Origin of the sequence: Reyranella humidisoli (assembly GCF_019039055.1) — a bacterium.
Lineage (GTDB): Bacteria > Pseudomonadota > Alphaproteobacteria > Reyranellales > Reyranellaceae > Reyranella > Reyranella humidisoli.
Genome location: NZ_JAHOPB010000003.1, coordinates 389,884 through 446,950 on the forward strand (window position 1 = coordinate 389,884; position 57,067 = coordinate 446,950).

Here is a 57,067-nt window from a genome sequence, read left to right on the forward strand (position 1 = left end):
CGGACCCGACAGGGTCAAGATCCAGGGCCGCCTCGCCGGACTCTATCGCCGCTATCACTGACCGGAACGTCAGCGTCAGGCACCCGGTGCCTTGACCGCGCCCTGGCGCATCGAACTGTTGGGCACCCATGGACGGTCACCGCGGCGGCCGTTGGAGGTCTCGCGCCTCACCGTGAGATCGTCCAGCCACAGCGCATGCGCTCCTTCCTTCCAGGCGTCGCGCCGATCGATCACGAGGCGCGGTCCTCTGCAGCGCGCCTGAGCGTCGACAGTCGCGAGCACGATGTCAGCCGAGCCGCAGGCCTCGGCGAGCCGCCTCTCGTCGCTCACCATCGCGATGCGCCACGGTCCCTTGCGCCATCGACAGAGACCGGTATTGCAGCCGAGGCCGGACGCCTGCTCGTCGGCGCTGACGGTCCAGCGTTTGGCGCCCTCCTGCCCCTGCCGCCGTGCCCACGAATCGCTCACGAACCGGTCGGTTCGTGCCGAGGCCACGTGGACGACGCCTTTCTCGTCGCGCAGGCCAAGCACGCGACCGTCCTCACTCATCAGCAGGTCGGGCGCGGGCGGCGGACCGAGCATCAGGCCAATCACGACCACGGGCAGTCCGGCATAGCGCCAGCGTCTCTGCCACAGGCAGAGCCACAGACCGCCGGCCGTGAGCAGCCACAGGCTCGCACCGGGCAGCGACGGCACAAGAACCGCGGATTCGGGCCACGCCGCGACATGGAAGGCGATGGCGTTCAGCGCATCGACGCCCCAGCCCATCGGCACCAGCGCGAAGGCTTCCAGACCGAACGGCATCAGCAGCATCGCCAGCAGGCCCCACGGCATGATCCAGAAGCCGGTGAGCGGCACGCCCAGCAGGTTGGCGACGACGCCGAGCAATGACAGGCGGTTGAAGTGGTAGGCCGCGAAGGCGCCAGTGGCGACCGAGGCGATCAGGGTCGTGAGGAGGCTGGCAGCGATCGCCGCGCCGATGCGCCATGCCCAGCGATGATGCGAGAGTTCGGCTCGCTCGTGCAGGCGGCGACGCAGGGGCGCCGCAGATTCCCAGCCGGCAATCAAGGCGACGACGGCGGCGAATGACATCTGGAAGGACGCGCCGGTCAGCGATTCCGGCGCGATGAGGAGGACGATCACCGCCGACCAGGCAACAAGCCGCAGCGACAGTGCCGTGCGGTCGAGCAGGATGGCCAGCAGCGCGAAGGCCGCCATCGCGCAGGCGCGTTGCGCCGGCACGGGAGCGCCCGCGAGCGCCGTGTAGAACAGCGCCGCCATCAGCGCGAGCACGGCCGCCACCTTCTTGGCGTCGATGCGCAGAGCCAATGCCGGCGCGAGTGCGATGCCGTAGCGGACGATGCCCATCACGAGGCCGACGACGAAGACGATGTGCAGGCCCGAGATCGACAGGATGTGCGCCAGGCCCGAATCGCGCATCGCCTGCGCCACGTCCTTGTCGACGGCGGTCTGCTCACCCACCAGCAGCGACGCCACCACACCGCCCGCGGGCCCCGGCAGCACCTTCAGGATGCGCGCGGCCAGATCGGTGCGTAGCGCGTCGAGCGTGCGCACGAAGCCGTCGGGCTTGCCGCGCTCGATCACCGTCGCGGGCGCCAGCGCGTAGCCGACGGCGCCGAGCTGCTGGTACCAGGCGACGCGTTGGAAATCGAAAGCGCCGGGCGACGCGGGGCCGGCCGGCGGCGAGAGATTGGCCAGAACCAGCAGCCGGTCGCCGATGGTAAGCGGTGGCGCACCGCGATTCAGCGTTACGCGCACCTTCGCCGGCATCATCTCCGGCGGCGGCACGCCGTTGCCCCTGAGGCGCACGGCTTCGAGCACCACGCGCACGCCATCGGGCAGCCGCTGGATGTCGCTTACTCTTCCCTCGACGTTGAGGCTGAACAGGGGGCGACTGAGCGTGGGAGCCGCGAGGCTCGCGGTGCGCCAGGCAACAAGGCCCAAGCCCGTCGAGGCGGCAACCGCGCCGATAGCCAGCGCCCGCGCCAGACTTCCCGCGGGCGACAGGACAGCGAGAGCCGTCGCAACGGCCGCCAGTGCCGGCCCTAGCCAGAGAGCGGGTTCACTCGGCAGTTCGAAATAGACAGCGATGCCCAGCCCCAGCGCGACGGGCAGCCACAGCATCCACCGGCCGCGCTCGGCGTCCAGCTGCTCCAGAATCCAGACGCGTGGGTTTGACACGTTTGGGACGCTCGCCTACCTACGGCGCGCTTTTTAGCCCTAAATGCGGCGAAATCGCACTCACCCCGCACAAGTTCCCAGGCCGATGACCGTCGTAACCCGCTTCGCCCCCTCGCCGACCGGCTACCTTCACATCGGCGGCGCCCGCACCGCCCTGTTCAATTGGCTGTTCGCCAGACACCACGGCGGCAAGTACCTGCTGCGCATCGAGGACACCGATCGCGCGCGCTCGACGGAGCCCGCGATCGCCGCGATCCTCGACGGCCTGTCGTGGCTCGGCCTGCCCTGGGACGGCGAGGTCACCTACCAGTTCTCGCGGGCCGCGCGTCACGCCGAAGTCGCGCTCGAGATGCTGACCAAGGGCCATGCCTATCACTGCTATGCCTCGCCGCAGGAGCTCGACGAGATGCGCGCGGCGCAGAAGGCTGCCGGCAAGCCGATGCGCTACGACGGCCGCTGGCGCGACCGCGACCCGAAGGAGGCGCCCGCCGGCGTGAAGCCGGTCGTTCGCCTGAAGGCGCCGCAGACCGGCCAGACTGTCATCAAGGACGCCGTGCAGGGCGAGGTTACTGTCGAGAACGCCCAGCTCGACGACATGATCATGCTGCGCGCCGACGGCACGCCGACCTACATGCTGGCCGTCGTCGTCGATGACCACGACATGGGCGTGACGCACGTGATCCGCGGCGACGATCACCTGAACAACGCTTTCCGCCAGCTCCAGATCATCCGCGCCATGGGCTGGCCCGAGCCGGTCTACGCCCATATCCCGCTGATCCACGGACCCGACGGCGCCAAGCTCTCCAAGCGCCACGGCGCGCTCGGCGTCGACGCCTATCGCGACATGGGCTTCCTGCCGGCGGCGCTGCGCAACTATCTGCTGCGGCTGGGCTGGGGCCATGGCGACGACGAGATCATCTCGACGGCGCAGGCGATCGAATGGTTCGACCTCGACGGCGTCGGCCGCTCGGCCTCGCGCTTCGACATGGCCAAGCTCACCAACCTCAATGCGCACTACCTGCGCGAGACGCCGGATGCCGAGTTGCTGCCGCTGGTGCTGCCGCGCATCGAGGAGAAGCTCGGCGGCAAGGTCGACGACGCCGGCCGCGAGCGCATCTTGCGCGGCCTGAACGGCGTGAAGCCGCGCGCACGCACGCTGGTCGAACTCGCGGACAGTCTTGCTTTCTACGCACGCACCGGCGCGCCGCCGATCTCCGACGACAAGGCGCTCGGCGTGCTGACGCCCGACGCCCGTACCGTCATGGCCAAGCTCGCGCCGGCGCTGGAGCCGCAGGCGAGCGACTGGAGTGAAAAGGCGATCGAAGAAGCCGTGCGCAAGTTCGCCGAGGAGAACGGGCTGAAGCTCGGCCAGGTCGCACAGCCGCTCCGTGTCGCGCTGACCGGCTCGACCACTTCGCCCGGCATCTTCGAAGTGCTGGCCGCGCTCGGTCCCGCCGAGAGCAAGGTGCGATTGCTGGCGGCTGCCGCTTGATCGGGAGACAGGTAATGGATGACAAGAAGCCGATGCCGGAGGCCACTGGGAACGAAGAGGCCCGGGATTTCATTCGGGACCTCGTTCAATCCGATCTCGCCCGCGGACAAGTGCAGAGCATCGTTACGCGCTTTCCACCGGAACCGAACGGCTATCTGCATCTTGGCCACGCAAAGTCCATCTGCCTGAATTTCGGAATTGCGACCGAGTATGGCGGCCGCTGCCACCTTCGCTTCGACGACACCAACCCCGTGAAGGAGGAGCAGGAGTACATCGACGGCATCAAGCGGGACGTACGGTGGCTCGGCTTCGACTGGGGCGAGCATCTGCACCATGCGTCGGACTATTTCCAGACATTGTACGACTGGGCCGAGCATCTCATCCGCTCCGGCCTCGCCTATGTCGACGACACCCCGCCCGACGAGATGCGGGCAATGCGCGGCACGCTGACCGAACCGGGCCGCGCCTCGCCAGATCGCGACCGCTCGGTGGAAGCGAATCTCGCCCTGTTTCGCGACATGCGCGCCGGCAAGTTTCCCAACGGCGCCTGCGTGTTGCGCGCAAAGATCGACCTTGCGTCCGGCAACATCAACATGCGCGATCCCGTCCTGTATCGCATCCTGCACACGTCTCACCCGCGTACGGGCACTGAGTGGTGCATCTACCCGACCTATGATTTCGCGCATGGCCAGTCCGACGCCCTGGAACATGTCACGCACTCGCTTTGCACCCTGGAATTCGCGGACCATCGTCCCCTCTACGACTGGTTCCTCGACCACCTGCCGGTGCCGGCGCGGCCGCGCCAGACCGAATTCGCCCGCCTCAATATCGGCTACACCGTCCTTTCCAAGCGCCACCTGACCGATCTGGTACGGCGCGGCATCGTGAACGGTTGGGACGATCCGCGCATGCCGACCCTGGCAGGCCTGCGCCGCCGCGGCGTGCCGCCGAAGGCGATCCGCGACTTCGTTCGGCGCATCGGCATGTCCAAGGCCAACAGCGTCGTCGATCTCGCCATGTTCGATCACGCGATCCGCGACCATCTCAATCAGGTGGCGTATCGGCGCATGGCCGTCCTGCGGCCTCTCAAGCTGGTGATCGAGAACTTTCCCGAAGATCACGTCGAAGAGCTGGAGGCCGTCAACCATCCGGGGGATCCGGCCGCCGGCACGCGCACTCTTCGCTTCGGCCGGGAAATCTTCGTCGAGCGCGACGACTTCATGGAGAATCCGTCGAACAAATTCTTCCGGCTGGCGGTGGGGCGGGAAGTCAGGCTGCGCTACGCCTATCTCGTCACCTGCCGCGAGGTGGTCAAGGACGCCGACGGCAACGTGGTCGAACTGCGCTGCACCTACGATCCGGCGAGCCGCGGCGGCAACGCGCCGGACGGTCGAAAGGTAAAGGCCACCCTGCACTGGGTGTCCGCCCGGGATGCACTTCCCGCCGAAGTCCGATTGTACAGCACGCTCTTCAACCGCCCTGACCCGGGCGCCGGTGGCGATCTCGACGCCGACCTGAATCCAGGCTCGCTCGAAGTCCTGTCGGGCGCACTGCTGGAGCCTTCATTGGCAGAGACGCCTGAAGGGGAAGCGGTGCAGTTCGAGCGGCTGGGCTATTTCTGCCCGGACATGGCGAGCCAGTCGAAGGCTCTGGTGTTCAACCGCACGATCGACCTGCGGGACACTTGGGCAAAGGTTCAGGTCCAGAGTTAAGAGTAGCGGTGCCTGGAGACGAGGCGCGATTGCGGGCGGCTACCGGATAGAACCCGATGCTCGCGGCCGTCAGGCTCTGTCGATGAGCACGCATGTCTGGATCTGGTTGCTGTCGCTGTCCGTCCTGTGGGGCGGATCGTTCTTCTTCGCCAAGGTGGCGCTGGCCGAACTGCAGCCGCTGACGGTGGTATTCTGCCGTGTCGCCTTGGCGGCCCTTGCACTGAACGTCGTGCTCGTCATGGCCGGCCGGCCACTCTTCCGGCGTGGCACGCCGTGGCGCTCCTTCGCCGCGATGGGCACGCTCAACAATCTCCTGCCCTTCGGCCTGATCTTCTGGGGCCAGACGCAGATCGCCTCCGGTCTCGCCTCGATCCTGAACGCGACGACGCCCCTCTTCAGCCTGCTGGTCGGACACTTCATCGCACGCGAAGAACGGATCGGCGGACTCAAGTTCGGAGCCTTGCTGCTCGGTCTCGGCGGCGTCGCGGTATTGATGGGGCCTCGGGCGATCATCGCAGCGCCAGACATCGCCGGTCAGCTCGCCTGCCTTGGCGCTGCTCTCTCCTATGCCTTCGCCGGCGTCTTCGGACGGCGCTTCAGCCGATTGGGGGTGGCGCCGCTCGACGCGGCGGCCGGCCAGGTCACGGCAAGCGCCATGTTGATTCTGCCGATCATGCTGACGGTCGACCGGCCCTGGGAATTGACGGCCCTGCCTTCGTTCTCAACCTGGTCGGCGCTCTTGGGCCTCGCTCTGCTGTCGACCGCGCTCGCATATGTCCTGTATTTCCGCATTCTTGCAGTGGCCGGACCGACCAACTTGCTCCTGGTGACGTTCCTGATACCAGTGACGGCGATCGGACTCGGCGCATTGGTCCTCGGCGAGCGGCTGCAGCCGCAGCAGTTTGCCGGCATGCTGCTGATCGGGCTCGCCCTGGTTCTTCTCGATGGCCGCCTGCCGCGTTTTCTACGCCTCGCGAAATAGCGGCGCGGCTGCACAATTGCGCCTTCTTTGGGGGCTTGTTAGGGTGCCGGCGAACCGGCGAACGGCACCCCGCGGGGTGCACGCGCCTTGCCCGAATCGAGCCTGCGAAAGAGTTCACCCCATGGCCAAATCGACCGCGACGCTTACCGACAACGAAACCGGCAAGACCTATGAGATGCCGATCATCCACGGCACCATGGGGCCGCGCCTGGTCGATGTCCGCAAGTTCTACGGCGATTCGGGGATGTTCACCTACGACCCCGGCTTCACCTCGACCGGTTCGTGCGGCTCGAAGATCACCTATATCGACGGCGACGAAGGCCTCCTCCTCCATCGCGGCTACAACATCTCGGAGCTTGCCGAGCAGAGCGACTTCATGGAAGTCGCCTACCTGCTGATGAAGGGCGACCTGCCGAATAAGGCGCAGAAGGACAAGTTCGTAAAGGACATCACGAACCACACGATGGTTCACGAGCAGCTCAGCCAGTTCTATCGCGGCTTCCGTCGCGACGCCCATCCGATGGCGATCTGCTGCGGCGTCGTCGGCGCCCTCTCAGCCTTCTATCACGACTCGCTCGACATCCATGACCCGCACCAGCGCATGGTCGCGTCGTACCGCCTGGTCGCCAAGATGCCGACCATCGCGGCGATGGCCTACAAGTATTCGGTCGGCCAGCCGTTCGTCTATCCGCGCAACGATCTGTCCTACGCCGCCAACTTCCTGCGCATGATGTTCTCGGTTCCAGCCGAGGAGTACGAGGTGAACCCGATCGTCGAGAAGGCGATGGACCGCATCCTCATGCTCCACGCCGATCACGAGCAGAACGCCTCGACTTCGACCGTCCGCCTCGCTGGCTCGTCCGGCGCCAACCCGTTCGCCTGCATCGCGGCGGGCATCGCCTCGCTGTGGGGCCCGAGCCATGGTGGCGCCAACGAGGCCGTCATCAACATGCTGCACGAGATCGGCGGCAAGCAGAACATTCCGGGCTTCCTGTCGCGCGTGAAGGACAAGGCCGACCACACCCGCCTGATGGGCTTCGGCCATCGCGTCTACAAGAACTACGATCCGCGCGCCAAGGTCATGCGCCAGACCTGCCACGAAGTACTGACCTCGCTCGGCATCACCCACGACCCGCTGCTCGAGCTGGCCATGGAAATGGAGCAGATTGCGCTCAAGGACGACTACTTCGTCTCGAAGAAGCTCTATCCGAACGTCGACTTCTACTCGGGCATCATTTTCCGCGCGATCGGCATCCCGACCTCCATGTTCACCGTTCTCTTCGCGGTGGCGCGCACGGTCGGCTGGATTTCGCAGTGGAACGAGATGATCGAGGACCCGGACCAGAAGATCGGCCGTCCCCGGCAGCTCTATAACGGACAGACCGAACGCCCCTACAAGCCGCTTCACATGCGGGGCTAGTTCGCTCTCCGGGAGGGAAGCGACATGGTGAAATCATCGTTTGGGCCGCACCGGGGGGAAACATCCTGGGCGGCCGTCCAGACACCGAGGACCAGGCAGCGCGTCGTGCGGCTCGGTCCGCCGGCCAATGACAATTTCCGCGCCAACGGCGCCCGGACGTGGCTGTTCGTCGCCATCGCCGGAGTCACCGGCGCGGTGCTGACAATGATCGTCTCCAACTGGCGGTTTTTCTAGGCCCCGATCGCCTCAACGAATTAAGGCCCGCGATGCGGGCCTTTTTTCATTGGATGAAAGCAGCTTGAGCTTCGAGTGGCTTTTTCTTCCTTCGACGCTCCCGGACATTGCCCCGAGGGCAATATCCTGCCGCTTCCCAAGGCTGAGCGAAGCTCAGCCTTTACGCTCGATCAGCTCGATCTTGTAGCCGTCGGGGTCTTCCACGAAGGCGATCACGGTCGTACCGAACTTCACCGGGCCCGCCGGGCGCGTGACCTTGCCGCCGGCCTTGGTGACTTCCTCGCAGAGCTTGTACGCGTCGGGTACGCCGACCGCGAGATGGCCGAAGCCGGTGCCCAGCTCGTAGGGCTTTTCCTGATCCCAGTTGTGGGTGAGCTCGACGACGCAATGCTCGGGTTCCTCGCCGTAGCCCACGAAAGCCAGGCTGTACTTGCCGTCCGGCACGTCGCGCTTGCGCAGCAGCTTCATGCCCATCGGCCCGGTGTAGAAGGCCAGCGACTTGTCGAGATCCCGAACGCGGATCATCGTGTGCAGCATGCGATAGTTGGCGGCCTGGGTATCGGGCATCTTCCCCCTCCCTGTTCGTCTACGGTCTAGCGATCGCGGATCATCGCGGCGAAGGTCGCTTCGGCGGCAACCTTGCCCTCGACCATCGCCTTGCCGGAGAATTTCCAGACATTGGCGCGGCTCTGCATCTTCTGGACGTGCAGCTCGAGGCGGTCGCCCGGCACGACCGGGCGGCGGAAGCGCACCCCGTCGATCGACATGAAGTAGACCAGCTTGCCCTCGGAATCGGAACCGAAAGTCGAGACCACGAGAACGCAGGCCGTCTGGGCCATCGCCTCGACGACCAGAACGCCCGGCATGACCGGTTCGGAGGGGAAATGCCCCTGAAAGAAAGGCTCGTTGATGCTGACGTTCTTGATGCCCACCGCGCTCTGGTCGAGCTTCATGTCGACCACCCTGTCGACCATCAGCATCGGGTAGCGATGCGGGATCATCTGCAGGATCCGCTTTATGTCGACGGATGTCGCCGTGACAGCGCCGGCATTCTCGGTGTGGGCGTTCATGACCGTGGCCTCTTCCCGCTCAGAAGCGCGTGCCGAAGCTGAACCGCACGGCCTGCTGCTTGTCCCACGACTCGTATTGGATCGGGACCGCGTAGTCGATGCGGATGGGGCCGAACGGCGAAACCCACTGGACGCCGACACCGGTAGAAACGCGCATCAATTGGCTGGTCAGAACCGAGGTCGCGCCATAGCTCTGCGCCTGGACGCCCCACAGCGAGCCAATGTCCACGAACGCCTTGCCCAGAAGGCCGACCTCCTTCGGAATCAGCGGCAGCGGATAGGAGAGCTCGGTCGTGGCGGTATAGTAGTACTGACCACCGAGAGAGTCCGTCGTGTTCCCGTCGCGGGGGCCGATACCGCCGACCGTGAAGCCGCGCATCGTGTCGCCGCCGATGAAGAACAGATTGTTCAGGCGGATGTAGGATCCGTTGTAGGGCAACACGAGGCCGGCCGAAGCGCCGATCGACCAGACGAAATCCTCGAACAGCGACTTGTAATAAACCGCGTCGGCCGTAGTGCGCAGGTACTGCTCCGTTCCGATCAAGCCGGCTGCGGCGATCGAGTTGCGCACCATGAAGCCCTTGGTCGTATTGAGACGGACGTCACGGGTATCCCACAGAATCGTCTCGGAAACTTCGGAAACGACCTGCGTGCCCGAACTCTGCTGGATGAGCGGCGAGGCCCAGGGCTGGACGTTGTAGATGTCCGTCTGCCGGAGCGTATACCGGACGATCTGCCGGATATCCTCGGAGTAGGCCCAGCCGCCGCGCAGGGCAAAGCCCAGGCTGCGGTCGCTGTAGCTCGCGACCGACTGGCGATCATTCGACGTCCGGAAGAGGTCGAAACCGGCCGAGACCTGCCGATCCATGAAGTAGGGCTCGGTGAAACCCAGGTCGATCGAGGTGCTGAGCGTACCAAGCGAGAGGCCGAGGCGTGCCTCCTGCCCCTTGCCCAGCAGGTTACGCTCCTTGATCGCGATGTCACCGACGATGCCGGCGGTCGTCGAGTAACCGGCGCCGAACGAGATTTCGCCCGTGCTCTGCTCGACCACCTGGACTTCGAGGTTCGTCTTGTCCGGCGACGAACCCGGCGCGGCCGATACGTCGACTTTCTCGAAGAATCCCAGGTTCCGGAGGCGCTGCTGGCTGCGTCGGACCTTGGCTGTGCTGAACGCATCGCCTTCGGCCAGGCGAAACTCGCGCCGGATGACCTTATCGAGCGTACGGGTGTTGCCCGAGATGTTGATGCGCTCGACGTAGACGCGGGGGCCTTCCTGGACGTCGAAGATCACGTCGACGGTATCGTTGTCCTTGTTGCGCCGGATGTTCGGGCGCACTTCCACGAAGGCGTAGCCCAGCGAGCCCACCGCCTCCTGGATGTTGGAAACCGACTTCTCGATGGCATCGGCATCGAACCAGTCGCCCGGGGCGATGGTGAGGAAGGTCTGCAGAACGTCGGTATCGAGACCCTGGAAGCGGCTGGTGACGTCGACCTTGCCGAACTTGTAGCGCGGCCCCTCACTGATCGTGAAGGTGATGAAGAAGCCCTCGCGGTTGGGCGCCAGCTCAGCGACCGCAGAAACCACGCGGAAGTCGGCATACCCCTCGGACAGATAGAATTTGCGCAGAAGCTCGCGATCGAGGTTCAGCCGGTCCGGGTCGAAGCGGTCGTCCGACGACAGGAAACGCCACCAGGCACTCTCGGAGGTCCGGATCTTGCCGCGCAGCGTGCCGTCGCCGAAGGCCTCGTTGCCGACGAAGCTGATGCGCTTCACGCCGGTGACGTCGCCCTCGTTGATCTCGAAAACCAGGTCGACGCGGCCCTGCTCCAGGTTGATGACCTTGGGCTCGACGGAGGCATTGTAGCGGCCGCTGCGCCGGTAGATCGTCAGGATCCGATCGACGTCGGCCTGCACGCGCGCGCGGGTATAGACCTGACGAGGCTTCGACTGCACTTCGTCGCGCAGCTTGTCGTCCTCGATCTTGCTGTTCCCCTCGAACGCGACGCGATTGATGATCGGGTTCTCGGTCACCTTCACAACGAGGGTGGCCCCCTGCATCTCGATCACAACGTCCGAGAACAGCCCGGTCGCGAACAGCGCCTTCAGCGAGCGGTCGGCCGCGGCCGCGTCGAAAGGCTCCCCGACCTTGAGTTGCAGATAGGAGCGGATGGTTTCCGGCTCCGCGCGGACATTTCCCTGGATCTGAATTCCGGCAATCGTACCGCCGGCCGCAGCACCACGTTGGGCGTGTGCCGGCGCGCTCAAGGACAGGATTGCAACAATGGCCAGTACGGCCCAACGAAAGATCAAACTCACCCCCGGCGCCAGTCAGACCTGCCGATGGTCAAAAACGTGAACGCAGCTTTCTAGACCGGCAAGGGGTTCTAAGCCACCCCTTTTGTCCCCAGTTGCGAAGCAGCGCCAACGCCTCAACTCAGCGCAGCAAAAGCCTGATGTCATTGAAAGTTGCGATCAGCGCCATGCCGATCACCAGTGCGAATCCGAGCTTCAGTCCCACTTCCTGTGCGCGAAGGCTCAGCGGCTTTCCGCGCACGGCTTCATAGGCATACATCGCGAGATGGCCGCCATCGAGCATGGGCACCGGCAGCAAATTGAAGATGCCCAGCACCACGGACAACGCGATGACGAGATTGAGAATACCCGCCCAGCCGGCGTAGGACGCCTCGCCCGCCGCCTTGGCGATGCGGATCGGCCCGCCCAGTTCATCCACAGGCCGTGTCGCGGTCAGGATCTGTCCCATGGACGTATAGAACATGGAAGTCATGCCCCACACGGCGCGCACACCCGCTCCCATGGCCCCGATCACGCCATGCTGCCGCAACTCGGTCACGGCCGCGGGACGCACGCGAAGGCGCCCGACAATCTGCTCCTTGCCGGCACAATCGACGGTCTTGTCGACGATGGGCGTGATGGTCGTCTCGCCGTAGCGCCCTTCGCGCTCGTACTTGACCTGCACGGGCTGGCCGCCACTCTTGCCGATCAGTTCGGGGATGCGGGAGAAATATTCGACCGGCTTGCCGTCGATCGCCACCAGAAGATCACCGACCTTAAGCCCCGCGGCCTCGGCCGGGCTGTTCGCGGTGAAGCCACCGACCACGGGGCGGATGAACTGGTCGATCCCGAGGTCGCCGTAGCGCAGCGTGTTGTTGTAGCGATCGGTGCGCTCGCAATACTGCGGCTGGATCTCGCCGCGGAGCAGTTGGTTGCCGCGGCGGTATTCGACCGGCATGGGCTTGGCCCAGTAGAGGAACTGGGCCTCCTGGATGTCCTCGTAGCGGTCGATGCGCTTGTCCGCGAGGCGGACGATCTCGTCACCCGTGCGCAGCCCGGCCCTGGCCGCGGGTCCTTCGACCTGGACTGCAACCGTCGTGGGCGTATAGGGCTCGCCCGCGAAGAAGAACACGCCCGTCAGCAGCAGGAATGCGAAAAGGAGGTTGGCCATGGGCCCGCCCAGCACGACCGCGGCGCGCGCATAGAGCGGCTGGCTGAAGAAGGCGCGCTTGCGCTCGCTGGGAGAAAGCGGCTCATCGCTCGGCGTGGCGCTCGTGGCGTCGTTGTCGCCCAGGAACTTCACATAGCCGCCCAGCGGGATGATCGAGATCTTCCAGCGCGTACCGTTGCGGTCGGTCCAACCGAATATCTCGGGCCCGAATCCGATCGAGAAAACTTCGGCATGGATGCCGAACCGACGCCCGACCCAGTAGTGGCCGTACTCGTGAACGAACACCAGGAGCGTCAGGACCAGGAAGAAGTACGGCAGGTATGTCGTAAACAGGCTGACGATGCTTTGCATGCCCTACTCGACCAGTTAACTCGTTATACTTCAATTACTTAAGGCTTTGGCCCGGCAGAAGCCCTCAGCCGCCCTGCGCGCTTCCAGATCCGCCGCCTCCACCTGCTGGAGGGCATCCACCGCGTCGGAGAGGCCGTTCCACCCCGCCATCACATCCTCGACAATGCGAGCGATGTCGAGGAAGCCGATCCGGCGCGCCAGGAAAGCCGCCACCGCCGCCTCGTTCGCTGCATTCAACACGATGGGCGCATAGCCGCCCGTCACCAGAGCTTCGCGCGCCAACCGTAAGGACGGAAAGCGGCCGGAATCGGGCCGCTCGAAGGTGAGCGCCGGAATGCTCATGAAATCGATCTTGGCCGATGGGCCGTCGATGCGCGAGGGCCACCCCAGGGCATGGCTGATGGGGATACGCATGTCGGCCGTTCCCAACTGGGCCAGCACGGAGCCATCTCGATAGGACACCATCGAATGGATGACCGATTGCGGATGCACGACGATGTCGACCTGGTTCTCCGGCAGGCCGAACAGGAGCTGGGCCTCGATCAGTTCGAGCCCCTTGTTCATCATCGTCGCCGAATCGATCGAGATCTTGTCGCCCATGTCCCAGTTGGGATGTGCCAGCGCCTGCTCGGGTGTGACGTCGGCCATGTCAGCCAGCGACCAGTTGCGGAACGGTCCGCCCGAAGCGGTCAGGATCAGCCGGTCCACCGCATGACGCTGGTTGGGCTCGAAGACCTGGAAGATCGCGTTGTGCTCGGAATCCACCGGCAGGAGGACGCCGCCCGAGTGCTCGATGGCGTCGAGCAGCAGACGCCCTGCACAGACAAGCGCTTCCTTGTTGGCCAGGGCCACCATCGCGCCGCGGCGGGCGGCGACCAGGGTCGGTGCGAGACCCGCGAAGCCGACCACGGCCGCCATCACCCATTCGGCCGGCCGCGAAGCTGCCTCGACCACGGCATCCGGGCCGGCGGCGACCTCGACCGCGGTGCCGGCGAGGGCCTCCTTGAGCGCGCGGTAGCGCCCGGGATCGGCGACGACGGCCAAGCGGGCCCGCAGGCGCCTCGCCTGCTCGGCCAGCAGTTCGACCGAGCTGTTGGCGACCAGCGCTTCGACCCGGTAGCGTGCGGGATCCCGCTCGATCAGATCGACCGTGCTCTGGCCCACCGAGCCGGTCGAACCGAGAATGGTGATCCCTCGAGGGTGTTCAGGGGAAGGCGCGACCCACTTGCTCATGTCCAGGGCCACGAAGTGCCCGCGACAAGCCGTGCGACGGCGACGGCGACCAGGACCGCCATCAGCCCGTCGATCCGGTCCAGCAATCCACCATGCCCCGGGATCAGACGACCGCTGTCCTTCACCCCGGCGCGCCGCTTGGCGGCCGATTCGAGCAGGTCGCCCGCCTGCCCGACGACCGCGAGCGCCGCGCCTGCGAGGGCGAGATGCACCGTTTCGCCGAGCCCGAAGGCATAACCCGTCACCGCACTCGCCACAGCCGCCCAGGCCATGCCACCGATCAGACCCGACCAGGTCTTGCCAGGGCTGATGCGCGGCGCGAGCTTGGCCCCGCCGGCGGTGCGCCCGACGAAATAGGCGCCGATATCGGTCGCCCAGATGCAGATCAGCACCCAGAGGATGGTTTCGCGGCCGAACGCCGGCTGGTGTCGCAGCCACAGCAGGGCCAGCAGGGCGGCGAGCCCATACGCCCATGCCAGCACACGCAAAACCGGCGCACCGCGGGTGAGTCGCGTCCATTCGAAGATCATGACCGGCGCCGCCAGCGCCGCGATCAGATCGATCCAAGGATAGCCGCACCAAACGGCCGCAAGCAGCAGCGGGCCAAGCACGATGGCCGAGAGCGCCCGTACGAGCAGACCGGCGAAGCGCCCGCCACGGGGCGCAGGGGCTTCAGCTTCCGACGCCGCCATACCGCCGCTCACGCCGCCGGAACTCCACGATGGCCTGTTCCAGGTGTTCCTTGCCGAAGTCCGGCCACAGCGTGTCGACGAAAACCAGCTCCGAGTAGGCGCATTGCCAGAGCAGGAAATTGCTGATCCTCTTCTCGCCGCTGGTCCGGATCAGGAGATCCGGATCGGGCAGGCCGGCCGTCAGAAGTTCGCGTTCGAAGCTGTTCTGGTCGATGCCATCGACTGTGATCTCGCCGCTCGCGACCTTCTGCGCCATCCGCCGGGTCGCGCGCAGAATCTCGTCGCGTGCGCCGTAGTTGATGCAGATATTGACGTCGATGCGCGCGTTACTGGACGTCGTCTTCTCGGCATCGGCGATGTCCCGCACGATGTCGGCCGCCAGCCCGTCGCGGTTACCGATGACCCTCAGCCGCGCCCCGTTCTTGCGCAACTCCTCGAGTTCGTTGCGCAGATAGTGGCGCAGGAGGCCCATCAGGTCGGCGACCTCGTCGGCGGGCCGAGTCCAGTTCTCCGTCGAGAAGGCAAAGAGTGTAAGGACGGGAATGCCCAGTTCGCCGGCACCGCGCACCACGCGGCGTACCGCATCGGCGCCGCGCCGATGGCCCGCAACGCGCGGCAGGCCACGTGCCTTCGCCCAACGTCCATTGCCATCCATGATGATGGCGACGTGCTGGGGTCCCGATGGATGATCGGGACTGGCGGGCAGCGGCGCGGTGGGCATCAGACCGTCTTGATCTCTTTTTCCTTGTGCGCCAGCACGTCGTCGACCTGCTTGACGTAGCGGTCGGTGAGCTTCTGCACCTCGTCGGACTTCTGGCGATGCTCGTCTTCCGAGATCTTGCGGTCCTTCTCGGCCTTCTTGAGCGCTTCCATGCCGTCGCGGCGGATGTTGCGGACGGCCACCTTGCCCTGCTCGGCATATTTGTGCGCGAGCTTGGCGAGCTCATTGCGGCGCTCGGTCGTGAGTTCCGGGATCGGAATGCGGATCATCTGGCCGTCCGGCGACGGATTGAGCCCGAGGCCGGCTTCGCGGATCGCCTTGGCGGTCGGGGTCACGAGACCCTTGTCCCAGACGCTGACCGTCAGGAGCCGAGGCTCGGGTGCGCTCACCGTGCCGACCTGGTTCAGCGGCATGCGCTGGCCGTAGGCCTCGACCATCACCGGGTCGAGCAGGTTGACCGAAGCGCGGCCGGTCCGCAGGCCGCCGAATTCCTTCTTCAGCGCGTCCATCGCGCCATGCATGCGCTTCTCGAGCTCGTTGAGATCGGCAGACATGATCAGGCCTCGTCCTTGATGATCGTGAAGGTGCCCTCGCCGCGCATCGTCTCGGCGAAGGCGCCAGGCTTGTGGATGTCGAAGACAATGATGGGGATGCGGTTCTCGCGCGCAAGCGAGATCGCCGAAGCGTCCATCACCTGCAGGTCGCGCGACAGCACTTCCATGTAGCTGAGCGTATCATAGCGTTTGGCGTTCTTGTCCTTGCGCGGGTCGGCCGAATAGACGCCGTCGACCTGCGTGCCCTTGAGCAGCGCGTTGACGCCCATCTCCGCCGCGCGCAGGGCCGCCGCGGTATCGGTGGTGAAGAACGGATTGCCGGTGCCCGCCGCGAAGATCACGACCCGCCCCTTTTCCATGTGCCGGGCCGCGCGGCGGCGGATGTAGGGCTCGCAGACCGTGGTCATCGGGATGGCCGACTGCACGCGGGTCTGCAGACCCACACGCTCCAGTGCGCTTTGCATCGCGAGTGAATTGATGACCGTGGCCAGCATGCCCATGTAGTCGCCGCTGGCGCGGTCCATGCCGGAGGCCGCCGCGGAGACGCCGCGGAAGATGTTGCCGCCCCCGATCACCAGACAGATCTGCACACCCATGGCATGCACGGTCTTCACTTCCTGTGCGACCATCGCAACCATGTCGGGATCGAGGCCATATTCCCGATTCCCCATCAGCCCCTCGCCAGAGAGCTTGAGAAGGACACGGCGGTATTGGGGACCCGACGGCATCAGATGTGCCTCTGACTACGTTTGTCTTGGGCGCGCGGACAACATGTCCGCGCGCCTGTGAACTTCAATACTACTTCTTGTTGGCTTGGGCAGCCACTTCAGCTGCGAAATCCTCAGTCTTCTTCTCGATGCCCTCACCCAGCGCGAAGCGCAGGAAGCCCACGAGCCGGACTGGCGCGCCGGCCGTCTTGGCGGCATCCTCGACGACCTTCGAGACCTTGGTCTTGCCGTCCATCACGAAGGCCTGTTCGAGCAGGACGACTTCCTGGTGGAACTTGCGCAGACCGCCCTCGACCATCTTGGCGACGATCTCGGGAGTCTTGCCCTGCTGGCCGGCCTTCTCGGCCAGCACCGCGCGCTCGCGCTCGATGGCGGCGGCATCCAGCTCGGCAACCGTCAGCGACTGCGGGTTGGTCGCGGCGACATGCATGGCGAGCTGCTTGGCGAGCCCGGCGAGCGCTGCCTTGTCGCCCGTCGACTCGAGCGCCACCAGCACGCCGATCTTGCCGAGGTCCGGCGCGACCGCGTTGTGCGTGTAGGCGACCACCACGCCGTCCGACACCGACAGCGAGGCGGCGCGGCGCAGCCCCATGTTCTCGCCGATCGTGGCGATCAGGTTGGTGAGCTCGCCCTGGACGTCGCGGTCCGTGCCCGGGAACGGAGCGGCAGCGACCTTGGCAAGGTCCCCACCGTTCTCGAGCGCGAGCTTGGTCGCCGCGGCGACGAACTTCTGGAACTGGTCGTTGCGGCCGACGAAGTCGGTCTCGGCATTGACCTCGACGACGGCACCGCGCGTGCCGCTCGACGCGACGCCGACGAGGCCCTCGGCCGCGATGCGGCCGGCCTTCTTGGAAGCCGCCGACAGTCCCTTGGTGCGCAGCCAGTCGACCGCCTTTTCGACGTCGCCGGCGGTCTCGCCCAGCGCCTTCTTGCAATCCATCATGCCCGCGCCGGTCTTCTCGCGCAGTTCCTTGACGAGCGATGCAGTGATCTCAGCCATGTCTTGCTCCGTTTGGTACAACAAGGGCCGGTCTTCCGACCGGCCCCGTCTATTTCTCTTCGATGAGGGGCCGAATTACTCGGCCGGGGCGGCCTCGGCAGCCTGGCCCTCGACCGCCGGGATTTCATCGGCCGGCTGCTCGGCCAGTTCGCCGACGTCACCGCCGGTGGCGGCGATCTCGGCACGGATGCCGTCGAGCACCGAGCCCGCGAGCAGGTCGCAATAGAGCGACACGGCGCGGATCGCGTCGTCGTTGCCCGGAATCGGGAAATCGATGCCGTCCGGATCGGAGTTGCTGTCGACCACCGCAACGATCGGAATGCCGCGCTTGCGGGCTTCCAGGACGGCGATCGACTCCTTGTTGGTGTCGATGATGAACAGCATGTCGGGCGTCCCGCCCATTTCCTTGATGCCGCCCAGCGAGCGCTCGAGCTTCTCGCGCTCGCGCGTCAGGTCGAGCTGTTCCTTCTTGGTGAGGCCGACGACGTCGCCCTTCAGGCGCTCGTCGAGCTCGCGCAGGCGCTTGATGGACGCCGAGATGGTGTTCCAGTTCGTGATCATGCCGCCCAGCCAGCGGTGGTTCACGTAGTACTGGCCGCAGCGCTTGGCGGCGTCGGCGACGCGTTCGGCAGCCGCCGGCTTGGTGCCGACGAACAGCACGCGGCCGCCGCTCGCGACGACGTCGCGAACCTGCTTCAGCGCCTGCTCCAGCAGCGGCACGGTCTTCGTGAGATCGATGATATGGACCCCGTTGCGCACCCCGAACAGGTACGGCTTCATCTTGGGGTTCCAGCGGCGCGTGTGATGGCCGAAGTGAACGCCGGCTTCCAGCAGCTGGCGCATCGTGAATGTCGGCATGGTCATGCCGTTCTCCTTTTCCGGTTGAACCTCCGCGGGCGTCGTTCCCGGAATGGGAACACCGGAGCGAGCGCCGGGATGTCTCCCCGTCGACCGCAAACCCGCGTGCGAAGTGGCGCGTTTCTAGTGGTTTGGGCTCGAAATTGCAAGCGCCAATGAAATCAAGGCCTTAGGCGATCAGTTTGGCGATTTCCTGCGCCAGTTTGAGGAGCGAGAGCGGTGCGCTCCCCTCGGCCTTGTTGTTGGCCGTGATCCAGACCTTGCGGCCGCCCTTGTAAGCTGCGGCGGCCATCCGGGCCAGGATCAGGCGCGTTTCCCCATCCTCGTCGACCAGCCTGTCGAACGGCTCGTAGCGCTGCTTGGCGGCCTGGTAGAGGAAACCCCGGTGCAGGTTCCAGCGGACCACCAGAGGGCCCGGCTCCCCGCCGTCCAGGGCCTTGAGGGCCGCTTCCTGTCGCTCGACCTCGGGCATCCGGTCATGCAGCCCGACGCAGTAGCGCACTCCCGCCCGGCCCAGCATGCGCATCAGGCGCGGGGTGAGCAGCTCGGGATTGCGCAGCTCCAGCGCATAAAGCGGTGCCCGACCGCCCAATTCGGTTGGCAGCGCGGCAAAGAAGGCCTCCAGCCGCTCGATCAGCAGCGAGGAATCCTCGACCAGACTGCGTGGCAGCGGCGACACCTGAAAGACCAGGGGGCCGGCCTTGGCCTTGAGCCCCTCCAGGCAGGGCACCACGAACTCGCGGGTGGCGACGGCGGCATCGAGGAAGTGCGAATTGGCGACTTTCCCCCGCCCCTCCTCGTCACGCATCACGGCATCGCAGACGATGGCCGGTGCCTTGACCACGAAGCTGAAGTGCTCCGGCACCTGACTGGCGTACCGGACATAGTCGGCGGTCGAGATCGGCGCGTAGAAAGTCCGGTCGAGGCTGACCGTCCGCAGCAGCGGGATTTCAGCATAGGCCGCCAACCCCTTGCGGCTCAGCGTCACCTGCGGGTGGACGCCGTCGTAGACGAGGCCGCGCCATCCCGGAAAGAACCACGACGAGGTGCCGAGCCGGATGTCGACCGGAAGTAGCGGCGCCTCGAGCAGTGGCGAGTCCCGGGCGGGCCGGACATCGCCGGCCCCGGGCACCCGGCGCTTGGGCGGCGCTGCGGCCTCGGTTTCGAAGAGGCCGGGCTGACGGCTCAAATTTCCTCGACCTGCGAGACGCCCGGCAGGCTGCCGATCGTGTCGCGCAGGCCGCCGGCGATCGAATAGGTGCCTGGCAAGGTGACCTCGGCATCGGTCTCCTCGTTCATCGGCACGACGAGCGTCACCCGCCCTCGCCCGCGCTTTCCTTCGAGCGCCTTGCGCAGCGCTTCGAGCGCCATGGGATCGGTGATCACGATACGCAGCCCGGCCGCCGAGTTCGCGACCGCATCTTCCAGTTTCTCGACCGACTGCGCCGTGAGCTTGACCTGCTCGCCGTCGAGCCGGCCGTCGACCGAGATCAGGATCGCCTGACCTGCTTCGAGGAGATTGCGCTTGGAACTCAGAAGCTCGCTGAACATGACGCACTCGAAGGCGCCGGACTGATCGGAGCATTGCAGGAAGGCGAATCGGTTGCCTTTGGCGGAGGTGCGCTCCATGCGGTCGATGACGGTGCCGGCGAGCTTGATGCGGCCGGGCGTACCGCGCGCCAGCAATGCCGGTAGATCGGCCGCGCGGCAGACGCCCAGCCTCTGCAGGCTTTTTTCATATGACGCCAGCGGATGCGACGAGAGATAGAAGCCGATGGCGGAGAACTCGTTCTGCAGCCGCTCCATCGGCGCCCAGTCCGGCACCTTGGGCAATTGCGGGCGGCGCTGGGCGGTGTCGTCGCCGAACAGGTTGTTCTGGTCGCTGCCGCGCGACTCATGCGTCGCCTGAGAATGGCGGGTCAGCGCCTCGACGGCCGCGAAGGTCTGGGCGCGGTTCTTGTTCAACGTATCGAAGCCACCGGCCTTCACCAGGCTTTCGAGCAGCCGCTTGTTGATCACGCGCTGGTCGAGCCGCTCGGCGAAGTCGAACAGATCCTTGAAAGGGCCCTTTTCCCGACGCTCCTCGGCAAGACGGCTCATCGCCTCACGGCCGACGCCCTTGATGGCGGCCAGCGCATATCGGATCGCCTTCTTGCCGTCCTCCGTCTTCTCGACCGTGAAATCCGCCGCCGACTTGTTCACGTCCGGAGGCAGAAGCTCGACGCCGAGCTTGTCGAGGTCGCGCCGGTAGCCGTTCAGCTTCTCGACGTTGCCCATGTCGAGGGTCATCGTCGCGGCGAAGAACTCGACCGGATGGTTCGCTTTGAGATAGGCGGTCTGGTAGCAGACCAGCGCATAGGCGGCGGCATGGCTCTTGTTGAAGCCGTAGCCCGCGAACTTGTCGACCTGGTCGAAGATAGAGGAGGCCCTGTCCTTCTCGACGCCGTTCTTCTGCGCGCCCTCGACGAAGCTCGCCCGCTGCGCGTCCATCTCGGCCTGGATCTTCTTGCCCATGGCGCGGCGCAGCAGGTCCGCGCCACCCAGCGTGTAGCCGCTGAGTACCTGCGCGATCTGCATGACCTGCTCCTGGTAGATCATGATGCCGTAGGTCTCCTTCAGGATTCCTTCCAGCAGCGGATGCAGGTAGTCCGGCTCCTCCTCGCCATGCTTGCGCTTGATGTAGCTCGGGATGTTCTCCATCGGGCCCGGCCGATAGAGCGCCACGACGGCGATGATGTCCTCGAAGCGGTCGGGCTTCAGGCGGCGCAGCACGTCGCGCATGCCGTTGCCTTCCAGCTGGAACACGCCCGACCCGTCGCCGCGGCAGAGCAGCTCGAAGGTCTTGCGGTTGTCGAGAGGCAGCCTGGGAATGTCGATCTGGTCGCGCCCGATCAGGTCCCAGGCCTTCTCGATGACGGTCAGCGTCTTTAGGCCGAGGAAGTCGAACTTCACGAGGCCGGCCGTCTCGACCCATTTCATGTTGAATTGGGTGGCCGGCAGGGAATCCTGGTTGTCTGTATCGCGGAACAGCGGCACCAGCTGGTCGAGCGGCCGGTCGCCGATCACCACGCCGGCGGCATGGGTCGAGGCGTTGCGGAACAGGCCCTCGAGCTGCAGCGCGAGATCGATCAGGCGCTTGATCTCCTCGTCGGCAGTGTACTGTTCCTTCACCAGCTCCTCGGTCTCCAGCGCCTTCGCCAACGTCACCGGGTTGGCTGGATTGTTGGGCACCAGCTTGCAGATCCTGTCGACCTGCCCGTAGGGCATGCCCAGCACGCGGCCCACATCGCGCAGCACCGCGCGGGCCTGCAGCTTGCCGAAGGTGATGATCGCGGCGACGCGGTCGTGGCCGTACTCGTCGCGCACGTAGCGGATCACGCGGTCGCGCTTGTCCTGGCAGAAGTCGATGTCGAAGTCGGGCATCGACACGCGTTCGGGATTCAGGAAGCGTTCGAACAGCAGGCCCCAGCGCAGCGGATCGAGGTCGGTGATCTTGAGCGACCAGGCGACCAGCGAGCCCGCGCCCGAGCCGCGGCCGGGACCGACCGGGACGCCGTTGTCCTTGGCCCACTGGATGAAGTCGGCAACGATCAGGAAGTAGCCGGCGAAGCCCATCCGCTCGATCATGTCGAGCTCGTAGGTCAGCCGGTCCGAATACTTCTCGAAGCTGATCCCGTCGGCGAGGCGGCCGAGCTTCTGAAGTTCATCGAGGCCGGTCTTGGCGAGATCGCGCAGCGCCTCGCCCTCGGTGCGGCCCTCGAGCTTCGTGTAGCGTGGCAGGATCGGCTTGCGCGGCGCCGGCATGTAGGCGCAGCGCTGGGCGATCACCAGCGTGTTGTCGCAGGCCTCGGGAATGTCGGCGAACAGGGCGCGCATCTCGGCGGCCGACTTGAAATAATGCTCGGGCGTCAGCCTGCGCCGATTGGGATCGTCGATATGCGCGCCCTGCTCGATGCAGAGCAGCACGTCGTGCGCCTCGTACATCGACTTCTTGGGGAAGTGCACGTCGTTGGTCGCGACCAGCGGCAGGTTGCGCTCGTAGGCGAGCTCGATGAGCGGCCCCTCGATCCGGCGCTCCGTGTCCTCGCCGTGCCGCTGCAGTTCGAGGTACAGCCTGCCGTCGAACAGGCGCTGCAGCCGGTCGAGCATGTGCGCCGCCGCCGGCGTCTGGCCGGACGCCAGAAGCCGACCGACGGTGCTGCCCGCGCTCCCGGTCAGTACGATCAGCCCTGCGGTCGAGCCTTCCAGCTCGGACATCGGCAGAGCAGCCACCGATCCCATCTTGAACTCGAGATGGGCACGGCTCACCAGCCGCATCAGGTTGACGTAGCCTTCCTCGCTCTGGACCAGCAGGGTCAGCCAGTCGACGGTCGGCAGCTTATTCGCCGTCGCGACGCCGCCCTCCTCCTCGCGCCGCAGGCCGAGATCGCAGCCGACGATGGGCTGGACGCCGCCCTTGGAGGCGTATTGCGAGAACTCCAGTGCGCCGAAGAGGTTGTTGCGGTCGGTGACGGCGACCGCCGGCATCGCCTCGCCCTTGGCGAGCGAGACGATCTTGTCGACCTTGTTCGCCCCCTCGGTGAGCGAGTAGGCGGAACGAACCTTGAGATGGATGAAATCAGCGATGGCCACGGGCCATCATCGCGCCGCGGCCTGTGGACTGTCAGGCATCGAGCACGCCATCCTTGAGATGCACGGTGCGGTCCATGCGGGCCGCCAGCTCCGGATTGTGGGTCGCCACGAGGGCCGCCATGCCGGTTTCCCGGACCAGCGCCAGCAATTGCTGGAAGACCGCCTCGGCGGTCGCGGAATCGAGGTTGCCGGTCGGCTCGTCGGCCAGCAGCACGCGCGGGGCGTTCGCCACCGCGCGGGCGATCGCCACGCGCTGCTGCTCGCCGCCCGACAGACGCCCGGGCCGATGGTCGAGCCGGTCGCCCAGCCGCACCAGCCCGAGAAGCTCCGTGGCGCGTTTGCGGGCCGCCGCGCGAGAGACGCCGTTCAGCATCTGCGGCAGCATCACGTTCTCGACCGCCGAGAACTCAGGCAGCAAGTGATGGTACTGGTAGACGAAGCCCAGGTACTGGCGGCGCAGCCTGGTTCGGTCCCTGTCGGCCATCCGGACCGTCGCCTTCCCGTCGACCACGACCTCGCCTTCGTCGGGCCGTTCGAGCAGGCCCGCGATGTGCAGCAGGGTCGACTTGCCGCTGCCCGACTGGCCGACCATGGCCACGATCTCGCCGGGATGCAGGTCGACCGAGACGCCGCGCAGCACGTCGAGCCGGCGGTCGCCCTGGACGAAGGTGCGACGAATGCCCTGCAGCGAGAGCGGCTTGGTCGGTTCACTCATGTCGCAATCCTTCGACCGGTTCGACTCGGGTGGCCCGCCATGCCGGATAGGCTGCCGCGACGAGCGAGAGCATGATCGCGACCGCAATGATGAAAGCCACCTCGGTCGGATCCACGCGCACAGGCATGGAGGCAATGAAGTCGACTTCCGCCCCGGCGGTGCCGGAGCCGCCCGTGACGCTGGCCAGCGCCCGGCCGATCGCCGGCATGTTGGCGCACAGCAGCAGCCCCAGCGCCGCGCCGATGGCCGTGCCGACCACGCCGACGGCGGCGGCGGCCATGAAGAAGGCGCGCACGATGGTGCCCGGCCCCGCGCCCATCGTCCTCAGGATAGCGATGCTGCCGCGCTTCACCCGCACCAGCATTGTGAAGCTCGCGACCACGTTCATGGCAGCGACCACGACGATCAGCGTCAGGATGATGAACATCATCACGCGCTCGACCTGCAGGGCGCCGACGAATCGGGCGTTCAGGCCGAGCCAGTGCGATACGCGCAGATCCTCGCGACCGAGCGCCTGGCGTAGTTCCTGCGCGGTGCGCGGCGCTGCCGCCGGGTCCTTGAGGAACAGGTCGATCGAACTCACGGTCTCCTTGCCGTATTCGAGATCCTCCTGCAGCGCCGCCAGCGGGATGAACACGAGGCTGCTGTCGAACTCGTAGCGGCGAGTCATGAAGCTCGCGAGGATGTCGTAGTCGGTATAACGCGGCGCGATCGTGCCGCTCTGGTTGAGCTGATGCGTCACGACGGTCAGCGGCTCGCCGACCCGGACCTGCATCTGCTGCCGCAGCCGCTCGCCGATCACGAGGCCCGGTTTGGGCCCGAACTCGGCCAGATCGCCGAAGATGATGTTCTTCGAAACGATGTCGCGATTCAGCAGGTCCTCGCGCCGAACGCCGCGAAGCTGGGCGCCGCGGGTCTGGCCGTGCCCCGTCACGAGCGCCTGGCGCTCCAGGGTGAGCCGCACCGCCTCGACGCCCGGAACCTCCTTCATCCTTGCCAGCAGATCGGGCGTCGCCTGCAGGAGGCCGCCGCGGGCCGCGATCACGACATGGCCGTTCATGCCGATGATCCGGCCCAGAAGCTGCTCGCGAAAGCCACCCATCACCGAGAGAACGGCGATGAGGGTCCCGACGCCCAGCGCCACGCCGATCAGCGAGAACATCGCGATGAACGACACGAAACCCTCGCGCTGGCGCGTGGCGAGATAGCGCCAGGCCAGCCAGCGTTCGACGGCGGGCGCGCGATCACTCACGGCGGAGCCCTTCCACCGGATCGAGGCGCGCCGCCCGCAACGCGGGATAGAGCGAGGCCAGCAGCGCGAAAACCAGCGCCATGAACGCGATCCACGCGACCTCGCTCCATTCGATCCGCGAGGGCAGCTCGGCCAGCAAATAGAGAGTCTGGTCGAACAGAACGATGTCGAAGGTCCGCTGCAGCCACTGGCGGATCGCCTCGATGTTGCGGGCAAAGCTCAGCCCCAGCACGACGCCCAGGATGGTGCCGGCGCCTCCGATCGCCAGGCCGTCCAGCAGGAAGATCCGCATGATGGCGGCACGGCTCGCCCCCATGGTGCGCAGGATGGCGATATCCGCTGTCTTGGTGCGGACCAGCATGACCAGGCTCGAGACGATGTTGAAGGCCGCGACGAGGACGATCATCGTCAGGACCAGGAAGATCATGTTGGTCTGAGCCACGACGGCCGAGAAGAAACCGGCATTGGCCTGAAACCAGTCGAAGACCCAGCCCTCCGTCCCCACCGCCTGCATGAGCAGCCTGCGCGTCGCGTCCGTCGAGGCCCTGTCGGAGACGAAAACCTCGATGCCGGTGACGTTGGGCCCGAGGTTCAGCATGTGCTGCGCGTCCTGCAGCGGCGCGTAGACGAAGTTCGAATCGTAGTCGTACATGCCGGTGCAGAAGATCGCCCCGACCTTGACCGCGGCGGAACGCGGCATCACGCCGAGCGGCGTCGCGACGGAGACCGGCGACACGAGCTGGATCCTGTCTCCGACCTTGACGTTCATGAGGTCGGCGAGGCGCCGGCCGACGACCACCGTGAAATCGTCGCCGAAGCCCTTGAGGGTTCCCCAGTCGATGGGTTTGTCGTCGTCGGCCTTGCAAAGGGCGCGGTAGCGCTCGCGGGTTTCCGGCGTTCCCTCGATCGCCGAGGCCAGAGGCGCGCGGTTGCGGATATCGTCCGGCCGCATGCCGCGCAGAACGACCCCGCGCACGCGATCGCCGGCGACGGCCATGAGGTTGCCTTCGGCCGTCGGGGTCGCCGATTCAACGCCCGGCACGGCCGCCATGCGCTTCAGGAGATCGGGTGTCGGCTCCAGGGCACCGCGATTTGACTGGACGCCCAGCTGGCCGCTGATGCTCGACATCTGGGCCAGCATCTCGACGCGAAAGCCGTTCATCACCGACATGACGACGATCAGCGTACCGACGCCCAGCGTGATGCCGATCAGCGAGAAGCCGGCGATCACCGAGATGAAGCCTTCTTCGCGGCGCGCGCGGAGGTAACGAAAGGCGATCAGGCGCTCAACGGCGAAAGCCATGGAAGAGCCCTGCTCCCGGTCAGCTGAACCGCGCGAGGACCTGCTCGGGCGCCACTTCCTCGCGGACGCCGGTCTTGCGGTTCTTCACCTCGACCTTGCCGGCCGCCAGCCCCTTGGGGCCGACGATGACCTGCCAGGGAATGCCGATCAGGTCCATGTCGGCGAACTTGCCGCCGGGCCGGATGTCGCGATCGTCGTGCAGCACGTCCACGCCCTTGGCCGTGAGCGCATCGTAGAGCTTCTGGCAGGCGCCGCCGACGGCGCCGTCATCCGGCTTCAGGTTGACGATCGCCACCTTGAACGGCGCGATCTCGTCCGGCCAGACGATGCCGGCATCGTCATGGCTCGCCTCGATGATGCCGCCGACCAGGCGCGAGACGCCGATGCCGTAGGAGCCCATCTCGACCGTGATCTGCTCACCGCCGGGGCCGGCGACCACGGCGTTCATCGGCTTGGAATATTTGGTGCCGAAATAGAAGATGTGGCCGACTTCGATGCCGCGCGCCGCCAGCCGCTCGCCCTCGGGCAGCGCCTCGAAGGCTTTCGCGTCGTGCATCTCGTCGGTCGCCGCATAGAGCGACGTCCACTCGTTCACGATGCCCTGCAGGTCCGCCGAATAATCGATCGTACGGCTCAGGATGTCCTTGTCGACCAGCCCCTTGTGGCAGAACACGGCGCTTTCGCCAGTCTCGGCCAGGATGATGAACTCGTGGCTGAGGTCGCCGCCGATCGGGCCGGTGTCGGCGCGCATCGGGATCGCCTTCAGGCCCATGCGGGCGAAGGTGCGCAGGTAGGCCACGAACATCCGGTTGTAGGAGTGGATGGCGCCGGCCTTGTCGATGTCGAAGGAATAGTTGTCCTTCATCAGGAACTCGCGGCCGCGCATCACACCGAAGCGCGGCCGGACCTCATCCCGGAACTTCCACTGGATATGATAGAGGTTCTTCGGCAGGTCGCGGTAGCTCTTCACGCCATCGCGGAAGAGCACCGTGATCATCTCCTCGTTGGTCGGTCCGTAGAGCATCTCGCGGTCGTGCCGGTCCTTGATGCGCAGCATCTCGGGCCCGTAGGCATCGTAGCGGCCGCTCTCGCGCCACAGGTCGGCCGACTGGATGGTCGGCATCAGCACTTCCTGGGCGCCCGCCGCATCCTGCTCCTCGCGCACGACGCGCTCGATGTTGCGCAGCACGCGCAGGCCGAGCGGCAGCCAGGCATAGATGCCGGCGCTGGTCTGGCGAACGAGGCCGGCGCGGAGCATCAGCCGATGCGAAACGATCTGCGCTTCCGACGGAGTCTCCTTCATCGTCGGCAGAAAGTACTGGCTCATGCGCATGCGGAATCGGTCCTCGGTCCGGCTATCGGGGTGGCGGCGGACTGTAGGGAACAGGTCGAACAAAGGCAAACCGGCGCCGGTTCGACTGGCTTTTCACAGCTCGATGCCCCCACACTTGTCCGCACGCCGGGCGCGACAACAGGGGGGACACCGATGCTCGAACAACTCTTCAAGCTGAAAGCCAACGAAACGAGCGTCCGAACCGAACTGGTGGCCGGCCTCACGACCTTCCTGACGATGGCCTACATCATCTTCGTCAATCCCTCGATCCTGGCCGAGGCGAAGATGCCGTTCGGCGCGGTGTTCGCCGCGACCTGCGTCGCGGCCGCAATCGGCTGCTTCCTGATGGCCTTCCTCGCCAACTACCCGATCGCCCTCGCCCCCGGCATGGGCCTCAACGCCTACTTCGCCTTCGGCGTGGTCGGCGGCATGGGCCATAGCTGGCAGGTCGCCTTGGGCTGCGTCTTCATCTCGGGCATCATCTTCCTGATCATCAGCGTGCTGCCGATTCGCGAATGGATCGTCAACGCCATCCCGAAGTCGCTGAAGATGGCGATCGCGGCCGGCATCGGCCTCTTCCTGGCGCTGATCGCCCTGAAGAACGCGGGCATCGTGGTCGCACATCCCGCCACGCTGGTGACCCACGGCAAGATGACGAGCTGGCCGGTGGTGATGGCCGTTCTGGGCTTCGCCGTCATCGTCGCTCTGGAGTACCGCCGGGTCATGGGCGGGGTGATCATCGGCATCCTGCTCGTCACCGTGATATCGATCCTGGCGGGACACCAGAAGTTCGCCGGCATTTTCGCCGTTCCGCCCTCGATCGCGCCGGTCTTCCTGCAGATGGATCTCGCCGGGGCCCTGCAGGTCGGCCTGGTGACGGTGGTGTTCGCCTTCCTGTTCGTCGATCTGTTCGACAATACGGGCACGCTGATCGCCCTCGCCCATCGCGGCGGTTTCATGCGGCCCGACGGTACCGTTCCGCGGCTGCGCGGCGCGCTGATCGCGGACAGCTCCGCCGCCATGATCGGCGCCGCGGTCGGCACCTCGACCACGACCAGCTACATCGAGAGCGCATCGGGGATCAACGCGGGCGGCCGGACGGGCCTCACCGCCGCGGCAGTCGGCGTGCTGTTCCTGCTGGCGCTGTTCCTGTCGCCGCTCGCCGCCTCGATTCCAGCCTACGCGACGGCGCCCGCGCTGCTGTACATCGCCTGCCTGATGGCCCGCGGCCTCACCGAGATCGAATGGAATGACGTTACTGAGGCGGCGCCCGCGGTGATCACCGCGATCGCCATGCCCTTCACCTTCTCGATCGCCGACGGCATCGCCTTCGGCTTCATCTCGTACGCCGGAATCAAAGTTGCCGCAGGCCGGTATCGCGATGTACACCCGGCGGTAGGAATTCTTGCTGTCCTGTTCGTGACCAAATACATGGTCATCGGATGATCAGGGAAACAGTGCGGACATTTGTTTGTCCTCGAACGACCTTCCCCACAAAGATTCTTCTGCCCGACCCGGGCAGATCGAAAGAAAAGGTCTTGGCAACCGGCTGGCGGCACGCTAAACAGCCCGAGCCTTGGGCACTGTCCGGGTTTAGGGAGGAGAGCGGCTCAAGCCGCCTACGACGAGTTTCGGGGGTTAAAGGACGGCGGATCCACGATCCGCCGTTTTCTTTTGAGCCAAGGCCCGAAAGCGCGCTCTCAGGAGCCCTCGAGCCGCCGGAAGCTGAAGACGTCGGCCTGGTACAGGCCATAGAACGCCAGCCACAACACAGCCGCCACGATCGTCGTGATGACCGCTTTCCGCATCAGCTCCGGCCGCTCGGGCGCGCCCCGCTCCTCGCCCGCACCGGGGTTCTCGACCCGCCGGACACCCAGCGGGAGGATGCAGAACAGGATCGTCCACCAGATGACGAAAAAGACCATGATGCCGGTAGCCCAGCCCATGGCGGCGCTCCTCAGACCTGTTCGAGTTCGATCAGGGTGCCGGTGAAATCCTTGGGGTGCAGGAACAGCACGGGCTTGTCATGCGCACCGATCTTCGGCTCGCCGTCGCCCAATACGCGCGCGCCCTGCGATTTCAGCTTGTCGCGCGCGGCGTAGATGTCCTCGACCTCGTAGCAGACATGATGGATGCCGCCATCGGCGTTGCGCGCGAGGAAGTTGGCGATCGGCGACTTCTCGCCGAGCGGATGCAGCAGCTCGATCTTGGTGTTGGGCAACTCGACGAACACGACCGTCACGCCATGGGCCGGCTGTTCCTTGGGCGCGCTCACCTTGGCGCCCATCACGGTGCGATAGAGTTCCGTGGCCTTGGCCAGGTCGGGCACGGCAATCGCGATGTGGTTGAGGCGTCCGATCATAGAGTTCTCCAGCGGCTGCGCGCCTTTAGATGCGTACGATGTGAACGTCCGTCAACGGCTTCTTGCCGAGGTGCGCGCGCACGACGCGCCGCACGGCCTGGCGGGCCCCCTCCTCGATCCGCCGGTCGTCCGAGCGCTCCGCGGCGCTGAGGTCGGCCAGCATCTCGGACAGCGCCTCCACGATGGTCTCCTCGAGCTCACCGTCCGCGTCGTCGATGCCCCGCAGCGACACCTTGGGCGGTGCGAGGGCCTTGCCCCGCCTGTCGACCACCAGGGTAGCCGCCGCCGCGCCGTTCCACAGGAGCTTGCGGCGCTCGCGCAGCGATTCGCCGTCCAGCGGGATGAGCCCGTCGCCGTCGCGCGCCAACCGGCCGGAAAAGACGTGATCGATGATCTCCGCCGGCCCTGGCGCCAACCGCACCAGCGTGCCGTTCGGCGCCACGATCGTCTCCGGCACCTGGCAGGCCCGCGCGAGGGCGGCATGCTCCATCATGTGACGGACCTCGCCATGGACCGGCAGGGCGATCTTCGGCCGGACCCATTGATAAACCCGCACCAGTTCGTCGCGCGCCGGATGGCCCGAGACGTGGATGTCGGCCTCGCGGTCGGTGATCACCTTCACGCCGCGCGCAATCAGCGCATTCTGCAGGCGTCCCACCGAATGCTCGTTCCCGGGAATGACGCGGGACGAGAAGATCGCGGTGTCGCCAGCTTCCAGCATGAGGTCGCGATGCTCGCCGCCCGCCAGCTTGGACATCGAGGCGCGCGGCTCGCCCTGGCTGCCCGTGCAGATGAACAGCACCTTGTCGCGCGGGAGGTAGCCGGCCTGCTGCTCGGGCACGCATTCGGGAAAGTCGAGGAGGTAGCCGCACTCGCGCGCCGCCTCGAGCATGCGTGTCAGGGCCCGGCCCGACAGGACCGGATGGCGCCCGGCCGCCACAGCGGCGAGCGCCACGCTCTCGACGCGGGCGAGGTTCGACGCGAAGCAGGTGACGGCCACCCTGCCCTTGTGTCCCTGGATCAGCTTCTCGAGGTTGGCGCGCACCTTGGATTCGGAGCCGGCCTCGCCCTCGACGAAGACGTTGGTGCTGTCGCAGACCATGGCAAGCGCGCCTTCGTCGCCGATGCGCTTCAGCATTGCCTCGTCGGTGAGCTCGCCCAGCAGCGGCTCGGGATCGATCTTCCAGTCGCCGGTGTGGAAGACCGTGCCGAACTTCGTGCGGATCGCCAGCGCATTCGGCTCGAGGATCGAATGCGTCATGGTGATCATTTCGAGCGAGAATGGCTTCAGGTCGAACTTGCCGCCCAGCGGGATCTCGGTGACCGGCACCACGTCGCGCAGGCCGGCATCGATCAGCTTGCGCTTCAGCACCGAGGCCGCGAACGGGGTCGCATAGACCGGCGCCTTGAGCCGCGGCCACAGGTCGGCGACGGCGCCCAGATGATCCTCATGGGCGTGCGTCAGGACGATCCCGACAAGATCGGCGCGGCGCTCCACGATGAACTCCGGATCCGGCATCACGACCTCGACGCCGGCCATCGAGCTGTCGGCGAAGCCGATGCCGAGATCGACCATCAGCCACTTGCCGGCCGTGCCGTAGAGGTTGAGGTTCATGCCGATTTCGCCGGCACCGCCCAGGGCGAGGAACAGCAGTTCGTCGTTCGACGGGACGGTCATCCGCGGTTGCGCCGCCAGATCTCCAGCAGGCCGAGCGACATCAGGTCCGGCTCGATGAAGTCGAACAGCCCGATCTCGTCCTTGAAGACGCTGGCCAGGCCGCCGGTCGCGATCACCTTCATGGGCTCGCCGTACTCGGCGCGGATGCGCTTGATCAGGCTCTCGATCAGGCCGACATAGCCCCAGAAGATGCCCGACTGCATGTTGGCCACGGTATTCTTGCCGATCACGTGGGCCGGCTTCTCGACCCGAATGCGCGGCAGCCGCGCCGTCATCAGGTAGAAGGCCTCGATCGTCAGCTCGACGCCGGGCGCGAACACGCCGCCGATGAAGTTGCCGTCCTGGTCGGCGAGGTCGAAGGTCGTGGCGCTGCCGAAGTCGATGGTGATCAGCGGCCCGCCGTACTTGGTGTGACCGGCGATCACGCCGACCAGCCGGTCCGCGCCCGCCTCGGCCGGTCGGTCGATCAGCACCTTGATGCCGAGATCACAGTCGGGCTCGCCGACGATCAGCAGCTTGTTATGAAAGTAAGTCTCGCAGAGGCGGCGCAGGTGCGGGTTTACCGCCGGCACGACGCTGGCCAGGATGGCGCCCTTGATGGACTTCGGGTCGAAGCCCTGCAGGTTCATGAGTTGCGTGACCCATGCCGCATATTCGTCGGCCGTGCGCTTGGATTCTGTGCGCAGCCGCCACGCGGCGACGATCCGGTCCTTGTCGAAGATGACGAACTTCGAGTTGGTGTTGCCGACGTCGATGGCAAGCAGCATCCCGTTCTCTCCTCAGGCCGCCCGGCCCAGCAATTCACCCGACACGATCTTGCGGGGACCGTCCGCGGTCTCCAGCAAAAGCGCGCCCTCGCGGTCCAGTCCGGCGAACCGGCCCCGCACCAGGCCCTCGCCCAGCCTCACGTCGACCTCGGCGCCAAGCGGCCCCGCCTTCGCAAGCCACTCCGCCCGGACAGTATCGAAGCCGTCGCGACGCCATTGCGCCAGCCGTGCCGCCAGAGCCCGCGTCAGCCCTTCCAGGGCCGCCTCGACGGAGCCGCCCAATGAGGCACCGGGATAGCGCATGTCGGGAAGCACCGGTGCAAAGCTCACGTTCACGCCGATGCCGGCCACGACATGCTCGACCAGCCCGTCCTGGCCGATCGCGCTCTCCAGCAGGATGCCGGCGACCTTGCCGCCGTCGACCAGCACGTCGTTGGGCCATTTCAGGCGCACGGCGCGACCGGGCGGAACGATGTCACCCACCGCAAGCGCGGCCACGAAGCCCAGCTCGGCCGCACGCTGGGCCGCACAGGCCGGCCGCAGGACCGTGGTGCTGTAGAGATTGCCGACGGGCGACGACCAATTGCGGCCCCGGCGTCCTCGCCCACCCGACTGCTCGCGGGCCCAGACGACGGTGCCTTCCGGGGCACCGCCGTCGGCGAGCCGAATCGCTTCGTCGTTGGTACTGCCGACGCTGTCGAGCGCAACCAGCGTCCACCCGTCCGGCAGGACGGGCATCGAGGTCACGGGAACAGGCCCTTGGCGGCCGCCGTGGCGATCGAGCTGAGGGGCTGGGGAGCCAGCGAGAACACGGCGATCAGGAATGCGGCGACCAGTGCGACCACGCGATTGACGCCGAAGGCCGGCCGGTCGATGGCCTCGCCCGGCGGCTCGTCGAAGTACATCACCTTGACGATGCGCAGGTAGTAGTAGGACGCCACGACCGACGCCAGCACGCCCAGCACCGCCGGGACGAAGAGCTTGGCCTCGACGGCGGCCATGAAGATGTAGAGCTTGCCCCAGAAGCCCGCGAGCGGCGGGATGCCGGCCAGCGAGAACATGAAGATCAGCATGCCCAGCGCCATCATCGGCTGGCTGCGCGCCAGGCCGGCGAGGTCGGAGACCTGCTCCACCATGATGTTGCGGCGCTTCATCATCAGGATCGTGGCGAACACGCCCAGCGTCATGACCATGTAGATGGCGAGGTAGAACACCACCGACTGGATGCCCTTCTCCGTGCCGCTGGCCACGCCCAGCAGCACGTAGCCTACATTGCCGATCGACGAATAGGCCATCAGTCGCTTGATGTTCTGCTGACGCAGCGCGGCGAAGGCGCCCAGCGCCATCGACAGGACGGAGGCCACGACGATGATCTGCTGCCACTGCGCGAACAGCGGCTTGAACGGGCCCATCAGGACCGAGACGAGCAGCGACATGGCCGCGATCTTCGGGGCGACGGCGAACAGCGCCGTGACCGGAGTCGGCGCGCCCTCGTAGACGTCGGGGGTCCACATGTGGAACGGCACGGCCGAGACCTTGAAGGCGAGGCCGGCGACCACGAACACCAGGCCGATGATCACGCCGATTTCCGTGGCGCGGCCGTCGGCCAGCGCGCCGGAGATCTGGACGAAGGCCGTGCCGCCGCAGAAGCCGTAGATCAGCGACGAGCCGAACAGCAGCATGCCCGAGGCAACCGAGCCCAGGACGAAGTATTTGACGCCCGCCTCGGTCGAACGAACGCTGTCGCGCTGGAAGGCGGCGATGACGTAGAGCGCCAGCGACTGCAGTTCTAGGCCGACATAGAGCGCCATCAGGTCGTTGGCCGAGATCATCAGCATCATGCCGAGCGTGGCCAGCGCCACGACCAGCGGATACTCGAAGCGCCAGGCCTTCGCCTGCTCGAAATAGGCCCGCGACATGAGGATGGCCAGAGCCGAGCCCACCAGCACCAGCGCCTTCATGGTCGCGGTCAGGCGGTCGACGATGAACAGCGAGGAGAAAGCCGTACCCTCGCGATACGGCAGGAACAGCAGCGCGGCCGTCACCAGCAACGCCACCGAGGTCGCGACCGACACGAAGGCCGTGGCGATCTCGCCGCGCACGACGCCGTAGATCAGCAGCAGAGCGGTGGCCGCCGCGAGGAAGATTTCCGGGCGGGCCAGTGTCCAGTTTTCGAGACCGACAATCATGTTCATCACTCCCGGCCGCTCACGGCGCCAGCGCCGCGGTACGGGCGAGCTTCAAAGCCGCCTGATAGTCGCCGACCAGCTTGTCCACGGCCGGCGCCATCGGATCGAGGAAGGAATTGGGATACACGCCCATCCAGATCGTGAGCAGGATCAGCGGCACGAAGATCGCGATCTCGCGCTTGTTCATGTCGAGGATGCCCTTGAGCGAATCCTTGGTGAGCTCGCCGAACACGATCTTGCGGTAGAGCCAGAGCGCATAGGCAGCGCCCAGGATCAGACCCGTCGCCGCCAGGAACGCCACCCAGGTGTTGGCCTTGAAGGCGCCCAGCAGAACCAGGAATTCGCCGACGAAGCCCGACAGGCCGGGCAGACCGACGCTGGCCAGGGTGAAGAACAGGAAGGTGAAGGCATAACGCGGCATACGGTGGACGAGGCCGCCATAGGCCGCGATCTCGCGCGTGTGCATGCGGTCGTAGACGACGCCGACGCAGAGGAAGAGCGCCGCCGACACGATGCCGTGGCTCAGCATCTGGAAGATCGAGCCCTGCACGCCCTGTACGTTCATGACGAAGGCGCCGATCGTCACGAAGCCCATGTGGGCGACCGACGAATAGGCGATCAGCTTCTTCATGTCCTCCTGCACCAGCGCGACCAGCGAGGTGTAGATCACGGCCACGATGGACAGGCCGAAGACCAGCGGCGCGAAGTACTGCGTCGCCTCGGGGAACAGCGGGATCGAGAAGCGCAGGAACCCGTATCCGCCCATCTTCAGCAGCACGCCGGCCAGGATGACCGAGCCCGCCGTCGGCGCCTCGACGTGCGCGTCGGGCAGCCAGGTGTGGACCGGCCACATCGGCACCTTCACCGCGAACGAGGCGAAGAAGGCCAGCCAAAGCCAGCACTGCCAGGTGAACGGCAGGTCGAGCTTCTCCATCGCCGTCGGCAGGTCCGTGGTGCCGACCTGCCAATAGACGGCGATGATCGCCAGCAGCATCAGCACCGAGCCGAGCAGCGTGTAGAGGAAGAACTTGAAGGCCGCGTAGACGCGCCGCTTGCCGCCCCACACGCCGATGATCAGGAACATCGGGATGAGGACGCCCTCGAAGAACACGTAGAACAGCGCCAGGTCGAGCGCGCAGAACATGCCGACCATGAAGGTCTCGAGCACGAGGAACGCGATCATGTATTCCTTGACGCGGAGCTTGATCGATTCCCAGCTCGCCAGGATGCAGATGGGCGTCAGAAGCGTCGACAGCAGCACGAAGAACAGCGAGATGCCGTCGATGCCGGCGTGATAGCCGATGTTCAGCGACGGGACCCAGGCGACCTTCTCCTCGAACTGAAAGCCCGCCTTGGTCGGGTCGAAGCGGACCCAAAGAAGCAGCGAGATCAGGAAGGTCGCCGTCGTCGTGACAATCGCAACGCTGCGGCAATTGCGGTCGACGGCCTCCTTGGGGCCGTTGACGATCAGGCAGAACAGCGCCCCCACCAGCGGCAGGAACGTGACCAGGGAAAGGATAGGCCAGCTCGACATCGGGGCCTTACCTCGCCGACAGCATGAAGTAGGTGACCAGGCCGGCGACCCCGACCAGCATCACGAACGCGTAGTGATAGAGATAGCCACTCTGGAAGCGCATCAGCATGCCCGCCATGTCCTGCGCTCGCGCGGCGATGTTGTCCGGGCCGAGCCCGTCGATCGTGGCACCGTCGCCCTTCTTCCAGAGGAAGCGGCCGATCGCCAGCGAGGGCTTTACGAACACAGCGTCGTAGAGCTCGTCGAAGTACCACTTGTTGTAGAACAGCGCGTGCAGGCGCGGGAACGCCTTGACCGTGCGGTCCGGCAGGTCGGTGCGAACCACATAGTAGTAGTAGCTGAGAGCAATGCCGGCGATGGCGCACGCCAACGGCATCAGCTTCACCCACAGCGGCACCTCGTGTGCGTGATGCAGCACCTCTGCCGTCGCCTTCACGGCAATGGAGTTGCCCCAGAAAGCCTGCCAGTCGTGGCCGACGAACCAGTTGTAGCCGACCAGACCGGAGAACGCGGCGCCGATGCCCAGCACATAGAGCGGGATCATCATGACCACCGGCGACTCATGGGCATGATCCCAGGTGTGATGGTCGCCGCGATACTTGCCGTAAAAGGTCATGAACATCAGGCGGGTCGAGTAGAAGGCCGTCATGAAGGCCGCGACCACACCCATCCAGTACGCGATGACACCGACCGTCGTGTGCACGCCGTAGGCAGACTCCAGCATGATGTCCTTGGAGTAGAAGCCGGCGAAGCCCAGACCGTTTCCGAACAGGAACGGGATGCCGATGCCCGAGAGCGCCAGCGTGCCGACCCACATCAGGATGAAGGTCTGCGGCGCCTTCTCTCGCACGCCACCCATCTGGCGCATGTCCTGTTCGTGGTGGAGGCAGTGGATCACCGAGCCCGAGCCGAGGAACAGCAGCGCCTTGAAGAAGGCGTGGGTCGTGAGGTGGAACATGGCGGCCGAGTAGCCGCCCACGCCGCAGGCGAAGAACATGTAGCCGAGCTGGCTGCAGGTCGAATAGGCGACGACTCGCTTGATGTCGAACTGGGTCAGGCCGACTGTCGCCGCGAAGAAGGCGGTGGCCGCGCCAACGAGGGTCACGATCATGGATACGATCGGCGCCAGTTCGAACAGCGGCGACAGGCGGCAGACCATGAACACGCCGGCGGTCACCATGGTGGCCGCATGGATCAGCGCCGACACCGGGGTCGGGCCTTCCATGGCGTCCGGCAGCCACGTGTGCAGGCCGAGCTGGGCAGACTTGCCCATGGCGCCGACGAACAGCAGCAGGCAGGCGGTCTCGAGCGCCGGCAGGTCCATGCCGAGGAACTGGATGCGCATCTGCGCCATCTGCGGTGCCTTGCCGAAGATCTCCTCGAAGCCGACCGAGCCCGACAGCATCCAGACGGCGAAGATGCCGAGCGCGAAGCCGAAGTCGCCGACCCTGTTCACGATGAAGGCCTTCATCGCCGCCGCATTGGCCGAGGGCTTGTCGTACCAGAAGCCGATCAGCAGGTAGGATGCGAGGCCCACGCCTTCCCAGCCGAAGAAGAGCTGTACCAGGTTGTCGGCCGTCACCAGCATCAGCATGAAGAAGGTGAACAGGCTGAGATACGCCATGAAGCGCGGGATGCTGGGATCTTCCTCCATGTAGCCGATGGAGTAGATGTGGACCATCGACGACACGCCCGTGACGACGATCAGCATGACGGCGGTCAGCGTGTCGACGCGCAGCGCCCAGGCGATGTCGAGGGTCCCGGATTCGATCCAGGAGAACAGCTTCACGACGATCAGCTTCTCGGTGCCGAAGCCGATCTTCACGAAGACGAAGACCGAAAGAGCCGCCGCGATCAGCAGGGCCGCGCAGGTCACGATCTGCGCCGGGCGGGCGCCGATCACGCGGCAGAAGAGGCCCGCGATCGCCGCCGCAACCAGCGGCAGGAAGACGATGAGCTTGATGGCGAGATCCATGATGAGTGCGCCCTAGCCCTTCATCGCATTGATGTCTTCGACCTCGATCGTTCCGCGGTTGCGGAAGTAGACCACGAGGATGGCCAACCCGATCGCCGCTTCCGCGGCGGCCACGGTCAGCACCAGCATGGCGAAGATCTGGCCGACGATGTTGCCCTGGAAGACCGAGAAGGCCACCAGGTTGATGTTCACCGCCAGCAGCATCAGCTCGACGCACATCAGGATCACGATGACGTTCTTGCGGTTCAGGAAGATGCCGAGGATGCCCATCGTGAACAGCACGGAGGCGACGGCGAGGTAGTGGCTGAGACCGATCGTCATCACACGCCTCCCCGCGTCGGGACCTTGACCACCGTCATGGCCTGGTCCTTCGTGCGGTTGATCTGATCCCCCGCCTTCTGGCGACGGACGCCCGGCCGGCTGCGGAGCGTGAGCACGATGGCGCCGATCATGGCGACCAGCAGCACCAGCCCCGCGACCTGGAACAGGTAGAAGTACTGGGTGTAGAGCACCCGGCCGATGGCGCGCGTATTGTCGATCGCCGCCACCTGCGCGCCGTGGGCATTCAGGCCCGCGATCGTGGTCGAGCCGCTGCCGATGATCCCGACGCCCAGCAGCAGTTCGGCGAAGACGACCGCGCCGATCAGGGCGCCCACCGGGAAGTATTCGAGGAAGCCTTCCCGCAGCTCCGTGAGATTGATGTCGAGCATCATGACCACGAAGAGGAAGAGCACCGCCACCGCGCCGACATAGACGATGACCAGGATCATCGCGATGAACTCGGCGCCGATCAGCAGGAACAGCGCCGCGGCGTTGAAGAACGCCAGGATCAGGAACAGTACCGAATAGACGGGATTGCGCGACACCACGACCATGGCGGCAGCGGCCACCGTGATCGCAGCGAAGACGTAGAAGGCCAGCGCCTGGAGTATCATGATCTGTCTCCCCCGCCCCGGCTCAGCGATACGCCGCGTCGGAATGGAGATTGGCCGCGATCAGGCTCTCCCAGCGGTCGCCGTTCGCGAGCAGCTTATCCTTGTTGTACATGAGTTCCTCGCGCGTCTCGGTCGAGAACTCGAAGTTCGGCCCCTCGACGATCGCATCGACCGGGCAGGCCTCCTGGCAGAAGCCGCAGTAGATGCACTTGGTCATGTCGATGTCGTAGCGCGTGGTGCGGCGGCTGCCGTCGTCGCGCGGCTCGGCCTCGATGGTGATGGCCTGGGCCGGGCAGATCGCCTCGCACAGCTTGCACGCAATGCAGCGTTCCTCGCCGTTCGGATAGCGGCGCAGCGCATGCTCGCCGCGGAAGCGCGGGCTGAGCGGCCCCTTCTCGTAGGGGTAGTTCACCGTCACCTTGGGCTTGAACATGTACTTCAGGGTGAGGGCGAATCCCGCCACCAGCTCGGAGAGCAGGAAGGCGCGCGCGGTACGGTCGAGGGAAGCCATTTGGCGATTGCTCCTAGGGCTTCGGCAGCCAGCCGCCGAACGTCAGGACGGCAGCGGTGAGGACGACCCAGCCCAGCGAGACCGGCAGGAACACCTTCCAACCCAGGCGCATCAGCTGGTCGTAGCGGTAACGGGGCAGCGTGCCCTTGGTCCAGCTGAAGATGAACAGCAGGAAGGCGATCTTGAGGGCGAACCAGATGACGCCCGGCACGAGCGTGAATGGCGCATAGGGGATCGGAGAATGCCAGCCGCCCAGGAACAGGACCGCGCCCAGGGCCGACAGCAGGATCATGTTGGCGTATTCGCCGAGGAAGAACAGGCCGAACGTCATGGCCGAATATTCGGTGTGGAAGCCCGCCACCAGTTCGGCTTCCGACATCGGCAGGTCGAACGGCGTGCGGTTCGTCTCGGCCAGCGCCGAGATGAAGAAGATGACGAACATCGGCAGCAGCGGCAGCCAGTACCAGTTCCAGAACCAGCCGGACTGGGCGATCACCACATCCGAGAGGTTCAGCGAGCCGACGCAGAGCAGGACGGTGATCAGCACGAAGCCGATCGAGACCTCGTAGGACACCATCTGCGCGGCCGAGCGCAGCGCGCCGAGAAATGCGTACTTCGAGTTCGAGGCCCAGCCGGCGATGATGATGCCGTAGACGCCGAGCGAGGAGATCGCGAACAGGTAGAGGATGCCGACATTGATGTCGGCGATGACCCAGCCATTGTCGAACGGCACGACCGCCCAGGCGACCAGCGCCGTCATGAACGCGATCATCGGGGCAATGATGAACAGGATGCCGTTGGCACTCGACGGGATGATCGTCTCCTTGAGCACCAGCTTCAGCCCGTCGGCCATCGGCTGCAGCAGGCCGAACGGACCGACCACGTTGGGACCGCGGCGGAGCTGGATCGACGCCCAGATCTTGCGGTCGGCGTAGGTCATGTAGGCCACGGCCAGCAGCAGAGGCACGGTCACGGCCAGGCACTGCAGCAGGATCAGGATCGCGATGCCGAACCAGTTGGTCGTGAAGAAGGTGTGGATTTCGGCGTACATGCCCCTACTCCGCCGCCATGAGATGCGACCGCGAGGCCATGCAGTCGGCCATGGTCCGGGACGCGCGGCTGATCGGGCAGGTCATGTAGAAGTTCGGCACCGCCGACTTGAACGGCGCATCGGTGGCGGCGCCAGGCTTGCCGAACGAACCCCACGTCGCCGGCGCCTGCTGGTCGATGGCGGCGAAGACCTTGTTTACGGCTACGAGGCGCGAACGGACCTGATGCAGCGTGTCGTACGGCAGCGTCTTGCCCAGCCGCTCCGACAGGGCGCGCAGGATCGCCCAGTCCTCGCGGGCATCGCCCGGCGGATAGCCGGCGCGGCGGCCGACCTGAACGCGGCCCTCCGTGTTCACGTAGATGCCGGGCTTCTCGGTATAGGCCGCGCCCGGCAGGATCACGTCGGCACGATGGGCGCCGGCATCGCCATGATGGCCCTGGTAGATCACGAAGGCCTTGCCGAGCTTCGTCGTGTCGATCTCGTCGGCGGCCAGCAGGAAGACCGCGTCGATCTCTTTCTTCTGGCAGCCTTCGAGGATGCCGGCGACGTCGCGGCCACCCTCGCCCGGCACCAGGCCGAGGTCGAGGCCGCCGACGCGGGCCGCCGCCGTGTGCAACACGGCAAAGCCGTTCCAGTCCTCGCGCACCGCGTTCAGCTTCTCGGCGAGTTCGCGAGCCATCGCCAGGACGGCGCCGCCGTCCTCGCGCGCCAGCGCGCCCATGCCGACGATGATCAGCGGGTGCTTCGCGCCCTGCAGCTTCTGGAAGAAGTCGAGCTTGCCGTCGACCAGTTCGCGCAAGGTCGCGGGGCCGGCGCCGAGACGCGCGACCGGGTAAGTCAGGTCCTCGGCCGGGCCGATGCTGGCGATGGCGACGTTGCCGTGGACGTAGCGCTTGCGGATGCGCGCGTTCAGCACCGGCGATTCGGTGCGCGGGTTGGTGCCGATCAGCAGGATGGCATCGGCCTGGTCGATGCCGCGGACGCCCGGATTGAAGATGTAGCTGCCGCGAGGGCCGTCCAGCTTCGCGCCGTCCTGGCGGCAGTCGACGTTCGGCGAGCCCAGCGCCGTCATCAGGTCCTTGAGCGCCACCATCGATTCGGCGTCGCACTGGTCGCCGGCAATGGCAGCGATCCTGGCGCCGTCCATGCCATTCAGCTTCGCGGCGATGGCGCCGAACGCCTCGTCCCAGGTCGCCTCGACGAGCTTGTTGCCCTTGCGGACATAGGGGCGGTCGAGACGTTGGTGACGCAAGCCGTCGAGCGCGTGGCGCGTCTTGTCGGAGATCCACTCCTCGTTCACGTCATCGTTCAGGCGCGGCAGAATCCGCATGACCTGCGCGCCGCGCGTATCGACGCGGATGTTGGCGCCCAGCGCGTCCAGTACGTCGACCGACTCGGTCTTGGTGAGCTCCCAGGGGCGCGCCTCGAAAGCGTAGGGCTTGGAGGTCAGCGCGCCGACGGGGCAGAGATCCACAAGGTTGCCGGCCAGTTCCGTGGACAGCGCCTGCTCGACATAGGTCGTGACTTCCATGCTCTCGCCGCGCCCGGTGGCGCCGAGCTGCTCGACACCCGCGACCTCGGTCGCGAAGCGGATGCAGCGCGTGCAATGGATGCAGCGGTTCATCGAAGTCTTGACCAGCGGGCCCAGCTCCTTGTCGGGCACCGCGCGCTTGTTCTCGTGATAGCGGCTGCGGTCGAAACCGTAGGCCATCGCCTGATCCTGCAGATCGCACTCGCCGCCCTGGTCGCAGATCGGACAATCGAGCGGATGGTTGATCAGCAGGAATTCCATCACGCCCTTGCGTGCCTTCTGCACGGTCGGCGTCTGGGTGAAGATTTCCTGCTTGTCGGCAACCGGCAGCGCGCAGCTCGCCTGCGGCTTGGGCGGACCGGGCTTCACCTCGACCAGGCACATGCGGCAGTTGCCGGCGATGGACAGGCGGTCGTGGTAGCAGAAACGCGGGATCTCGACGCCCGCCAGTTCACAGGCCTGCAGGACCGTGATGCCGGCCGGCACTTCCAGTTCGACGCCGTCGATCTTGACCTTGGGCATTGACTGCTCCCCGCCCTACTCGGCCGCCAGTTTTTCGGTGCGCGCGCGGATGCGACGCTCCATCTCGGGGCGGAAATGCCGGATCAGGCCCTGGATCGGCCAGGCGGCCGCGTCGCCCAGCGCGCAGATCGTGTGGCCTTCCACCTGCTTGGTCACGTCCTCGAGCGCGTCGATCTCCTCGATCCGCGCGTTGCCCGTCACCATGCGTTCCATCACGCGCCACATCCAGCCGGTGCCCTCGCGGCACGGCGTGCACTGGCCGCAGCTCTCGTGCTTGTAGAAGTAGCTGAGCCGGGCGATCGCCTTCACGACGTCGGTCGACTTGTCCATGACGATGACCGCCGCGGTGCCGAGGCCCGAGCGCTGGTCGCGCAGCGAGTCGAAATCCATCAACTGGTTGTCGCAGATCGACTTCGGCAGAAGCGGCACCGAGGCGCCGCCCGGAATCACGGCCAGAAGATTGTCCCAGCCGCCGCGCACACCGCCGCAATGACGGTCGATCAGCTCGCGGAGGGGAATGCCCATCTCCTCTTCCACGTTGCACGGCTTGTTCACGTGGCCGGAGATGCAGAAGAGCTTGGTGCCGGTGTTGTTCGGACGGCCGATGCCCGCGAACCAGGCCGCGCCGCGGCGCAGGATGGTCGGCGCGACAGCGATCGATTCGACGTTGTTCACCGTGGTCGGGCAGCCATAGAGGCCGGCGCCGGCCGGGAACGGCGGCTTCAGCCGCGGCATGCCCTTCTTGCCCTCGAGGCTCTCCAGCAGCGCGGTCTCCTCGCCGCAGATATAGGCACCGGCGCCGCGATGGACGTAGAGGTCGAAGTCCCAGCCCGATCCGCAGGCGTTCTTGCCGAGCAGGCCGGCGTCGTAGGCCTCCTTGACGGCGGCGATCAGGTGCTGCGCCTCGTTGTAGAACTCGCCGCGCACGTAGATGTAGCCGGCGTTGGCGCGCATCGCGAAGCCGGCGACCAGGCAGCCTTCGATCAGCAGGTGCGGATCGTGACGCATGATGTCGCGATCCTTGCAGGTGCCCGGCTCGGACTCGTCGGCGTTCACGACGAGATAGTGCGGCCGATCCTTTACTTCCTTCGGCATGAAGGACCACTTCATGCCGGTCGGGAAGCCGGCGCCGCCACGGCCGCGCAGGCCGGATTTCTTCATCTCGTCGATGATCCAGTCGACGCCCTTGTCGAGGATTGCCTTGGTGTTGTCCCAGGCGCCGCGGGCGCGCGCACCGGCCAGTCGCCAGTCATGGACGCCATACAGATTGGTGAAGATGCGGTCCTTGTCGCCGAGCATCGTCCTACTCGCCCTTCAGCGTTGTCGGGCCGCCCTCGGGCGCCGACGTCTGGCGGTCCACCTGCGGTCCGGGCTTCGGCGTTTCGCCGCGGCGGAACGCATCGAGCACTTTGTTGATCGAGGCCTCGTCGAGATCCTCGTAGAAATCGTCGTTGATCTGCACGACCGGCGCGTTCACGCAGCCGCCGAGGCACTCGACCTCCTGCACGCTGAACGTCTCGCCGTCCGCGGCATGCTGGCAGGCCTTCATCACCGCATCCGAGCCGCGCAGCCAGCACGGCGTCGTGGTGCAGACCTGCAGCAGGTACTTACCCTTCGGCCGCAGCTGGAACATCGTATAGAACGTCGCGACCTCGTAGACGCGGATCGGCGCCATATCGAGGATGCGCGCCACCTCGTTCATCGCCGCGCGCGGCAGCCAGCCCTGCTGACGCTGCGCGAGGTCGAGCACCGCAATCACGGCGCTGGCCTGGCGACCTGGCGGATAGTGGGCAATCTGCTCCTCGACCTTCGCCATGTACTCGGGCGTGAAGGAAAAGTGCGCGACCTGAGGGACGTCCTTGGGGTCGGCGGTGATCATCGCCATCGCTTCGTCTCCTAGCGGTCGATCTCGCCGAACACGATGTCGAGCGAACCGATGTTCGCCGACATGTCGGCGAGCTGGTGGCCCTTGGTCATCATGTCGAGCGCCTGCAGGTGCGGGAACCCGGGAGCGCGGATCTTGCAACGGTACGGCTTGTTGGTTCCGTCGGACACGAGATAGACGCCGAACTCGCCCTTGGGGGCCTCGACCGCCGTGTAGGTCTCGCCCGCCGGCACCTTGTAGCCCTCGGTGTAGAGCTTGAAGTGGTGGATCAGCGCTTCCATCGAACCCTTCATCTCGCCCCGGCGCGGCGGCGAGATCTTGCGATCATCGACGCGCACCGCACCGCCCACCGTACGCAGCGCCTTTACGCACTGCTCCATGATGCGGACGCTCTGGTACATCTCTTCGATGCGCACCAGATAGCGTGCGTAGCAGTCACCGGTCTTGCCGACCGGGATGTCGAAATCCATGCGTTCGTAGACATCGTAGGGCTGCGACTTGCGCAGGTCCCACGGCAGGCCCGAGGCGCGGATCAGCGGGCCCGAGAACCCCCAGTCGAGTGCCTGCTCCGCCGAGACGACGCCGATGTCGACCGTGCGCTGACGGAAGATGCGGTTGTCGTTCAGCAGGTTTTCGATGTCCTTCATGAACGGATAGAACTGCTTGATCCATCCATCCATGGAATCGAGCATGCCATCCGGAAGGTCCTGGTGAACGCCGCCCGGCCGGAAATAGGCCGCGTGCATGCGCGAGCCGCTCACCTGCTCATAGTATTCCATCAGCAGCTCGCGCTGCTCGAAGCCCCAGAGCGGCGGCGTCAGCGCACCGACGTCCATCGCGAAGGTCGTGACATTCAGCAGATGGTTCAGGATGCGGGTGATCTCGGAGAACAGCACGCGGATGTACTGTCCCCGCTCCGGCGCCTCGATGCCCAGCAGCTTCTCGACGGCGAGCGCGTAGGCATGCTCCTGGTTCATCGGCGACACGTAGTCGAGCCGGTCGAAGTAAGGCACCGCCTGCAGGTAGCTCTTGTACTCGATCAGCTTCTCGGTGCCGCGATGCAGCAGCCCGATGTGCGGATCGCAGCGCTCGACGATCTCGCCGTCCATCTCGACGACGAGGCGCAGCACGCCGTGGGCCGCGGGATGCTGCGGCCCGAAGTTCATCGTCAGGGTCTTGATCTCGACGTCGGACATGTCAGTTCGCCTTCGCCGGTTCGGCGGCCTTTTCCTGGGCCTTCTCGTCACCCGGCAGGATCTGCGGCGCACCTTCCCACGGGCTGAGGAAGTCGAAGCGGCGGAATTCCTGGGCGAGCTTGACCGGTTCGTAGACCACGCGCTTCTGCACGTCGTCCCAGCGCAGCTCGACGAAGCCGGTCAACGGGAAGTCCTTGCGCAGCGGGTGCCCTTCGAAACCGTAGTCCGTCAGGATTCGGCGAAGGTCGGGATGATCGGAGAACCAGACGCCGTAGAGGTCGTAGGTCTCGCGCTCGAACCAGCCGGCCGAGCTGAACACCGGCGCGGCCGACGGCACCGGCGTCGTCTCGTCGGTCGCGACCTTCAGGCGGATGCGCTGATTTAGTTTCAGGCTGAGCAGATTGTAGACGACGTCGAAGCGCTTCTCGCGCTCGGGCCAGTCGACACCGCAGATGTCGATGAGCTGCTTGAACAGGCACTTCGGGTCGTCGCGCAGAAAGGTCAGGAGCGCCAGCACCTTATCCGGCGTCGTCTCGAGCATCAGCTCGCCGAGGCGCACTTCCGTCTTCGACGCCACGCCCGCCTGCGCCTGCGCGATATGGGCTGCCAGTTCCTTGAGGGCCTCGCTCATCAGCGCACCAGCGTGCCCGTGCGGCGGACTTTCTTCTGCAGCTGCAGAACGCCGTAGAGCAGCGCCTCGGCGGTCGGCGGGCAGCCCGGCACATAGACGTCGACCGGCACGATGCGATCGCAGCCGCGCACGACGGAGTAGCTGTAGTGATAGTAGCCGCCACCGTTGGCGCAGGAGCCCATCGAGATCACGTAGCGCGGCTCGGCCATCTGGTCGTAGACCTTGCGCAGCGCCGGCGCCATCTTGTTGGTCAACGTGCCGGCCACGATCATCACGTCGGCAGCGCGCGGGCTCGGCATCGGCGCGAAGCCGAAACGGTCGAGATCGTAGCGGCTCATCCAGCAGTGGATCATCTCAACGCCGCAGCAGGCCAGACCGAAGGTCAGGCCCCACATCGAACCGGTACGCGCCCAGTTCACCAGCTTGTCGAGCTGGGCCACGACGAAGCCCTTGTCGGCCAGTTCGTCATTGAGGGCCCGCGACAGCGCCGCCTCGGCGGCCGTGCCGGGCTTGGCCGGAGTGATCACTCCCATTCCAGGGCTCCCTTACGCCATTCGTAGATGAAGCCCACCGTCAGCACGCCGAGGAAGAGCATCATCGACCAGAAACCAAAGAGGCCGATGTCGCCCAGCGCCACGGCCCACGGAAACAGGAACGCGACTTCGAGGTCGAAAATGATGAAGAGGATCGCCACCAGATAGAAGCGCACGTCGAACTGTCCGCGCGCGTCGTCGAACGGCGCGAAGCCGCACTCGAAGGGCGACAGTTTCTCGGAGTTCGGATTCTGGCGGGCGATCAGGTACGACCCGCCGAGCATGGCGCAGACCAGCCCGAAGGCTAGTCCGAGGAAGATCAGGATTGGCAGGTATTCCCGCAGAAGAGCTTCCATCGCCACCCCTTGCGCCCTGTTTTTATGGGCTGCCAGTGTTTGGGCTGGCGCGAGCGACGGGACTCGAACCCGCGACCTCCGGCGTGACAGGCCGGCATTCTAACCAACTGAACTACGCCCGCTTTCTCAGCCCCAAACGGCGCGCGGAGAGATATAGGAGCGCCTTTGGAGTGTCAAGCATGTTGCACCCGCGAAAAGATGCACAAATGCCCGATATTTCAACGTGTTCCGTCCAAGACGTGACGACCAGCGAAACTGGGGCTGGTGGGCGATGACGGGATCGAACCGCCGACCGCTCCCGTGTAAAGGGAATGCTCTACCGCTGAGCTAATCGCCCGCCGAGGGTGGTAGCACAGCGAGGAGAAAAATGCCTAGTTGATCGCATCCTTCAGGGTCTTGCTGGCCTTGAAACGCGGCACGATGGCCGCCGGAATCTTGATCTTCTCGCCAGTCTGGGGGTTACGCCCCTCGCCTGCCTTGCGCTTGGTCACCTGAAACGTGCCGAAGCCGACCAGGAGGACCTTTTCCTTCTTCTTCAGCGACTTGGTAATCACCGTGAGGATCGAATCGACGGCATTTGCAGCATCGACTTTGGACAGGTTCGTCGAAGCGGCGACGGCGGCAATCAGATCGTGCTTGTTCACGGGCGAGCCTCTGGGTGGTCCGGCAGCCCTCAAGTGTAAGGGCGGCCGGAAAACGGCGTCAACGCCGGAGTACCACATTTTGTAGGTTTGGCCGATGATCGACCGCACCCGTTGCGTAAAAATGACGAAGCCCCGGATCGCTCCGGGGCTTCGCCTTTTGGTTTTCCCGAACGCGTCTAGTGCGCCCGGGCCGGCTCCACGCTTTCCGCCGGCTTTGGCGTCACGGCATCAAGGTCGTTCACCCATTCGATGGCGACCACCGGCTTCACCAGTGCCCGCGCGAGCACTTCGTCCACGGTCGAAACCGGAACGATCTCCAGGCCCTTCTTCACGTTGTCCGGAATCTCCGGCAGGTCGCGCTCGTTCTCCTTGGGGATGAGCACGGTCTTGAGACCGCCGCGCAGCGCCGCCAGGAGCTTCTCCTTGAGACCGCCGATCGGCATGACCCGCCCGCGCAGGCTGATCTCGCCGGTCATCGCCACTTCCTTGCGCACCGGAATACCGGTCAGCGCCGACACGATCGAGGTGACCATTCCCACGCCGGCGGACGGACCGTCCTTCGGCGTCGCGCCCTCGGGCACGTGGATGTGGATGTCGCGCTTCTCGAAGATGCTCGACTTGATGCCGAACACGTGGGCACGCGACCGGACATAGGCGTTTGCCGCCTGCACCGATTCCTGCATCACGTCGCCAAGCTTGCCGGTGACCGACATGCGGCCCCGTCCCGGAACCAGCACGGCCTCGATCTGCAGCAACTCGCCGCCGACCTCGGTCCACGCCAGCCCCGTCGTGATGCCGACCAGATCCTCGAGCTCGGCCTCGCCGAAGCGGAAGCGCCGGACGCCGGCATACTTGTCCAGGTTCTTGCGGCCGATCTTCACCTTGGATGCCCCCTTCATGAGGATTTCCTTGGTGGCCTTGCGGGCCAGGTTGGCGATCTCGCGTTCCAGGTTACGGACGCCCGCCTCGCGCGTGTAGTAGCGCACGAGGTCGCGCACCGCGTCGTCGTGGATCTCGATCTCGTTGGCCTTGAGGCCGTTCGCCTCGACCTGCTTGGGGATCAGGTGCTTGCGCGTGATCGCGACCTTCTCGTCCTCGGTGTAACCGGCGAGACGGATGATCTCCATGCGGTCCAGCAGCGGCTGCGCCATGCGCAGCGAGTTGGCCGTGGTGATGAACATCACGTTCGACAGGTCGTAGTCGATTTCGAGATAGTGGTCGTTGAACGTCGTGTTCTGCTCGGGGTCGAGGACCTCGAGCAGCGCCGAAGACGGGTCGCCGCGGAAATCCGCGCCGAGCTTGTCGATCTCGTCGAGCAGGAACAGCGGGTTCGAGGACTTCGCCTTCTTCATCGACTGGATGACCTTACCCGGCAGCGAACCGATATAGGTCCGGCGATGGCCCCTGATCTCGGCCTCGTCGCGCACGCCGCCCAGCGACATGCGCACGAAGTTGCGCCCCGTGGCCTTGGCGATCGACTTGCCGAGCGATGTCTTGCCGACGCCCGGCGGGCCGACCAGGCACAGGATCGGGCCCTTCATCTTGTCGACGCGCTGCTGGACCGCGAGATACTCGAGGATGCGTTCCTTGACCTTCTCGAGGCCGTGATGATCGGCGTTGAGAATGTCCTCGGCGTACTTCAGGTCCTTGATGATCTTCGTGGGCTTGCGCCACGGAATCGACAGCAGCCAGTCGAGGTAGTTGCGCACCACCGTCGCCTCGGCCGACATCGGGCTCATCGTCCGGAGCTTCTTCAGCTCGGCGTTGGCCTTCTCCTTCGCCTCCTTGCTGAGGCGAGTCTTCTTGATGCGCTTCTCCAGCTCGGAAATCTCGTCGCGACCGTCCTCGGTCTCGCCAAGCTCCTTCTGGATCGCCTTCATCTGCTCGTTGAGATAGTACTCGCGCTGCGTCTTCTCCATCTGACGCTTCACGCGATTGCGGATCTTCTTCTCGACCTGCAGGACGCCGATCTCGCCTTCCATCAGGCCGAGTATCCGCTCCAGCCGCTTCGACACCGAGTCGAGTTCGAGCAGCTGCTGCTTCTCGGCGACCTTGAGGGCGAGATGCGCGGAGATCGTGTCGGCGAGCTTGGCGGGGTCCTCGATCTTGTTGATCGAGACCACGACTTCCGGCGGCACCTTCTTGTTCAGCTTCACGTAGTTCTCGAATTCCGAGACCACGGTGCGCGCAGCCGCCTGAATCTCGGCGCCGTCGCCGGTCGACTCTTCCATGTCGACGGCCTGCGCCTCGAAGAAGTCCGGACGGTCGTTGTAGGCGGTGATCTTCACGCGGCGGCCGCCCTCGACCAGCACCTTCACGGTGTCGTCGGGAAGCTTCAGGAGCTGCAGCACCGTGCCGAGCGTTCCGATCGTGTAGATGTCATCGGGGCCGGGATCGTCCTGGCTGGCGTTCTTCTGGGCGATCAGCAGGATCTGCTTGTCGTCCTTCATGACCTCTTCGAGGGCCTTCACGCTCTTTTCACGGCCGACGAAGAGGGGAACGATCATGCCGGGGAACACGACGATGTCGCGCAGCGGCAGGACGGGGTAGACGGTTCCTTGAGTGGGGGCGTTCATGATGCCTCGCAACGTACGCTGTTAGAGCTACCCGCGCCGGGGCCGGCGATCCCCTGCGGGCGATCCTCGGCACGCGAACGCGCGCACTCGATGTCAGAGATTGGCCTGAACAGAGGGTTGTTCAAGGCCCGTCGGGAAGACCGCCGGCGACGGTTGTCGCCGACGCAGCAAAACTCAGGCCGGCGCAGCGGCAACGCCTTCTTTGCGCTCACCATGCACGTACAGCGGCTGGGCGCGACCCTCGATGACTTCCCGGTTGATCACCACTTCCTCGACCCCGTCGAGCGACGGCAGGTCGTACATGGTGTCCAGCAGGACGGTCTCCATGATGGACCGAAGCCCGCGGGCGCCGGTCTTGCGCTGGATTGCCTTCTGGGAGACCGCGCGCAGGGCATCGTCGGAGAACTTGAGCTTCACGTTCTCCATGTCGAAGAGACGCTGGTACTGCTTGAGCAGCGCGTTCTTCGGGCGCGTCAGGATCTCGATCAGCGCGACCTCGTCGAGATCGTCGAGCGTGGCGACGACCGGCAGGCGGCCGACGAACTCGGGGATCAGCCCGTAGCGCAGCAGGTCCTCGGGCTCGAGGTCCTTGAGGATTTCGCCGGTACGGCGATCCTCGGGCCCGCGCACTTCAGCGCCAAAGCCGATCGACGTGCCCTGGCGGCGCATCGAGATGATCTTGTCGAGGCCCGCGAAGGCGCCACCGCAGATGAACAGGATGTTCGTCGTGTCGACCTGCAGGAACTCCTGCTGCGGATGCTTGCGCCCACCCTGCGGCGGCACGGAGGCGACGGTGCCTTCCATGATCTTCAACAGCGCCTGCTGCACCCCCTCACCCGATACGTCGCGCGTGATCGAGGGGTTGTCGGACTTGCGGCTGATCTTGTCGACCTCGTCGATGTAGACGATGCCGCGCTGGGCACGCTCGACGTTGTAGTCGGCAGCCTGCAGCAGCTTGAGGATGATGTTCTCGACGTCCTCGCCGACGTAACCGGCTTCGGTCAGCGTCGTGGCGTCGGCCATCGTGAACGGCACGTCCAGCATGCGGGCCAGCGTCTGGGCCAGCAGGGTCTTGCCGCAGCCCGTGGGGCCGATCAGCATGATGTTGGACTTGGCGATCTCGACTTCGTTGGCCTTCCCGCCATGGCTCAACCGCTTGTAGTGGTTGTGCACGGCGACGGCGAGGATGCGCTTCGCCCGGTCCTGGCCGATGACGTAGTCATCGAGGATCTGGCGAATCTCCTTGGGAGACGGCACCCCGTCCTTGGATTTGACCAGGGTGGTCTTGCTCTCTTCCCTGATGATGTCCATGCAGAGTTCGACGCATTCATCGCAGATGAATACGGTCGGACCGGCAATGAGCTTGCGGACTTCATGCTGGCTCTTGCCGCAGAAGCTGCAATACAGGGTGTTGCGGGAATCACCCCCGGACTTGGCGGCTGGCATGTCTGTAACGCACCTCCGCTTGGGGGGCCCTACGACCTGCGGGCCCGCACACAAGCCTATGTTAAACGTGCCGCCCGGACGGCGACAACATCAAAATATGGTGTGCCGCCGTGCGAACAGGAAACAATTGGTCGCTTTTGCCGCCTAGGAGGCAGCAGCCTGGATGATGGTCGGGGTCGGCCGCTTCTCGAGCACATCGTCGATAAGGCCGAATTCCTTGGCTTCCTGGGGCGCGAAGAACTTGTCGCGCTCCATGGCCTGCTCGATCACCTCGATCGGCTTGCCGGTATGTTCGACGTACATCTGGTTCAGCCGCGAACGGGTCGCGAGGATTTCCCGCGCGTGGATCTCGATGTCCGTTGCCTGGCCCTGGGCGCCGCCCGACGGCTGGTGGATCATGATCCGGGCGTTCGGGAGCGCGAAGCGCTTGCCCTTCTCGCCCGCCGTCAGCAGCAGCGAGCCCATCGACGCGGCCTGACCATAGACCAGCGTCGAGATGTGTGGCCGGATGTAACGCATGGTGTCGTAGATCGCCATGCCGGACGTCACCACGCCACCGGGCGAGTTGATGTAGAACGAGATGTCCTTCGTCGGGTTCTCGGCTTCGAGATAAAGCAGCTGGGCGCAGATCACGCCCGCCACGTGATCCTCGACCGGACCGTTGAGGAAGACGATCCGTTCCTTCAGCAGCCTCGACCAGATGTCGTAGCCGCGTTCGCCGCGCGCCGATTGCTCGACCACCATCGGGACGTAGTAGTTGTTATGAACTTCCAGCGGATCGCGGTCGCGAATCATCGCGGTGGCCCCCTTGAGTAACGTTGCTTCAGAAAGTGGCAGTGCCGGTGGTCCTGTTCAAGGCCACCGGCTCAAGATCAGCCCGCCGCCTTTTCCGCGCCCTCTTCTTCCTGCTCGGCCTCACGGGCGACCTTGAGCAGTTCCTCCGGGGTAACCGACTTCTCGGTGACCTTGGCCAGTTCCAGGATAAAGTCGACCGTCTTCTCTTCGAAGATCGGCGCCCGGAGCTGGTCCTTCATCTCGGCGTTCTTGCTGTAGAACTCGAGCACCTGGCGTTCCTGGCCCTGGTAGCGCATGGCTTCGCGCATGACCGCCTGGTTGAGTTCCTCCGGCGTGACGTCGATGTTGTTGGAGCGGCCGACATCGGCCAGCAACAGGCCGAGGCGGACGCGGCGCTCGGCGATGTCGCGATACTCCTTGCGCATCTTCTCTTCGTCGTCCTCGACCTTCTGGCCGTTCTTCTTCGCTTCTTCGATGCGCTGCCAGATGGCGTTGAACTCGCCCTCGACGAGCCCGTCCGGCACGGCAAACTTCTGGGTGTCGGCCAGCTTGTCGAGGAGCTGACGCTTGATCATCCCGCGCGAAATCTGCGTGTAATCCTGGCCGATCCGCTCGCCCACCGCCTTGCGCATGGCTTCGAGGTTCTCGAAGTTGTTCTTCTTCGCAAGCTCGTCGTCGACCGGCTTGTCGACGAATTCCAGCACTTCCTTGATCGTGCACTTGAAGACGGCATCCTTGCCGGCGAGTTCGGGCGCGCCGTACTCGGCCGGGAAGGTCACCTTCACGTCGACCGGCTTGTCGACCTCGGCGCCGATCAGCTGGTCCTCGAAGCCCGGAATGAACGAGCCCGACCCCAGCTCCAGCACATAGTCCTGCGCCGCGCCGCCGGGGAACTCCACGCCGTCGACCGAGCCGATGAAGTCGACCTTGATGGCATCGCCCTTCTGCGCCGGACGCGGCGGATCGACGGGCTTCTGCTCGCGGTTGGCCTTGCCGATGCGCTCCAGCGCCTCGTCGATGTCCTTCTCAGGCACTTCGGCCTTGAGACGCTCGAGCTCGATGCCCGAGAAGTCGAGCTTGCCGATCTCCGGCAGCACTTCAACCACGACCTCGAACTCGACGTCCTTGCCCTCTTCGAGCTGCTTCAGGTCGACGCGCGGCTGCAGCGCGGGCCTCAGGCCGCGATCCTCGATCGCCTTTGCGGTGCTGGTGTTGACGGCCGCCTCGACGGCTTCGCCGAACAGCGCCTGGCCGTACTGCTTCTTGAGCAGGCCCACCGGCACCTTGCCCGGGCGGAAGCCCGGCAGCGCCGCGGTCTTGGCCATTTCGGCGAGGCGCTCGTCGATCTTCGCCGTGAGGTCGCCGACGGGGACGACGATCTTGAACTGGTGCTTCAGGCCTTCGGCCGAGAGTTCCGTAACTTGCATTGTCTCACTTCCATTTCCTGGTGCGGGCGGAGGGACTTGAACCCCCACGCCTTGCGGCACGAGAACCTAAATCTCGCGTGTCTACCAATTCCACCACGCCCGCCCGAAGCCTGCCCAAACGACGTCCTGAGCCATCGGGGCGTGCCGCGAAGGCCGAATCGCGGGCCTCTTAGCCCGACCCCGCGGAACGGTCAATTAAAGGACGACAACGACTGCAGAGCATGCGGCAGGAGCGCCGGCAAATCCTCGGCGATCAGTCCCGGGCGACCGAACAGGTGCGCACATTCGCCATGCAGCCACGCGGCCGCAGCCGCTGCCGCGAAGGGAGTGAGCCCCTGCGCCAGCAACCCGCCGATCAATCCGGCGAGCACGTCGCCGGAGCCCGCGGTGGCCAACGCGGGCGATGCATGCGTGTTCACGATCGCGCGGCCGTCGGGCGTGGCGATCACCGTATCGGGCCCCTTCAGCAGGATCGTCGCACCGCTGCGCGCCGCCGCGCGCCTCACCCGCCCGAGCTTGTCGCTCATTCCACCGAGATCGGGAAAGAGCCTGCGGAACTCGCCCTCATGCGGCGTGAGCAACGTCGGCCCCGAGATGCTGCGGAACAGCAGCGCGGGATCCGCGGCGAAGACGGTGATGGCATCGGCATCGAGGACGACCTGTCGCCGTGCCGCCAGCGCAGCAAGCACCGCGTCCCGCGTGCGATCCACGACGCCCGATCCGGGACCGATCAGGAGGGCATTGCGTCGCTCGTCGGCGAGCAGATGCGCGAACATGGCGCCGTCATCGGCCTCGGCCACGAGATTGCCCGGCTCGGCCGCCTGGAAAACCGCCAGCGTCGCGCGCAAGGACGCGATAGTGACCAACCCTGCGCCGATGCGCCGGCCGGCCAGGGCCGCGAGACGCGCTGCCCCCGTGGCGTGGGCACCGGCCAGGATCGTGAGATGGCCGCGCGCGTACTTATGGTCGGCAATGTCGTTCCGCCGCAGCAGATGTGTCCACAGGGCCGGCGCGTTCAGCCAGGCGCGCGGATCGATCGCGGCCACGGCCTGCGCCGGGACACCGATATCCACGATGCTCAGGCGGCCGCAGCGGCGCAATCCCTCGACGGAGTAATGGCCGGGCTTGGCGCGAAAGAACGATACGGTCGCTTCCGCCTCGAAGGCCCGGCCCATGATTTCCCCGGTGTCGCCATGCAGGCCGGTCGGCACGTCCACCGCGACGACGGGCAGCCGCCGATCGGTCACCAGGTCGATGGCCGCGGCGATTTCACCGTCGAGCGGTCGGCTGAGTCCGGCGCCGAAAATGGCGTCGACGACCAGCGGCGCATCGTCGAGCCGGGCGCTCGACCAGGCGTCGATCGCGCCCTGCCACGTGCCGGCGGCCCAAGCCGCATCTCCCCTGAGCGACTCTCTCTGCCCGAAGAGAACGAGGCGCACGGGCCAGCCTGCCGCCCGCAGGTGACGCGCGGCGACAAACCCGTCGCCACCGTTGTTGCCCGGTCCGCAGAGAACGAGGACGGGACGGCGCGCATGACGCTGCATGGCCGCGACGGCCACCGCCCTTCCCGCCCTTTCCATGAGCTCGCGCCCCGGCACACCGCTTTGGACGGCGAAGGCATCGGCCCGCGCCATCTGTGCGCAGGTCAGGAGAGCGAGTTCGTCCCGGGGAAGAAGGTCGCGAAAGTCAGGCATGGGAGACTTGCAACGTGGGCGATTGGGGCGGCCGACCGGATTTGAACCGGCGACATCCAGAATCACAATCTGGCGCTCTAACCAACTGAGCTACGGCCGCCATCGTGGATCGCTCCCGACGAAGCGGCGCCTTCCTACGCTCCGGCGGCGAGAGCGTCAAGAAACAGGCGGCGTTTCCGGCAGCAGCCGGTCGATGGCCCGGATCCAGACGTCGCAGGCCTCCTCGAAAGACATCGCAAAATGCCCGCGCAGGCGCGCCCAGCTTTCGAAATCGACCAAGGCCTCGAGCGCGAGCACGGTCTGGCGCCGCTCCCGTTCCTTCAGGGTCGAGAGCTCCGGCGCATAGACTTCCTCGAGCCGTCGGATGACCAGCTCGCGGATCAGCCGGATCCGGTTCTTGAGATCGGGCGAATCGCCCTGGTTGGCGTTGAGGGCACGCCACAGCGGCAGCCACTCGTCGCACACCCGGCCCCGCGTCTGGACGTGCAGGCGCACCCTGGACTCGCGGTTTCCGACCATCCGCTCGCTGGCAACCTGAGCCGAGACGCGCATCATGGCATCGTCGGTCACCGCGACGCGCAGGGCATGAAGGTCGGGGAACCGTTCGAAAATCGATCGCACCGAGTAGCCGGCGCGCTGGGCAATCGCCACGGCGGTGGGAATCTGCGGGCTTTCGCGCAAGAGCGACAGATAGGCTTCGATGATCAACTGGCGGGTTCGCGCACTGCGCAGCCGGCGGCCGTCGGCACGCTCCTGCCCGGAGGGTGCGGCGGCCTCGGCCCCGCCCCGCGCCGTCACGCCACCGCGCATGGGTCCTTCGGCAATAGCCGTCCAATGGTCTGGATCCATACGAGACAGGCCTCATCGAAGGACAGTCCAAA

The 57,067-nt window shown here is 65.7% G+C and carries 52 protein-coding genes and 4 tRNA genes (2 of these 56 running past the window's edge); 7 read left to right on the forward strand and 49 right to left on the reverse strand.

Annotation, left to right across the window (positions count from 1 at the left end; all coding sequences use genetic code 11):
- On the forward strand, positions 1–61 hold the final stretch of the coding sequence (lexA, locus tag KQ910_RS25340; RefSeq protein ID WP_216966563.1) for a transcriptional repressor LexA. It extends 689 nt beyond the left edge of the window; 61 of the gene's 750 nt are visible here — the last part of the coding sequence; the start codon falls outside the window, past its left edge; it ends in the stop codon at positions 59–61.
- A 14-nt stretch (positions 62–75) separates the two neighbouring features.
- On the opposite strand, the gene KQ910_RS25345 is transcribed toward lexA, so the two are convergent.
- Positions 76–2,202 carry a ComEC/Rec2 family competence protein gene (locus tag KQ910_RS25345; protein WP_216966565.1) on the reverse strand — a complete coding sequence of 709 codons (2,127 nt, stop codon included), beginning with the start codon at positions 2,200–2,202 and terminating at the stop codon, positions 76–78.
- Between the two features lie 85 nt (positions 2,203–2,287).
- Between KQ910_RS25345 and gltX the strand changes: the two genes are divergently transcribed.
- The 5 genes from gltX to KQ910_RS27060 all read left to right on the forward strand — a co-directional run bounded on the left by gltX (position 2,288) and on the right by KQ910_RS27060 (position 8,042).
- A complete protein-coding gene (gene gltX / locus KQ910_RS25350) occupies positions 2,288–3,694 on the forward strand; it encodes a glutamate--tRNA ligase (RefSeq protein ID WP_216966567.1) in 1,407 nt (468 codons plus the stop codon).
- A gap of 14 nt (positions 3,695–3,708) precedes the next feature.
- Positions 3,709–5,406: a glutamine--tRNA ligase/YqeY domain fusion protein gene (locus KQ910_RS25355; protein ID WP_229600972.1), complete on the forward strand. Its 1,698-nt coding sequence runs from the start codon at positions 3,709–3,711 to the stop codon at positions 5,404–5,406.
- A gap of 82 nt (positions 5,407–5,488) precedes the next feature.
- The gene (locus tag KQ910_RS25360) at positions 5,489–6,388 is read left to right on the forward strand and encodes a DMT family transporter (RefSeq protein WP_216966569.1); all 900 of its coding nucleotides are present in this window, start codon (positions 5,489–5,491) and stop codon (positions 6,386–6,388) included.
- A 121-nt stretch (positions 6,389–6,509) separates the two neighbouring features.
- Positions 6,510–7,808 carry a citrate synthase gene (gene gltA / locus KQ910_RS25365; protein ID WP_068193792.1) on the forward strand — a complete coding sequence of 433 codons (1,299 nt, stop codon included), beginning with the start codon at positions 6,510–6,512 and terminating at the stop codon, positions 7,806–7,808.
- Between the two features lie 105 nt (positions 7,809–7,913).
- Entirely contained in the window at positions 7,914–8,042 is a 129-nt protein-coding gene (locus KQ910_RS27060; RefSeq protein ID WP_255560331.1) for a hypothetical protein, read from the forward strand.
- A 153-nt stretch (positions 8,043–8,195) separates the two neighbouring features.
- Here the strand turns inward: KQ910_RS27060 and gloA are convergent, their stop codons facing one another.
- The 17 genes from gloA to proS all read right to left on the reverse strand — a co-directional run bounded on the left by gloA (position 8,196) and on the right by proS (position 27,948).
- A complete protein-coding gene (gloA, locus tag KQ910_RS25370; protein ID WP_216966571.1) occupies positions 8,196–8,609 on the reverse strand; it encodes a lactoylglutathione lyase in 414 nt (137 codons plus the stop codon).
- A 26-nt stretch (positions 8,610–8,635) separates the two neighbouring features.
- Entirely contained in the window at positions 8,636–9,112 is a 477-nt protein-coding gene (gene fabZ, locus KQ910_RS25375) for a 3-hydroxyacyl-ACP dehydratase FabZ (protein WP_216966573.1), read from the reverse strand.
- A gap of 19 nt (positions 9,113–9,131) precedes the next feature.
- A complete protein-coding gene (bamA, locus tag KQ910_RS25380) occupies positions 9,132–11,378 on the reverse strand; it encodes an outer membrane protein assembly factor BamA (protein ID WP_216966575.1) in 2,247 nt (748 codons plus the stop codon).
- Between the two features lie 169 nt (positions 11,379–11,547).
- Complete coding sequence (rseP, locus tag KQ910_RS25385; RefSeq protein ID WP_216966576.1) at positions 11,548–12,927, reverse strand: RIP metalloprotease RseP; 1,380 nt, start codon at positions 12,925–12,927, stop codon at positions 11,548–11,550.
- 30 nt (positions 12,928–12,957) lie between these two features.
- Positions 12,958–14,160: a 1-deoxy-D-xylulose-5-phosphate reductoisomerase gene (locus KQ910_RS25390; RefSeq protein WP_216966579.1), complete on the reverse strand. Its 1,203-nt coding sequence runs from the start codon at positions 14,158–14,160 to the stop codon at positions 12,958–12,960.
- Positions 14,157–14,852: a phosphatidate cytidylyltransferase gene (locus KQ910_RS25395; RefSeq protein WP_216966581.1), complete on the reverse strand. Its 696-nt coding sequence runs from the start codon at positions 14,850–14,852 to the stop codon at positions 14,157–14,159. The genes KQ910_RS25390 and KQ910_RS25395 overlap by 4 nt, the downstream gene beginning before the upstream one ends.
- Positions 14,833–15,573, reverse strand: a complete 741-nt coding sequence (locus KQ910_RS25400; RefSeq protein WP_216966584.1) for an isoprenyl transferase — start codon at positions 15,571–15,573, stop codon at positions 14,833–14,835. The genes KQ910_RS25395 and KQ910_RS25400 overlap by 20 nt, the downstream gene beginning before the upstream one ends.
- Complete coding sequence (gene frr / locus KQ910_RS25405) at positions 15,573–16,127, reverse strand: ribosome recycling factor (RefSeq protein ID WP_216966586.1); 555 nt, start codon at positions 16,125–16,127, stop codon at positions 15,573–15,575. Before frr ends, KQ910_RS25400 begins: the two co-directional genes overlap by 1 nt.
- Before the next feature lie 2 nt (positions 16,128–16,129).
- Positions 16,130–16,855 carry a UMP kinase gene (gene pyrH / locus KQ910_RS25410; protein ID WP_216966588.1) on the reverse strand — a complete coding sequence of 242 codons (726 nt, stop codon included), beginning with the start codon at positions 16,853–16,855 and terminating at the stop codon, positions 16,130–16,132.
- A gap of 70 nt (positions 16,856–16,925) precedes the next feature.
- Positions 16,926–17,855, reverse strand: coding sequence for a translation elongation factor Ts (gene tsf, locus KQ910_RS25415; protein WP_216966590.1), 930 nt, complete (start codon positions 17,853–17,855; stop codon positions 16,926–16,928).
- Between the two features lie 75 nt (positions 17,856–17,930).
- Positions 17,931–18,719: a 30S ribosomal protein S2 gene (gene rpsB, locus KQ910_RS25420; protein ID WP_216966592.1), complete on the reverse strand. Its 789-nt coding sequence runs from the start codon at positions 18,717–18,719 to the stop codon at positions 17,931–17,933.
- A 163-nt stretch (positions 18,720–18,882) separates the two neighbouring features.
- Positions 18,883–19,902 carry a DUF72 domain-containing protein gene (locus tag KQ910_RS25425; RefSeq protein ID WP_216966594.1) on the reverse strand — a complete coding sequence of 340 codons (1,020 nt, stop codon included), beginning with the start codon at positions 19,900–19,902 and terminating at the stop codon, positions 18,883–18,885.
- Positions 19,899–23,345, reverse strand: a complete 3,447-nt coding sequence (gene dnaE, locus KQ910_RS25430) for a DNA polymerase III subunit alpha (RefSeq protein ID WP_216966596.1) — start codon at positions 23,343–23,345, stop codon at positions 19,899–19,901. The genes KQ910_RS25425 and dnaE overlap by 4 nt, the downstream gene beginning before the upstream one ends.
- Positions 23,346–23,376: 31 nt before the next feature.
- Positions 23,377–24,060 carry an ABC transporter ATP-binding protein gene (locus KQ910_RS25435; RefSeq protein ID WP_216966598.1) on the reverse strand — a complete coding sequence of 228 codons (684 nt, stop codon included), beginning with the start codon at positions 24,058–24,060 and terminating at the stop codon, positions 23,377–23,379.
- On the reverse strand, positions 24,053–25,312 hold the full coding sequence (locus KQ910_RS25440; RefSeq protein ID WP_216966600.1) for an ABC transporter permease: 1,260 nt from the start codon (positions 25,310–25,312) through the stop codon (positions 24,053–24,055). Before KQ910_RS25440 ends, KQ910_RS25435 begins: the two co-directional genes overlap by 8 nt.
- Positions 25,305–26,615 (reverse strand): lipoprotein-releasing ABC transporter permease subunit, encoded by a 1,311-nt coding sequence (locus KQ910_RS25445; RefSeq protein WP_216966602.1) that lies wholly within the window; start codon positions 26,613–26,615, stop codon positions 25,305–25,307. Before KQ910_RS25445 ends, KQ910_RS25440 begins: the two co-directional genes overlap by 8 nt.
- A 19-nt stretch (positions 26,616–26,634) precedes the next feature.
- Complete coding sequence (gene proS / locus KQ910_RS25450; RefSeq protein ID WP_216966604.1) at positions 26,635–27,948, reverse strand: proline--tRNA ligase; 1,314 nt, start codon at positions 27,946–27,948, stop codon at positions 26,635–26,637.
- A gap of 153 nt (positions 27,949–28,101) precedes the next feature.
- On the opposite strand from proS, the gene KQ910_RS25455 reads away from it, so the two are divergent.
- Positions 28,102–29,394, forward strand: a complete 1,293-nt coding sequence (locus tag KQ910_RS25455; RefSeq protein ID WP_216966606.1) for an NCS2 family permease — start codon at positions 28,102–28,104, stop codon at positions 29,392–29,394.
- A 254-nt stretch (positions 29,395–29,648) separates the two neighbouring features.
- Here KQ910_RS25455 and KQ910_RS25460 read toward each other — a convergent pair whose 3' ends face one another.
- The 31 genes from KQ910_RS25460 to KQ910_RS25610 all read right to left on the reverse strand — a co-directional run.
- On the reverse strand, positions 29,649–29,894 hold the full coding sequence (locus KQ910_RS25460) for a DUF1467 family protein (protein WP_216966608.1): 246 nt from the start codon (positions 29,892–29,894) through the stop codon (positions 29,649–29,651).
- A gap of 11 nt (positions 29,895–29,905) precedes the next feature.
- Positions 29,906–30,310, reverse strand: coding sequence for a methylmalonyl-CoA epimerase (gene mce / locus KQ910_RS25465; protein ID WP_216966610.1), 405 nt, complete (start codon positions 30,308–30,310; stop codon positions 29,906–29,908).
- Between the two features lie 25 nt (positions 30,311–30,335).
- The gene (locus KQ910_RS25470) at positions 30,336–31,988 is read right to left on the reverse strand and encodes a ribonuclease J (RefSeq protein WP_216966612.1); all 1,653 of its coding nucleotides are present in this window, start codon (positions 31,986–31,988) and stop codon (positions 30,336–30,338) included.
- Positions 31,985–32,755: a type III pantothenate kinase gene (locus KQ910_RS25475; RefSeq protein WP_216966614.1), complete on the reverse strand. Its 771-nt coding sequence runs from the start codon at positions 32,753–32,755 to the stop codon at positions 31,985–31,987. The genes KQ910_RS25470 and KQ910_RS25475 overlap by 4 nt, the downstream gene beginning before the upstream one ends.
- A gap of 12 nt (positions 32,756–32,767) precedes the next feature.
- On the reverse strand, positions 32,768–33,493 hold the full coding sequence (locus tag KQ910_RS25480; protein ID WP_216966616.1) for a biotin--[acetyl-CoA-carboxylase] ligase: 726 nt from the start codon (positions 33,491–33,493) through the stop codon (positions 32,768–32,770).
- 5 nt (positions 33,494–33,498) lie between these two features.
- A complete protein-coding gene (gene nuoN, locus KQ910_RS25485; protein ID WP_216966618.1) occupies positions 33,499–34,944 on the reverse strand; it encodes an NADH-quinone oxidoreductase subunit NuoN in 1,446 nt (481 codons plus the stop codon).
- Positions 34,945–34,963: 19 nt separating this feature from the next.
- Positions 34,964–36,478, reverse strand: a complete 1,515-nt coding sequence (locus tag KQ910_RS25490; protein ID WP_216966619.1) for an NADH-quinone oxidoreductase subunit M — start codon at positions 36,476–36,478, stop codon at positions 34,964–34,966.
- A gap of 7 nt (positions 36,479–36,485) precedes the next feature.
- Entirely contained in the window at positions 36,486–38,453 is a 1,968-nt protein-coding gene (gene nuoL, locus KQ910_RS25495; RefSeq protein ID WP_216966621.1) for an NADH-quinone oxidoreductase subunit L, read from the reverse strand.
- A gap of 12 nt (positions 38,454–38,465) precedes the next feature.
- Complete coding sequence (nuoK, locus tag KQ910_RS25500) at positions 38,466–38,774, reverse strand: NADH-quinone oxidoreductase subunit NuoK (protein ID WP_216966623.1); 309 nt, start codon at positions 38,772–38,774, stop codon at positions 38,466–38,468.
- Positions 38,774–39,388 (reverse strand): NADH-quinone oxidoreductase subunit J, encoded by a 615-nt coding sequence (locus KQ910_RS25505; RefSeq protein WP_216966625.1) that lies wholly within the window; start codon positions 39,386–39,388, stop codon positions 38,774–38,776. The genes nuoK and KQ910_RS25505 overlap by 1 nt, the downstream gene beginning before the upstream one ends.
- A 22-nt stretch (positions 39,389–39,410) precedes the next feature.
- Complete coding sequence (gene nuoI, locus KQ910_RS25510; RefSeq protein WP_068196346.1) at positions 39,411–39,899, reverse strand: NADH-quinone oxidoreductase subunit NuoI; 489 nt, start codon at positions 39,897–39,899, stop codon at positions 39,411–39,413.
- Positions 39,900–39,912: 13 nt separating this feature from the next.
- A complete protein-coding gene (gene nuoH / locus KQ910_RS25515; protein ID WP_216966777.1) occupies positions 39,913–40,938 on the reverse strand; it encodes an NADH-quinone oxidoreductase subunit NuoH in 1,026 nt (341 codons plus the stop codon).
- A gap of 16 nt (positions 40,939–40,954) precedes the next feature.
- Positions 40,955–43,003 (reverse strand): NADH-quinone oxidoreductase subunit NuoG, encoded by a 2,049-nt coding sequence (gene nuoG, locus KQ910_RS25520; RefSeq protein ID WP_216966627.1) that lies wholly within the window; start codon positions 43,001–43,003, stop codon positions 40,955–40,957.
- Between the two features lie 15 nt (positions 43,004–43,018).
- Positions 43,019–44,302, reverse strand: a complete 1,284-nt coding sequence (gene nuoF, locus KQ910_RS25525) for an NADH-quinone oxidoreductase subunit NuoF (RefSeq protein WP_216966629.1) — start codon at positions 44,300–44,302, stop codon at positions 43,019–43,021.
- 4 nt (positions 44,303–44,306) lie between these two features.
- Positions 44,307–44,888 (reverse strand): complex I 24 kDa subunit family protein, encoded by a 582-nt coding sequence (locus KQ910_RS25530; protein ID WP_216966631.1) that lies wholly within the window; start codon positions 44,886–44,888, stop codon positions 44,307–44,309.
- 11 nt (positions 44,889–44,899) lie between these two features.
- Positions 44,900–46,084 (reverse strand): NADH-quinone oxidoreductase subunit D, encoded by a 1,185-nt coding sequence (locus KQ910_RS25535; protein WP_216966633.1) that lies wholly within the window; start codon positions 46,082–46,084, stop codon positions 44,900–44,902.
- A gap of 1 nt (position 46,085) precedes the next feature.
- Positions 46,086–46,715 carry an NADH-quinone oxidoreductase subunit C gene (locus KQ910_RS25540; protein ID WP_216966635.1) on the reverse strand — a complete coding sequence of 210 codons (630 nt, stop codon included), beginning with the start codon at positions 46,713–46,715 and terminating at the stop codon, positions 46,086–46,088.
- Entirely contained in the window at positions 46,715–47,248 is a 534-nt protein-coding gene (locus KQ910_RS25545; RefSeq protein ID WP_068198875.1) for a NuoB/complex I 20 kDa subunit family protein, read from the reverse strand. Before KQ910_RS25545 ends, KQ910_RS25540 begins: the two co-directional genes overlap by 1 nt.
- Complete coding sequence (locus KQ910_RS25550; RefSeq protein ID WP_068198877.1) at positions 47,239–47,604, reverse strand: NADH-quinone oxidoreductase subunit A; 366 nt, start codon at positions 47,602–47,604, stop codon at positions 47,239–47,241. Before KQ910_RS25550 ends, KQ910_RS25545 begins: the two co-directional genes overlap by 10 nt.
- Positions 47,605–47,649: 45 nt before the next feature.
- Positions 47,650–47,726, reverse strand: a tRNA-Asp gene (locus KQ910_RS25555).
- Between the two features lie 140 nt (positions 47,727–47,866).
- Positions 47,867–47,941: transfer RNA gene (locus tag KQ910_RS25560), tRNA-Val, on the reverse strand.
- 34 nt (positions 47,942–47,975) lie between these two features.
- Positions 47,976–48,248 (reverse strand): HU family DNA-binding protein, encoded by a 273-nt coding sequence (locus KQ910_RS25565; RefSeq protein WP_216966636.1) that lies wholly within the window; start codon positions 48,246–48,248, stop codon positions 47,976–47,978.
- Positions 48,249–48,424: 176 nt separating this feature from the next.
- Positions 48,425–50,824 carry an endopeptidase La gene (gene lon / locus KQ910_RS25570; protein WP_216966638.1) on the reverse strand — a complete coding sequence of 800 codons (2,400 nt, stop codon included), beginning with the start codon at positions 50,822–50,824 and terminating at the stop codon, positions 48,425–48,427.
- 174 nt (positions 50,825–50,998) lie between these two features.
- Positions 50,999–52,270, reverse strand: a complete 1,272-nt coding sequence (clpX, locus tag KQ910_RS25575; RefSeq protein ID WP_068198887.1) for an ATP-dependent Clp protease ATP-binding subunit ClpX — start codon at positions 52,268–52,270, stop codon at positions 50,999–51,001.
- Positions 52,271–52,414: 144 nt separating this feature from the next.
- Positions 52,415–53,065: an ATP-dependent Clp protease proteolytic subunit gene (locus KQ910_RS25580; RefSeq protein WP_216966640.1), complete on the reverse strand. Its 651-nt coding sequence runs from the start codon at positions 53,063–53,065 to the stop codon at positions 52,415–52,417.
- Positions 53,066–53,142: 77 nt separating this feature from the next.
- Entirely contained in the window at positions 53,143–54,492 is a 1,350-nt protein-coding gene (tig, locus tag KQ910_RS25585; RefSeq protein ID WP_216966642.1) for a trigger factor, read from the reverse strand.
- An 18-nt stretch (positions 54,493–54,510) separates the two neighbouring features.
- Positions 54,511–54,595: transfer RNA gene (locus tag KQ910_RS25590), tRNA-Leu, on the reverse strand.
- Between the two features lie 88 nt (positions 54,596–54,683).
- On the reverse strand, positions 54,684–56,186 hold the full coding sequence (locus KQ910_RS25595) for an NAD(P)H-hydrate dehydratase (RefSeq protein WP_229600974.1): 1,503 nt from the start codon (positions 56,184–56,186) through the stop codon (positions 54,684–54,686).
- Between the two features lie 23 nt (positions 56,187–56,209).
- Positions 56,210–56,286 (reverse strand) — tRNA-His (locus KQ910_RS25600).
- 56 nt (positions 56,287–56,342) lie between these two features.
- Positions 56,343–56,996: a TetR/AcrR family transcriptional regulator gene (locus KQ910_RS25605; protein ID WP_216966646.1), complete on the reverse strand. Its 654-nt coding sequence runs from the start codon at positions 56,994–56,996 to the stop codon at positions 56,343–56,345.
- On the reverse strand, positions 56,981–57,067 hold the end of the coding sequence (locus tag KQ910_RS25610; protein WP_216966648.1) for a TetR/AcrR family transcriptional regulator. Its footprint extends 534 nt past the window's final position; only the last 87 of its 621 coding nucleotides appear in the window; its start codon lies beyond the right edge, outside the window; it ends in the stop codon at positions 56,981–56,983. The genes KQ910_RS25605 and KQ910_RS25610 overlap by 16 nt, the downstream gene beginning before the upstream one ends.

What these genes read in the sequence shown, in the direction of transcription:
- gltX (WP_216966567.1), top strand. Translation starts at nt 2,288, where the DNA reads ATGACCGTCGTAACCCGCTTCGCCCCCTCGCCGACCGGCTACCTTCAC.
- KQ910_RS25355 (WP_229600972.1), top strand. Translation starts at nt 3,709, where the DNA reads ATGGATGACAAGAAGCCGATGCCGGAGGCCACTGGGAACGAAGAGGCC.
- KQ910_RS25360 (WP_216966569.1), top strand. Translation starts at nt 5,489, where the DNA reads ATGAGCACGCATGTCTGGATCTGGTTGCTGTCGCTGTCCGTCCTGTGG.
- gltA (WP_068193792.1), top strand. Translation starts at nt 6,510, where the DNA reads ATGGCCAAATCGACCGCGACGCTTACCGACAACGAAACCGGCAAGACC.
- gloA (WP_216966571.1), bottom strand. Translation starts at nt 8,609, where the DNA reads ATGCCCGATACCCAGGCCGCCAACTATCGCATGCTGCACACGATGATC.
- fabZ (WP_216966573.1), bottom strand. Translation starts at nt 9,112, where the DNA reads ATGAACGCCCACACCGAGAATGCCGGCGCTGTCACGGCGACATCCGTC.
- rseP (WP_216966576.1), bottom strand. Translation starts at nt 12,927, where the DNA reads ATGCAAAGCATCGTCAGCCTGTTTACGACATACCTGCCGTACTTCTTC.
- KQ910_RS25390 (WP_216966579.1), bottom strand. Translation starts at nt 14,160, where the DNA reads ATGAGCAAGTGGGTCGCGCCTTCCCCTGAACACCCTCGAGGGATCACC.
- KQ910_RS25395 (WP_216966581.1), bottom strand. Translation starts at nt 14,852, where the DNA reads ATGGCGGCGTCGGAAGCTGAAGCCCCTGCGCCCCGTGGCGGGCGCTTC.
- KQ910_RS25400 (WP_216966584.1), bottom strand. Translation starts at nt 15,573, where the DNA reads ATGCCCACCGCGCCGCTGCCCGCCAGTCCCGATCATCCATCGGGACCC.
- frr (WP_216966586.1), bottom strand. Translation starts at nt 16,127, where the DNA reads ATGTCTGCCGATCTCAACGAGCTCGAGAAGCGCATGCATGGCGCGATG.
- pyrH (WP_216966588.1), bottom strand. Translation starts at nt 16,855, where the DNA reads ATGCCGTCGGGTCCCCAATACCGCCGTGTCCTTCTCAAGCTCTCTGGC.
- tsf (WP_216966590.1), bottom strand. Translation starts at nt 17,855, where the DNA reads ATGGCTGAGATCACTGCATCGCTCGTCAAGGAACTGCGCGAGAAGACC.
- rpsB (WP_216966592.1), bottom strand. Translation starts at nt 18,719, where the DNA reads ATGACCATGCCGACATTCACGATGCGCCAGCTGCTGGAAGCCGGCGTT.
- KQ910_RS25435 (WP_216966598.1), bottom strand. Translation starts at nt 24,060, where the DNA reads ATGAGTGAACCGACCAAGCCGCTCTCGCTGCAGGGCATTCGTCGCACC.
- KQ910_RS25445 (WP_216966602.1), bottom strand. Translation starts at nt 26,615, where the DNA reads ATGGCTTTCGCCGTTGAGCGCCTGATCGCCTTTCGTTACCTCCGCGCG.
- proS (WP_216966604.1), bottom strand. Translation starts at nt 27,948, where the DNA reads ATGCGCATGAGCCAGTACTTTCTGCCGACGATGAAGGAGACTCCGTCG.
- KQ910_RS25455 (WP_216966606.1), top strand. Translation starts at nt 28,102, where the DNA reads ATGCTCGAACAACTCTTCAAGCTGAAAGCCAACGAAACGAGCGTCCGA.
- KQ910_RS25460 (WP_216966608.1), bottom strand. Translation starts at nt 29,894, where the DNA reads ATGGGCTGGGCTACCGGCATCATGGTCTTTTTCGTCATCTGGTGGACG.
- mce (WP_216966610.1), bottom strand. Translation starts at nt 30,310, where the DNA reads ATGATCGGACGCCTCAACCACATCGCGATTGCCGTGCCCGACCTGGCC.
- KQ910_RS25470 (WP_216966612.1), bottom strand. Translation starts at nt 31,988, where the DNA reads ATGACCGTCCCGTCGAACGACGAACTGCTGTTCCTCGCCCTGGGCGGT.
- KQ910_RS25475 (WP_216966614.1), bottom strand. Translation starts at nt 32,755, where the DNA reads ATGCTGCTTGCCATCGACGTCGGCAACACCAACTCGAAGTTCGTCATC.
- KQ910_RS25480 (WP_216966616.1), bottom strand. Translation starts at nt 33,493, where the DNA reads ATGCCCGTCCTGCCGGACGGGTGGACGCTGGTTGCGCTCGACAGCGTC.
- nuoN (WP_216966618.1), bottom strand. Translation starts at nt 34,944, where the DNA reads ATGATTGTCGGTCTCGAAAACTGGACACTGGCCCGCCCGGAAATCTTC.
- KQ910_RS25490 (WP_216966619.1), bottom strand. Translation starts at nt 36,478, where the DNA reads ATGTCGAGCTGGCCTATCCTTTCCCTGGTCACGTTCCTGCCGCTGGTG.
- nuoL (WP_216966621.1), bottom strand. Translation starts at nt 38,453, where the DNA reads ATGGATCTCGCCATCAAGCTCATCGTCTTCCTGCCGCTGGTTGCGGCG.
- nuoK (WP_216966623.1), bottom strand. Translation starts at nt 38,774, where the DNA reads ATGACGATCGGTCTCAGCCACTACCTCGCCGTCGCCTCCGTGCTGTTC.
- KQ910_RS25505 (WP_216966625.1), bottom strand. Translation starts at nt 39,388, where the DNA reads ATGATACTCCAGGCGCTGGCCTTCTACGTCTTCGCTGCGATCACGGTG.
- nuoI (WP_068196346.1), bottom strand. Translation starts at nt 39,899, where the DNA reads ATGGCTTCCCTCGACCGTACCGCGCGCGCCTTCCTGCTCTCCGAGCTG.
- nuoG (WP_216966627.1), bottom strand. Translation starts at nt 43,003, where the DNA reads ATGCCCAAGGTCAAGATCGACGGCGTCGAACTGGAAGTGCCGGCCGGC.
- nuoF (WP_216966629.1), bottom strand. Translation starts at nt 44,302, where the DNA reads ATGCTCGGCGACAAGGACCGCATCTTCACCAATCTGTATGGCGTCCAT.
- KQ910_RS25530 (WP_216966631.1), bottom strand. Translation starts at nt 44,888, where the DNA reads ATGGCGATGATCACCGCCGACCCCAAGGACGTCCCTCAGGTCGCGCAC.
- KQ910_RS25535 (WP_216966633.1), bottom strand. Translation starts at nt 46,084, where the DNA reads ATGTCCGACGTCGAGATCAAGACCCTGACGATGAACTTCGGGCCGCAG.
- KQ910_RS25540 (WP_216966635.1), bottom strand. Translation starts at nt 46,715, where the DNA reads ATGAGCGAGGCCCTCAAGGAACTGGCAGCCCATATCGCGCAGGCGCAG.
- KQ910_RS25545 (WP_068198875.1), bottom strand. Translation starts at nt 47,248, where the DNA reads ATGGGAGTGATCACTCCGGCCAAGCCCGGCACGGCCGCCGAGGCGGCG.
- KQ910_RS25550 (WP_068198877.1), bottom strand. Translation starts at nt 47,604, where the DNA reads ATGGAAGCTCTTCTGCGGGAATACCTGCCAATCCTGATCTTCCTCGGA.
- lon (WP_216966638.1), bottom strand. Translation starts at nt 50,824, where the DNA reads ATGAACGCCCCCACTCAAGGAACCGTCTACCCCGTCCTGCCGCTGCGC.
- clpX (WP_068198887.1), bottom strand. Translation starts at nt 52,270, where the DNA reads ATGCCAGCCGCCAAGTCCGGGGGTGATTCCCGCAACACCCTGTATTGC.
- KQ910_RS25580 (WP_216966640.1), bottom strand. Translation starts at nt 53,065, where the DNA reads ATGATTCGCGACCGCGATCCGCTGGAAGTTCATAACAACTACTACGTC.
- tig (WP_216966642.1), bottom strand. Translation starts at nt 54,492, where the DNA reads ATGCAAGTTACGGAACTCTCGGCCGAAGGCCTGAAGCACCAGTTCAAG.
- KQ910_RS25595 (WP_229600974.1), bottom strand. Translation starts at nt 56,186, where the DNA reads ATGCCTGACTTTCGCGACCTTCTTCCCCGGGACGAACTCGCTCTCCTG.
- KQ910_RS25605 (WP_216966646.1), bottom strand. Translation starts at nt 56,996, where the DNA reads ATGCGCGGTGGCGTGACGGCGCGGGGCGGGGCCGAGGCCGCCGCACCC.